Annotated in this window: 50 protein-coding genes (2 of these 50 running past the window's edge); 19 read left to right on the plus strand and 31 right to left on the minus strand. The window is 44.2% G+C overall.

Translation table 11 applies throughout. The annotated features are described in order from the left end of the window. Nucleotides 1-669: the 3' portion of a M20/M25/M40 family metallo-hydrolase gene (locus tag P397_RS0115335; RefSeq protein ID WP_028107073.1), read on the plus strand. It extends 603 nt beyond the left edge of the window; only the last 669 of its 1272 coding nucleotides appear in the window; its start codon lies beyond the left edge, outside the window; it ends in the stop codon at nucleotides 667-669. 80 nt (nucleotides 670-749) lie between these two features. Here the strand turns inward: P397_RS0115335 and P397_RS0115340 are convergent, their stop codons facing one another. From P397_RS0115340 to P397_RS0115370, 7 genes are all read right to left on the minus strand, one after another. Next, nucleotides 750-1223, minus strand: coding sequence for a hypothetical protein (locus tag P397_RS0115340; RefSeq protein WP_028107074.1), 474 nt, complete (start codon nucleotides 1221-1223; stop codon nucleotides 750-752). Between the two features lie 154 nt (nucleotides 1224-1377). Further along, the gene (locus P397_RS17805) at nucleotides 1378-3771 is read right to left on the minus strand and encodes a carbohydrate binding domain-containing protein (protein WP_064506619.1); all 2394 of its coding nucleotides are present in this window, start codon (nucleotides 3769-3771) and stop codon (nucleotides 1378-1380) included. Between the two features lie 67 nt (nucleotides 3772-3838). Further along, nucleotides 3839-5185 carry a GH1 family beta-glucosidase gene (locus tag P397_RS0115350; protein ID WP_028107076.1) on the minus strand — a complete coding sequence of 449 codons (1347 nt, stop codon included), beginning with the start codon at nucleotides 5183-5185 and terminating at the stop codon, nucleotides 3839-3841. Between the two features lie 22 nt (nucleotides 5186-5207). Continuing rightward, entirely contained in the window at nucleotides 5208-6131 is a 924-nt protein-coding gene (locus tag P397_RS0115355) for a carbohydrate ABC transporter permease (protein ID WP_081777001.1), read from the minus strand. 3 nt (nucleotides 6132-6134) lie between these two features. Next, nucleotides 6135-7031: a carbohydrate ABC transporter permease gene (locus P397_RS0115360; protein WP_026834090.1), complete on the minus strand. Its 897-nt coding sequence runs from the start codon at nucleotides 7029-7031 to the stop codon at nucleotides 6135-6137. Between the two features lie 60 nt (nucleotides 7032-7091). Beyond that, nucleotides 7092-8399 carry an ABC transporter substrate-binding protein gene (locus P397_RS0115365; RefSeq protein ID WP_028107077.1) on the minus strand — a complete coding sequence of 436 codons (1308 nt, stop codon included), beginning with the start codon at nucleotides 8397-8399 and terminating at the stop codon, nucleotides 7092-7094. A 201-nt stretch (nucleotides 8400-8600) separates the two neighbouring features. Continuing rightward, nucleotides 8601-9614, minus strand: coding sequence for a LacI family DNA-binding transcriptional regulator (locus P397_RS0115370; protein ID WP_028107078.1), 1014 nt, complete (start codon nucleotides 9612-9614; stop codon nucleotides 8601-8603). A 211-nt stretch (nucleotides 9615-9825) separates the two neighbouring features. On the opposite strand from P397_RS0115370, the gene P397_RS0115375 reads away from it, so the two are divergent. Further along, nucleotides 9826-10254, plus strand: coding sequence for a VOC family protein (locus P397_RS0115375; RefSeq protein ID WP_028107079.1), 429 nt, complete (start codon nucleotides 9826-9828; stop codon nucleotides 10252-10254). Between the two features lie 203 nt (nucleotides 10255-10457). Next, nucleotides 10458-10637 (plus strand): hypothetical protein, encoded by a 180-nt coding sequence (locus P397_RS0115380; RefSeq protein ID WP_028107080.1) that lies wholly within the window; start codon nucleotides 10458-10460, stop codon nucleotides 10635-10637. Nucleotides 10638-10725: 88 nt separating this feature from the next. Here P397_RS0115380 and P397_RS0115385 read toward each other — a convergent pair whose 3' ends face one another. The 4 genes from P397_RS0115385 to P397_RS0115400 all read right to left on the minus strand — a co-directional run bounded on the left by P397_RS0115385 (nucleotide 10726) and on the right by P397_RS0115400 (nucleotide 14240). Continuing rightward, nucleotides 10726-11400, minus strand: coding sequence for a hypothetical protein (locus P397_RS0115385; RefSeq protein WP_028107081.1), 675 nt, complete (start codon nucleotides 11398-11400; stop codon nucleotides 10726-10728). Between the two features lie 170 nt (nucleotides 11401-11570). Continuing rightward, complete coding sequence (locus P397_RS0115390) at nucleotides 11571-12278, minus strand: ABC transporter permease (protein WP_028107082.1); 708 nt, start codon at nucleotides 12276-12278, stop codon at nucleotides 11571-11573. Then, on the minus strand, nucleotides 12275-13117 hold the full coding sequence (locus P397_RS0115395) for an ABC transporter ATP-binding protein (protein ID WP_035414267.1): 843 nt from the start codon (nucleotides 13115-13117) through the stop codon (nucleotides 12275-12277). Before P397_RS0115395 ends, P397_RS0115390 begins: the two co-directional genes overlap by 4 nt. A 124-nt stretch (nucleotides 13118-13241) precedes the next feature. Beyond that, entirely contained in the window at nucleotides 13242-14240 is a 999-nt protein-coding gene (locus P397_RS0115400) for a LytTR family transcriptional regulator DNA-binding domain-containing protein (protein ID WP_028107084.1), read from the minus strand. Nucleotides 14241-14374: 134 nt separating this feature from the next. On the opposite strand from P397_RS0115400, the gene P397_RS0115405 reads away from it, so the two are divergent. The 3 genes from P397_RS0115405 (at nucleotide 14375) to P397_RS0115415 (ending at nucleotide 20739) form a co-directional block, all read left to right on the plus strand. Next, entirely contained in the window at nucleotides 14375-14851 is a 477-nt protein-coding gene (locus tag P397_RS0115405; protein ID WP_026834098.1) for a hypothetical protein, read from the plus strand. Nucleotides 14852-15167: 316 nt separating this feature from the next. Continuing rightward, complete coding sequence (locus P397_RS0115410) at nucleotides 15168-16382, plus strand: hypothetical protein (RefSeq protein ID WP_028107085.1); 1215 nt, start codon at nucleotides 15168-15170, stop codon at nucleotides 16380-16382. A 172-nt stretch (nucleotides 16383-16554) separates the two neighbouring features. Continuing rightward, the gene (locus P397_RS0115415) at nucleotides 16555-20739 is read left to right on the plus strand and encodes an AAA domain-containing protein (RefSeq protein ID WP_028107086.1); all 4185 of its coding nucleotides are present in this window, start codon (nucleotides 16555-16557) and stop codon (nucleotides 20737-20739) included. A gap of 123 nt (nucleotides 20740-20862) precedes the next feature. On the opposite strand, the gene brxL is transcribed toward P397_RS0115415, so the two are convergent. From brxL to P397_RS0115455, 8 genes are all read right to left on the minus strand, one after another. Continuing rightward, nucleotides 20863-22920, minus strand: coding sequence for a protease Lon-related BREX system protein BrxL (brxL, locus tag P397_RS0115420; RefSeq protein WP_028107087.1), 2058 nt, complete (start codon nucleotides 22918-22920; stop codon nucleotides 20863-20865). 16 nt (nucleotides 22921-22936) lie between these two features. Then, on the minus strand, nucleotides 22937-25495 hold the full coding sequence (pglZ, locus tag P397_RS0115425) for a BREX-1 system phosphatase PglZ type A (RefSeq protein WP_028107088.1): 2559 nt from the start codon (nucleotides 25493-25495) through the stop codon (nucleotides 22937-22939). A gap of 30 nt (nucleotides 25496-25525) precedes the next feature. After that, nucleotides 25526-28984, minus strand: a complete 3459-nt coding sequence (pglX, locus tag P397_RS0115430) for a BREX-1 system adenine-specific DNA-methyltransferase PglX (protein WP_254281481.1) — start codon at nucleotides 28982-28984, stop codon at nucleotides 25526-25528. Between the two features lie 70 nt (nucleotides 28985-29054). Further along, entirely contained in the window at nucleotides 29055-32633 is a 3579-nt protein-coding gene (gene brxC, locus P397_RS0115435; protein WP_028107090.1) for a BREX system P-loop protein BrxC, read from the minus strand. A gap of 49 nt (nucleotides 32634-32682) precedes the next feature. Then, nucleotides 32683-33249: a BREX protein BrxB domain-containing protein gene (locus P397_RS0115440; RefSeq protein WP_028107091.1), complete on the minus strand. Its 567-nt coding sequence runs from the start codon at nucleotides 33247-33249 to the stop codon at nucleotides 32683-32685. 9 nt (nucleotides 33250-33258) lie between these two features. Beyond that, nucleotides 33259-33855, minus strand: coding sequence for a DUF1819 family protein (locus tag P397_RS0115445; protein WP_028107092.1), 597 nt, complete (start codon nucleotides 33853-33855; stop codon nucleotides 33259-33261). Between the two features lie 532 nt (nucleotides 33856-34387). Continuing rightward, entirely contained in the window at nucleotides 34388-36484 is a 2097-nt protein-coding gene (locus P397_RS0115450; protein ID WP_028107093.1) for a GTPase, read from the minus strand. A 55-nt stretch (nucleotides 36485-36539) separates the two neighbouring features. Further along, the gene (locus P397_RS0115455; RefSeq protein ID WP_035414270.1) at nucleotides 36540-37136 is read right to left on the minus strand and encodes a helix-turn-helix domain-containing protein; all 597 of its coding nucleotides are present in this window, start codon (nucleotides 37134-37136) and stop codon (nucleotides 36540-36542) included. A 416-nt stretch (nucleotides 37137-37552) separates the two neighbouring features. Between P397_RS0115455 and P397_RS0115470 the strand changes: the two genes are divergently transcribed. Then, nucleotides 37553-37828 (plus strand): hypothetical protein, encoded by a 276-nt coding sequence (locus tag P397_RS0115470; RefSeq protein WP_028107095.1) that lies wholly within the window; start codon nucleotides 37553-37555, stop codon nucleotides 37826-37828. A gap of 163 nt (nucleotides 37829-37991) precedes the next feature. Here P397_RS0115470 and P397_RS0115475 read toward each other — a convergent pair whose 3' ends face one another. The 4 genes from P397_RS0115475 to tnpB form a co-directional block, all read right to left on the minus strand. Beyond that, nucleotides 37992-38420: a hypothetical protein gene (locus P397_RS0115475; RefSeq protein WP_028107096.1), complete on the minus strand. Its 429-nt coding sequence runs from the start codon at nucleotides 38418-38420 to the stop codon at nucleotides 37992-37994. Nucleotides 38421-38509: 89 nt separating this feature from the next. Next, nucleotides 38510-40834, minus strand: a complete 2325-nt coding sequence (locus tag P397_RS0115480; RefSeq protein WP_028107097.1) for a DEAD/DEAH box helicase family protein — start codon at nucleotides 40832-40834, stop codon at nucleotides 38510-38512. Next, nucleotides 40831-41154 (minus strand): nucleoside triphosphate pyrophosphohydrolase, encoded by a 324-nt coding sequence (locus P397_RS0115485; RefSeq protein WP_028107098.1) that lies wholly within the window; start codon nucleotides 41152-41154, stop codon nucleotides 40831-40833. Before P397_RS0115485 ends, P397_RS0115480 begins: the two co-directional genes overlap by 4 nt. Before the next feature lie 109 nt (nucleotides 41155-41263). Beyond that, nucleotides 41264-42436, minus strand: coding sequence for an IS200/IS605 family element RNA-guided endonuclease TnpB (gene tnpB, locus P397_RS0115490; protein ID WP_028107099.1), 1173 nt, complete (start codon nucleotides 42434-42436; stop codon nucleotides 41264-41266). 179 nt (nucleotides 42437-42615) lie between these two features. On the opposite strand from tnpB, the gene P397_RS0115495 reads away from it, so the two are divergent. Further along, the gene (locus P397_RS0115495; RefSeq protein WP_028107100.1) at nucleotides 42616-43005 is read left to right on the plus strand and encodes a RidA family protein; all 390 of its coding nucleotides are present in this window, start codon (nucleotides 42616-42618) and stop codon (nucleotides 43003-43005) included. Nucleotides 43006-43041: 36 nt separating this feature from the next. Here the strand turns inward: P397_RS0115495 and P397_RS0115500 are convergent, their stop codons facing one another. Both P397_RS0115500 and P397_RS0115505 read right to left on the minus strand, forming a co-directional pair. Next, a complete protein-coding gene (locus tag P397_RS0115500) occupies nucleotides 43042-43308 on the minus strand; it encodes a hypothetical protein (protein ID WP_026834110.1) in 267 nt (88 codons plus the stop codon). Then, on the minus strand, nucleotides 43305-43673 hold the full coding sequence (locus P397_RS0115505; protein WP_028107101.1) for a hypothetical protein: 369 nt from the start codon (nucleotides 43671-43673) through the stop codon (nucleotides 43305-43307). The genes P397_RS0115500 and P397_RS0115505 overlap by 4 nt, the downstream gene beginning before the upstream one ends. A gap of 269 nt (nucleotides 43674-43942) precedes the next feature. Between P397_RS0115505 and P397_RS0115510 the strand changes: the two genes are divergently transcribed. From P397_RS0115510 to P397_RS0115520, 3 genes are read left to right on the plus strand one after another with little or no spacing between them, the layout of a single operon-like run. After that, on the plus strand, nucleotides 43943-45892 hold the full coding sequence (locus P397_RS0115510) for a methyl-accepting chemotaxis protein (protein ID WP_028107102.1): 1950 nt from the start codon (nucleotides 43943-43945) through the stop codon (nucleotides 45890-45892). A gap of 30 nt (nucleotides 45893-45922) precedes the next feature. Further along, nucleotides 45923-46570 carry a Type 1 glutamine amidotransferase-like domain-containing protein gene (locus tag P397_RS0115515; protein WP_028107103.1) on the plus strand — a complete coding sequence of 216 codons (648 nt, stop codon included), beginning with the start codon at nucleotides 45923-45925 and terminating at the stop codon, nucleotides 46568-46570. Nucleotides 46571-46575: 5 nt separating this feature from the next. Continuing rightward, the gene (locus P397_RS0115520) at nucleotides 46576-46986 is read left to right on the plus strand and encodes an NUDIX hydrolase (RefSeq protein ID WP_028107104.1); all 411 of its coding nucleotides are present in this window, start codon (nucleotides 46576-46578) and stop codon (nucleotides 46984-46986) included. 117 nt (nucleotides 46987-47103) lie between these two features. Here P397_RS0115520 and P397_RS0115525 read toward each other — a convergent pair whose 3' ends face one another. Beyond that, nucleotides 47104-47283: a hypothetical protein gene (locus P397_RS0115525; protein ID WP_028107105.1), complete on the minus strand. Its 180-nt coding sequence runs from the start codon at nucleotides 47281-47283 to the stop codon at nucleotides 47104-47106. Between the two features lie 264 nt (nucleotides 47284-47547). Here P397_RS0115525 and P397_RS0115530 point away from each other — a divergent pair, with 264 nt between their 5' ends. Next, on the plus strand, nucleotides 47548-48537 hold the full coding sequence (locus P397_RS0115530; protein WP_028107106.1) for a DNA/RNA non-specific endonuclease: 990 nt from the start codon (nucleotides 47548-47550) through the stop codon (nucleotides 48535-48537). Nucleotides 48538-48594: 57 nt separating this feature from the next. Here P397_RS0115530 and P397_RS0115535 read toward each other — a convergent pair whose 3' ends face one another. Then, on the minus strand, nucleotides 48595-49680 hold the full coding sequence (locus tag P397_RS0115535) for a GGDEF domain-containing protein (protein ID WP_028107107.1): 1086 nt from the start codon (nucleotides 49678-49680) through the stop codon (nucleotides 48595-48597). A gap of 159 nt (nucleotides 49681-49839) precedes the next feature. Here P397_RS0115535 and P397_RS0115540 point away from each other — a divergent pair, with 159 nt between their 5' ends. Together P397_RS0115540 and P397_RS0115545 are read left to right on the plus strand one after the other, a co-directional pair. Continuing rightward, nucleotides 49840-50025, plus strand: coding sequence for a hypothetical protein (locus P397_RS0115540; protein WP_026834118.1), 186 nt, complete (start codon nucleotides 49840-49842; stop codon nucleotides 50023-50025). A gap of 118 nt (nucleotides 50026-50143) precedes the next feature. After that, nucleotides 50144-51799 (plus strand): methyl-accepting chemotaxis protein, encoded by a 1656-nt coding sequence (locus P397_RS0115545; protein WP_160168502.1) that lies wholly within the window; start codon nucleotides 50144-50146, stop codon nucleotides 51797-51799. A 43-nt stretch (nucleotides 51800-51842) separates the two neighbouring features. Here the strand turns inward: P397_RS0115545 and P397_RS17455 are convergent, their stop codons facing one another. After that, nucleotides 51843-52367 carry an NUMOD4 domain-containing protein gene (locus tag P397_RS17455; RefSeq protein WP_034774153.1) on the minus strand — a complete coding sequence of 175 codons (525 nt, stop codon included), beginning with the start codon at nucleotides 52365-52367 and terminating at the stop codon, nucleotides 51843-51845. A 136-nt stretch (nucleotides 52368-52503) separates the two neighbouring features. On the opposite strand from P397_RS17455, the gene P397_RS0115555 reads away from it, so the two are divergent. After that, nucleotides 52504-53088, plus strand: coding sequence for a DEAD/DEAH box helicase family protein (locus P397_RS0115555; protein WP_028107109.1), 585 nt, complete (start codon nucleotides 52504-52506; stop codon nucleotides 53086-53088). Next, the gene (locus P397_RS0115560) at nucleotides 53085-53381 is read left to right on the plus strand and encodes a hypothetical protein (protein WP_028107110.1); all 297 of its coding nucleotides are present in this window, start codon (nucleotides 53085-53087) and stop codon (nucleotides 53379-53381) included. Before P397_RS0115555 ends, P397_RS0115560 begins: the two co-directional genes overlap by 4 nt. Before the next feature lie 203 nt (nucleotides 53382-53584). Here the strand turns inward: P397_RS0115560 and P397_RS0115565 are convergent, their stop codons facing one another. Genes P397_RS0115565 through P397_RS0115575 form a run of 3 tightly spaced genes read right to left on the minus strand, consistent with a single transcriptional unit; the run spans nucleotide 53585 to nucleotide 56009 of the window. Further along, on the minus strand, nucleotides 53585-53911 hold the full coding sequence (locus tag P397_RS0115565; RefSeq protein ID WP_028107111.1) for a hypothetical protein: 327 nt from the start codon (nucleotides 53909-53911) through the stop codon (nucleotides 53585-53587). Beyond that, nucleotides 53908-54960, minus strand: coding sequence for a DNA alkylation repair protein (locus P397_RS0115570; protein ID WP_028107112.1), 1053 nt, complete (start codon nucleotides 54958-54960; stop codon nucleotides 53908-53910). The genes P397_RS0115565 and P397_RS0115570 overlap by 4 nt, the downstream gene beginning before the upstream one ends. Next, complete coding sequence (locus tag P397_RS0115575; RefSeq protein WP_028107113.1) at nucleotides 54957-56009, minus strand: bifunctional transcriptional activator/DNA repair enzyme AdaA; 1053 nt, start codon at nucleotides 56007-56009, stop codon at nucleotides 54957-54959. The genes P397_RS0115570 and P397_RS0115575 overlap by 4 nt, the downstream gene beginning before the upstream one ends. Before the next feature lie 167 nt (nucleotides 56010-56176). On the opposite strand from P397_RS0115575, the gene P397_RS17460 reads away from it, so the two are divergent. The 3 genes in view from P397_RS17460 to P397_RS0115590 are tightly spaced (each overlapping or abutting the next) and all read left to right on the plus strand, a layout consistent with a single transcriptional unit that may run on beyond the window. Beyond that, a complete protein-coding gene (locus P397_RS17460; protein ID WP_051524060.1) occupies nucleotides 56177-56743 on the plus strand; it encodes a class I SAM-dependent methyltransferase in 567 nt (188 codons plus the stop codon). After that, on the plus strand, nucleotides 56728-57417 hold the full coding sequence (locus tag P397_RS0115585; protein ID WP_028107114.1) for a response regulator transcription factor: 690 nt from the start codon (nucleotides 56728-56730) through the stop codon (nucleotides 57415-57417). The genes P397_RS17460 and P397_RS0115585 overlap by 16 nt, the downstream gene beginning before the upstream one ends. Further along, a protein-coding gene (locus P397_RS0115590; RefSeq protein WP_028107115.1) for a sensor histidine kinase crosses the window boundary here: on the plus strand, nucleotides 57414-57671 show its 5' end (the start). Its footprint extends 1107 nt past the window's final position; only the first 258 of its 1365 coding nucleotides appear in the window; the start codon lies at nucleotides 57414-57416; its stop codon lies beyond the right edge, outside the window. Before P397_RS0115585 ends, P397_RS0115590 begins: the two co-directional genes overlap by 4 nt.

Consider the following 57671-nt stretch of genomic DNA (forward strand, 5'->3'; position numbering starts at 1 on the left):
GAACTGAAATCCCAGACCGATTTCCTCTATACCGACAAGCGGGGCAACGTACTGGCGACCATTCCGTGTGGCGTCGGTCCGACTGTTCTGTTGTCCGCTCATATGGATACGGTCGAACTGATCGAGGAGGGTCGGGTCATTCTTGAGGACGGCACGACACTCCGCAGTTCCAGCGGCATCCTTGGAGCCGATGATCGTGCCGGGATCACAACCATTCTGGAAATGCTTGACCGCGTCCGGAACACGAACTTCTCCGGTACGCTGAAACTCGCCTTCACGGTACAAGAAGAGATCGGTTGCCGGGGTGCCGAGGGCATCGATCCCGCTTTTCTCAAGGATGTGGATGCCGCCATCGTCGTCGACCGCCGCGGAACACGGGATATTGTCACGGCCTGCCGAAATCAAATACCGTTCTGCACACAAGAGTTTGGTCAGCTGTTCGAGGAAGCCGGTCGTCTCGTCGGGATGCCGGACTGGCAGACGACGACCAATGGCGGATCAAGCGACACGAATGTATTTGCCGGCTTCGGAATTCCTTCCGTCAATCTGTCGGTCGGCTATAGACACGAACATACGGAGCACGAAACGGTTGACTACGCCGCGACGTTCGAGACTGTCGCTCTGATCGAATCGGTTCTCCACCATCAGCTCATTCCGGTTCGTTCTTAAACTTCCTGCACCTCTTCGACACGAAAAGCGCGCCAAGGCGCGCTGTCCGAAGAAAACGATGAATTAGGAAAATCAGCTTGTCAGTATCGCAATCGCTTCGCCTCTAGTCTTTTGTATCGGACACTTACACCAATCGCCAGCAGGATGTAGGCAAACCCGGCAAACATCGCAAACTGTCCGTATAAGACGTCAAACCATGCATTGAACCCAAACAGCGGGACCACAAACAAATAATAAAACGGATATTGAATAGCGGATATGATATCAAACCAAAATTCCCCTAACCAGTACCGCTCAAAGAACGTGACTAAATAGACAATAATGCCGGCTAAGAACCCGAGACGCAGGTAATTGAAGACAAACAAGATTGTCTTTTCTTCGCGGACCAGTATCACAGAACCGATTAAAAAGATCAGCCAACCGAAGGATGCTACGATTTGCAGCAGACCAATCGAACCATCCGGATAAAGACTCGCCGGCCAGGCATTGATACTGATAGTCGCGAGCAAAAGCACGACAAACAACGCGACATACTGTTTCGTCGAACGAACCATAACTATGTTCCTCCTAAATTTGGTGACGTTCTTTACTCCTGTACTCTCTTCCGCCAACTGGATGTAAATCCCTTTTTTTCAGCCTAACAAAAAACGTACGTTTCCTCCACCCTTCTTACAAAGGGCAGTGTGAAACGTACGTTTAACTATTCTCTTACTTCACTTCTAATGTCACATCATCAATCGTCACGTCATGCGCGGCAAACGGAGAACCGGCTGCCTTGCCGAGCAAGAATTTCAATCCGGCTGTATCGTCTTGTCCGAGCGTAAAGTCAAACTGATACGTTTTTGCTTCCGTCCCGAGTTCGACGATCTGACTGAAGTAACGCGTATATGAGGCGTTTTCGACGGTGACTTCGAGTGGTCGCGCCACCGTTGACGCTGCCTTAAACGTCAGCTGATACGTCTGTCCTTTGACGAGCTGTAAGTTGCCTTGCTCCAGCAGAACGCTCCATGGTTCCTGTCCTTCTGATGCGATGGCGAGCTTCGCGGCGTCATTGACCGTTGAGACGACCGCTTGCGCGTCATAATGGACGTATGAACTCCAGAAATTCAGTCTGTCCGAGAACGAACCGTTTTTCAGCGGCGACCGGTCGACTTCGACCGGTGTGACATCGATCAACTCGACATCATCCACTGTCACTTCCCCTTTTGCTAATCCGAAGTTGAACTGGAGTTGACTGTTCAAATCCGTCGCTTGTGTCATCGTAAATGGAATTTCGACGGTCGTTGTTTGTTTGGTCAACGGCACGTCATGCGTCGGCAAGTAGGCTGTTGTTCCATCCGCATTTGTCGCCTTGACTTGAATCTGTTTGATTCGCTTGCTGTCCGCCTTGAAGCGAAGCACATACTGATGGTTTTCCTGCAACTGGACACCACGTTGTGTCAGCGTCGCCGGTTGTCCTTTTTTCGTCTGTGCTTTTGTTTTGAATGTAAAGTCACGTGTCACCGGGTCGACCAATCCGGTTCCTTTTGTCTGACCGGCATCAAACTGCCAGTACGTCAGGCGGTCCATCGCCCCTTGGTCAAACGTACCGTTGTAGATCTGATTGCCGTCCGGTAAAGCTGGTTTGGTTGCCGTTTCATCGATTTCACCGCGTGGCACCTGTTCGACACGGACATTCCCGATTTTAACGCCGGCTTGCGCAAGACCCAGATTGAATTCGAGTCGTGCCGCGAGATCCGTTTCTGCTGCCATATCGAATGTGAACGTATGCCGTTTGACGGTTGGTGTCAAATCGATGACTTCTTCATTCGAATATTTGGTGTAGCCCCGTTCTGCCCCGCCGCCGACTTTGGCAACGATTGTCCGCGCCTGTTCACTGCTGGCGTCAAAGCTGACTTCATAGCGTCCGCCTTGAGCGAGGGAAATCTTTTGGATCAATTGGTGGGCATAGTTTTGCGCCCCCGGTTGATCGATCGTGACGCTGGCGAAGCGGGTTCCGTTCTGCTCCGTCACGTCGACCGATCCCTTGCCGCCGAAGTCCGGCAACGTCACATAGTTCCAGTACGTCGGGTCAAGGACTTGTGCCCCGTCAGTGATCGTCTTGATGGCTTTTTCATACGCTTGATCATAGACGAGATTGCCGTCTTCTAGAGGTTGTTTTGCCCCGTCCGGTAACGTCACGTCTTCATAGACCGGTTCAACCGGTTCGCGGTAGTCGCGGTTCTTCAGATCATAGACCCGGACATAATCGACTTCCATCTCGGCCGGGAACTTCGTCGTCTCGTCGACTTCGCCGTCAAACCAACCACCAACTGCGAGGTTCATCACGAGATAAAAGTTCTGGTCGAATGGTGCCGGATAACTGTAGTTGGTGGCCGTGTTTTTGCCTTTGCTGTACCAGTCGTTTTGTGTTTGATAGAGGTTGCCGTCGACATACCAACGGAGTTCGCCCGGCTCCCACTCGACGGCATACGTATGCCATTGGTCGATCCGTCCACCGTCCGGGAAGTGGTAGTCCTTGCCGGTGTATTTATTGTTCGGCCAGTTTTCACCGTAGTGGATTGTCCCGGCGATTTTATCCGGCTGACTGCCCCACGCTTCCATGACATCGATCTCACCGGACGAAGCCCATGCCCCGTATTTGTCCTGTTCCGGCAGCATCCAGAACGCCGGCCATAACCCTTTTCCGGTCGGCAGTTTTGCTTTGATTTCATAACGTCCGTATGTCTTGCTGAACAAGCCTTTTGTTTTTAATTTGGCTGATGTATAGTCGTACGATCCAAGCGAGTCGGTCGTTTTTTCTTCTTTTGCCCGGATGACGAGTTTGCCGTCGCGGATAAAGGAATTGTCTTTTTTGGTCGTATAATATTGTTTTTCATTATTGCCCCACCCCGGTGAAATCGCATTCCCTTCAGCATCGACAATCCAGTTTCCCGTATCATAGGTCCACTTCGTCCGGTCGAGCTGTTGTTTCGTGAATTCATCGGACCAGACCATCTTCCATTTCGCCTTGTCTTTTTTGTCTGCTTTCTCGGCATGACCGGTCCCGGCATAGGACAAGACAAGTCCAGTTCCGAGGGCAATTGCGAGCCATTTCTTCATCTGTAATTCCTCCTTTGAATGAACAACAGGCAAGGGCGATGAATTCGACCTTGCCTGTTCGACGACGTTACGCTTCTTGCGGAAGTGCTGCCTTATGCGTCTGGATGACATTCGCATACCAATGCGCGCTGTCTTTCCAGATTCGTTCCTGTGTATCGAAATCGACGTAGATGATGCCGAATCGTTTGTCGTACCCGAAGCTCCACTCGAAGTTGTCGAGTAACGACCAGAGGTAATAACCGGCGATGTTCATGCCTTCCTCGTTCAGATCAGACACGGCTTGCAGATGCTGCGCGACGTAATCGATCCGGTTTTGATCGTGAATTTTCCCATCGACGAGCTGGTCGTCAAAGGCGGCACCGTTTTCTGTGATGTAGATCGGTAAATCCGTGTATTCGGCCCGCAACCGGCGGATCAGGTCTTTGAATTCACTTGGTGCGATATCCCAGCCCATGCCGGTTTTATCGTAATCCGAGTAGGCGTCTTTGTGTAAGAAGTCACTCGCAGCGCTGAACTCAACCAAATTCCGGCTGTAGAAGTTGATTCCGAAGAAATCACACGGCGTTGAAATCGTCGCGAGGTCTCCCGCGTGGATGAAGTCGTACGTATGAACGTATTTCGAGAACAGGTTCATCATGTCGATTGGATATTGTCCTTTAAAGATCGGATCAAGGAACCAGCGATTCGCATAGCCATCGGCATTGTTCATTGCAATCTGATCGTTGACGGAATCCGTCTTCGCGTACTTCGGTGCCAAGTTCAGCGTGATGCCGATCGGCGTCGTGGACTGGAATTCCCCTTTCAGCAGTTCCACGGCTTTACCGTGTGACAACAACATGTGGTGGACAGCCCGGACCGCTTCGTTCATGTCCGTATGTCCCGGTGCATGTTGACCGAGGTGATAGCTCAAGAAGCCGGCACACCATGGTTCGTTGTGCGTGATCCACGAGTCGACGATGCCGTCGAGCTCTTCGAAGCAGACGCGGGCGAAGTCGAGGAACCAGTCAACCGAGTCGCGGTTGACCCAACCGCCTTCTTCATGCGCCCACATCGGGAGATCCCAGTGGTAGAGGGTAACGGCCGGTTTGATGCCTTCTTCCTGCAGACGTGTTGCCAGTGTCTTATAAAATGCCATCCCTTCCGGATTGAACTGCCCTTTGCTCGGGAAGATCCGTGGCCAGGCAATCGAGAAGCGGTACGTATCGACGCCCAGTTGTTTGATGTGTTGAATGTCTTCTTCAAACCGGTGGTAATGGTCGCAGGCGACATCGCCGTTGTGTTTTTCAAAAACTTTTCCGTCCGTATCGCAGAATGTATCCCAGATCGACGGCGTACGACCACCCTCGTCGTGTGCGCCTTCGATTTGGTACGAGGACGTCGCCGTCCCGAAGACGAAGTTCGGTGCAAATTTCATAGATGTAAGCTCCTTTACCAGTTTATTCTTTGACGGCACCAGCTGAGATGCTGCTGACGATGTATTTCGAGAGGAACAAGAAGGCGATCATAATTGGTACGACGGAAATCGCGATTCCGAGATAGAGCGAACCGAGGTTTTCGGCAACTTGTGATCCTTTGAGGAAGCCCATCAAGACCGGTAACGTATACTTTTCCGGTGAGAACAGCAATACGAGCGGCATGATGTAGTTGTTCCATGAACCGATGAACGTAAAGATCGACATCGTCGCAATTGCCGGCATCATCATCGGCAAGGCAATCGTGTGGAAGATGCGCATTTCGCTCGCGCCGTCCATCCGTGCTGCCTCAATCAAACTCGGGTGCATGACCGTCTGTAAGTACTGACGGACAAAGAACACCGTGAACGGACTGGCAATCGCCGGCACGATCAACGGGATGAAGCTGTCGAGTAGACCCAAGTTCTTACTGAGTTCGTAGAACCCGATCAATCCGAGTTGTCCCGGAATCATCATCATGACAAGCATGAAGACGAACAGGACGTTTTTTCCTTTGAACTGGTAGAAGGCAAATCCGAATGCTGTCATCGCCGAGAAATATCCCGATAGGACGGTGACGAGGACGGCGATGATCAGACTGTTCTTGAAGCCGGACCAGATGTTGACGTAAGAGCTTAAAGCGGCATAGTTTTCAGCGAGCGAGTTCCCGGGAATCAATGAGAAACCGGATAACACTTCTTCGTTCGAGCGGGTCGCGTTGATGATCATCATCAAAAACGGAATGATACAAGCGATCGTCAAGGCAATCAGTCCGACGTAGATCAGACTTTTCCCGAACCAGGCTTTTTTCTGCTTCGGGGGTGGTGTCAACTTCAGTGGACGTTCTGAACGCTCCGGTTGTTCTTCCGTTTGTGGCACGATCCGACGTGCTTCTGCATTTCGTTCCATCGGTCAGGCTCCTTTCGCTGAACGTTCTTTTCGGAACATCCCTTTGAAGACGATGATTGAAAAGACGAGCGTGATGGCAAACAATCCGTATGCGACCGCAGCGGCGTAGCCATAGTTGTTGTATTTAAAGGCTTGGTTGTAGAGATACAGCACCATCGTGTTCAGAGCACCATCCGGCGCACCGACACCGTCCGTGATCAACATCGGTAAATCGAACAATTGCAGTCCGCCGATCAGTGACGTGATCATGATGTAAAGTAGGATCGGTTTTAAGAGCGGTAACGTGATCCGCGAGAAGATTTGCCAGCGTGTCGCACCGTCAATCAGTGCCGCTTCGAAATAATCCTTCGAGATGCCCGATACGCCGGCCATGACGACGATGAACGAGTGACCGAGCCACATCCAAGTCAGGATGAGGGAGACGGAAATCTGTGCTGTGACCGGTTGCGTCAACCAGTTGATCGGCTCTGAGATGATGCCGATTTTGAGTAACATCATATTGAGTGAACCGTGCTGCCAGTCGAGCAGGATACCGAACAATAAGGCAACCGAGCTGATCGTGATCAAGTTCGGCAAGTAGAATGTCGCGCGGAAAAACGCGAGCCCTTTCATCTTGAGCTGTAAATCCGAGAACAGTAAAGCGAGCATCAAGGCTCCCCCGATTTGCAGGATGAAGTTCAGTCCCCAAATCTTGATCGTATTGAAGAACGCTTCAATGAAGTACGTATCTCCGAGCAAACGCGTATAGTTCGCGAGTCCGACGAGTTGTTCGCCTTCTGCGCCTGTGTAGTTGGTGAAACTGTAATAGAACGTCAAGGCAACCGGATAGATGCTGAAGATCAAGAAGACGATCCAAAACGGTGCGATGAACAGATAACCATGGCGATCAAGTTTTTTCACAGGTCAAACCCCTTTCTTAAACAAGAAGAGGTGAAGCGAGGACCGCCCCACCTAGACTTCTTATTCCGGTACTTTTACGTCCGGATACGCATTTTTGACTTTTTTGTAGAATTCAGCAAGTGCTTCGTCTTTTGATTTTTTGCCTTGGACATATTCCAGGACAGACGCACCGTATAACGTATCAAGCTGTTGGTCGTACTTCGTCACGATTCCCGGTGTGATCTTGTCTGCTTGATCGAGGAAGAACTCGTAGTTGTTCTGTCCGCCGAGGAACTCATCTTTGAAGTCAGTTTTGATTTTGTCGGTAACCGGTTTGTAAGCCAGGACATCCCCTGTTTCTTTCGCCCAGTCAGTCAAGAACTCATCGTCTTGCGTCATCATTTTAACGAAATCATACGCAAGCTTTTGTTTCTTCGAATCTTTGTAGACACCTAACCAAGTACCGCCCCAGAAGTATGGGCTCGGTCCGCTTGTGACAGCCCAGTCACCGGCTGATTTTTTCGCATTTTCTTTTAAGACACTGTGTAAGCCCCATGTTGGAAGGACATACGAGAAGATTTCTGTTTCAGTTTCTTTACCGTTTTCTTTGACTTTAACCGGCTTGTCCATTCCGGCGAACCATGATGGTGACCACTCCGGCGCAAGTGCCGTGTATTGTTTCGTCCGTAATTCTTTCGCATAATCCATGTAGTTTTTCTTGTCTTCCGTCACGACGAGTTCCTGTTTGTCGTTGACCCAAGCTTCCGGCTCATTTCCTTGTGCGAACCAGCGGATCGATCCTTCATCCGGGAACATTTTGTAGCCTTTGCCTTTCATCTTCTCAGCGACTTCGAAGACGCCGTCCATCGAGTTCATCATCGCCCCGATTTCTTTTGGATCATCTGTGCCGAGAACTTTTTTCGCGATGCTTCGTTTGTAGTAAACGCCACCCGGTGTCGTTTGCCATGAAAGGGCACGAACATTACCGTCTTTGTCTTTCCCCATGTCATAGACATACGGGATATAGTCGTCTTTGACGTCACCCGCGTTAAATGGTTTTTCCGACAGGTTCGCCCAGTAGCCCGCATCGACCCATTGTTTCAAGAAGGCGATTTCACCTGTGAAAATATCCGGTGCGCCCACGCCGCTCTCAAGTGCCGGCTTTAACTTCGTCGGATAGTCAGCGATCGGGACGATCGTCAATTCGACTTTCACGCCGTTTTTCTCTTCGAACTTTTTGATTGGCTCTTTTAACTCATCCGTGAACGACCAGATTTTCAGGACTTCCTTGCCGCCGCTCGTTTTTTCCTCTTCGCCGCCTGAACATCCTGCTAAAACGCTTGCTGTTAATGCGCCGACTGTTAATACGCTGACTAACTTCTTCTTCATGTCATCCCATCCTTCTCATCTGTTGGTAGTCCCCTAAGTAAGCGGTCTCATTTATTATCCAAAAATATCGAAAGCGCTTTCGTAAATGGTCTGAAAAAAGTTCCGAAAGCCCTTTCGGAAACGTACAAAAAAATATCATGTATTTCGAAACCGCTCTCGCGTTTTCTCGAAGACAACCTGCGAGAGCGATTCCGAAAAGAATTATGGTTTTACGGGTCCTGTCGACTGACGGACGATCAAATCGACTGGAATGATATCCGTCGTCATGACACGTCGTTTGTTGACGATTTGTTCGATTAACAGTTCTGCTGCATGTTGCCCGATCCGTTCCGTATCTTGCCGGACCGTCGTCAGCTTGGGTGTGACGTATTTCGACATTTCGATATCATCGTAACCGACGACGGAAATGTCGTGCGGCACCTGAAGGCCCGCTTCATGAATCGCTTCCATCGCCCCGATCGCCATTTGGTCACCTGCGACGAAGACTGCGGTCGGACGTTTCGGTAAAGCAAGCAACGTCTGCATCGCCTGTTTTCCTTCTTCGACCGAGAAAAATCCGCCGTTGATCAGATAGCCGTCCGGAATCGGTAACGCCAGTCGATCCATCGCTTGTTTGTATCCTTCGATTCGTGCCAGTCCCGCATCGATCGTCATATCACCCGCGATGTGGGCAATTAAACGATGTCCCAGTTCGTAGAGATGGTTGACGGCGAGTGTCCCGCCGGATAGGTTATCCGAGAAGACGACACTGCAATCGGTGCTGTCCATGTCGACGACAACGATTGGAATCGAACTTTGAATCAGTTCCTGGACATGCTTGTCCATTTGATCGGAACAAATGACGACGATGCCGTCGACCGCCCGATGCTGGAAATGCTCGAGGTAACTCATGTCACGATTGCGGAGATTCCGCGAGGCGAAGATCAAGTCATAGCCTTGTTGCTCCGTTGCTTTCCGGAAACTTTCGATAATCGCGTTGAAGAATGGATGCATCATCCCGACTTCGTTTGCTTCCGAGAACATGACCCCAATCGTCCAAGATCGTTTCGTCGAGAGCGACTGGGCGTGGGCGTTCGGCAAGTAGCCCATATCGGCTGCCGCCTGAACGATTTTTGCTTTTGTCTTCTCACTGACGTCGGAATAATTATTTAAGGCTTTTGAGACCGTCGTGATCGAAAAACCGGTTATTTTCGCTAAATCATAAATTGTACCCATGTAACCACTCCATTTCACCGAAAGCGCTTTCGATAAATTTAGTATAGGTCGGAATCTGGAAAGACGCAACCATTATTTGCGAATTTTTTTGGAATTTAAAAAATAAATGATATCGCTTTCATTTTTAATCGGAAAGCTCTTTAAACGAGAACAAATGTTTGGTATACTATAAGCATCAGTTAGCCGTGTTCAAATGGAGAGGAGCATTATCATGCCGATTACCCCTTACCTGGTTTTTAACGGCAATACCCGTGAGGCAATCCATTATTATGCCAAAGTTTTTGGTCAAGATATTCCTGACATCATGGAGTTTGGTCCCGGCAATGGTCCGGACGGTCAACCGTTTGAAAAAGACGTCCAGTCGCTTGTCCTGCATTCGCAATTAATTGTTCACGGTACACGCGTCATGTTTTCCGACGCGATGCCACATGATCCGGTGACGATCGGACAAAATGTCACACTGGCTCTGCATCTGCCGGACATCCAAGTCATTCACGAGACATTCGATAAGTTGGCGCAAGACGGCAATGTCATCATGCCAATCCAAAAAACGTTTTGGAGTGAAGCCTACGGTATCGTCGAAGATCCGTTTGGCGTTCAGTGGCAACTCAATCACGAAGTGAGTGAAGTAACGGCTTAAATCATAACCTCCCCTGTTCAAATGAACAGAGGAGGATTTTTTATGTAAAATCAACTTCATTTGTCTTTCAAGAGTGTAAGATGACAAACTCATAAAACTACTTCATCATTTTAGGTTCTATTAGGTTTTTGTCGGCACAGTAATAGTCTTCAGGACACTACATACCAATATTTTTATTAGATGATACAAAAGGGGGAGAGTCTATGCGTAAAATCGATTATGTCATCTTTTTCATTTTATTTTTCTTATTGAACCTTTTAAATTTCCTTGGGACGCCGGATTGGAAGGAAATACTCGCTATTTTTATAGTTGCTACGCTTGAAGCATTCATTGCGGGAACAATCACGAATCTTATTTCACGGGTCTTCTTTAAAAAACGTTAAATTAAACGGAAGAGAGGCTGACAAATCGAATAATTTAGGAAACCTTCATTTCTGAGCGTAACGTAAGTGGTAGTAGTTCAATGCGTATTCATTTACTTGGCCACTCAAAACCCATTTCAGAGAAAGAAACTTTACTCTCTTCCATTCCTTCTGCATCAACGGCATCTAGTGCTTGAATATCCTCTACAGATAAAGTAATAGTTCGCGCGGGATTTTCTAACTTCAAGTGATACAGTTTTTTTAATAACGTCAGCTGTCGTTCTGTGAGTTCATAATACTCTTCCCAATACTTAACTCCAGTTTCGTACTCGGATGCCTGTATTTCTAAAAGATGGGCCCCCTGTTCAATCATGTCGTCATATGGATGACTAGAAAAAACTTGATCATCATTCCCCCATAAGACAGTAGTGACGATTGGAAGAGCTGAACCATCCACCTCATCTAACAAGTATTGAAAGATGTCTTCTTCAGCTATTTTTTGTACGCGTTGCGGAGCTTGGCTGAACAGTTCTTTTGCTTCTGTCGTCTCTACAGAGAATTCTTCGTTTCTAAATCCTCCGACAAAAAAATCTTGACCAAATGTAACTGTCCCTCTGCTACCTTGACCATCATTTGTACTGTAATTGTTACCATCCCAGGAATGTTCATACGCAAAGTCAGGATTATTCGCGACAAAGATAGCGTGAGCGATGGAGGCGAGCATACATCCTTCCCATACCGCTTGGCGTTTCCATCCTGAATCTGAAACTTGATGTTTTTCCATTTTGACCTCCTATGTTTGCTTAATACGTTGGATTTTCTTCTATTCTCTTCACGAGTGGAGCCCTGAGTATTTTTTTAGATATGTGATAGCCGCTATGAATTCCGTTACCTGCTTTCACTGCTATTTAAGCTCATATGTCGTCTGAATTGTCTTTCGAAAAGATATACCAGTTAGCGTTTTTGTAGTTGTTTCCGATAGACCATCACTGCCAGCAAAGCACCTAGTACACTCCAGATTCCGATCACTAAAAGTGGCAGTCCGAGTGATGTGAACTTTTGTTGTTCCAAAAGCTCAGCAAATCGTAACAGTTGTAAGTTTGGTAGATATTCAAGCAACTTCAAGTAGGCGTTATTTGAAGCCAATGTCTCAAGCATCGTGCCAAAACCAAATAAAAACATGATCGGGAGGACAACAACCGATGCTTCCATGACTGACTTTGTGATTAAACCAAGTACTGTTCCGAGTGCAAGATAAAACAAACAGGATCCGATTATTGCAAGAGCAAACAGTCCAACGTGTTCCGGAACGTATCCTGTAATTTGAATGCACAGCAGAATTGTTATGAGTGTGATCAACAAACTCAAAAGACTTTTCCCGAGTAAGATTTCACTTGTGGTCGCAGGCGACAACATGAGTGTCCGTAATGTATTTTTTTCTTTTTCTTCTGCAATCAGTGTGCACTGAACAAACGCTGTGACAGAAGAAAACGTCAGATTGATCACGGTGTAATGAATCTCAAGTGTGATGTCGCCAAGATTTCTATAAGCAATGGCTAACAGAATCGGAACCAATAATGTGGTCGTGACAAAGAGATTGCGGGTTACATCTTTAACATCCTTCAAAAAGATCGCAAGTGTTCGCTGGATGGACAGATTCATACGAGTCCCCTCCCCGTGACATGAATAAAGATTTCGTCTAGTGTCGGTTCGTTTGAATGAATCGTAACGATTTGATTTGAACAAAAGTAGTCATACATCTTTTGGGCATCCTCCGGTCCATTTTGTAAAATCATTGGTTCCCTCCCTGTCAAACGTACTGTCACGGTTGCGTCAGAAAACCGTTCACGTAACTCGATTGGTGAACCCATTAACGGCAACTTCCCTTCATGTAAAAATGCTACCCGGTGACAGAGTACCTCTGCTTCCCGCATATCGTGTGTCGTCAAAAAAATAGTCGTTCCCTTTTGATTTAACGTGCGTAATCCTTGATGAATATAATACGTATTCATCGGATCAAGCGCCGATGTCGGTTCATCCAAAAAAAGAAGCTGAGGTTCATGTAACAAGGCGCGAGCCAACAACACGCGTTGGCGCATCCCTTTCGATAAATGCTGCACTTTCTTCTTTTGTTCTGCACCGAGATGGACAATCATGAGAACTTCTTCGACCCGTTTTAAAGAACAACCATATAACCGGCAATAGAGCTTAAGATTATCGTAAATACTTAAACGATCATACAGACCGCTATTGTCTGTCATGATTCCGATTTCTTGTAACTGTTCTCCCCGCAACCGATTCGTCGTATGTCCGAGCACTTTTGCCTGACCCGTGTCGGCTTTGACTTGCCCTGTCAGTAATTGAAGTAATGTTGTCTTGCCAGCTCCACTCGGTCCAACTAACCCAAACACTTCCCCTTGCTGTACCGAAAAACTAATCTTGTTTAAGGCAACCTGTCCTGAAAACTCTTTCGTAATCTGATCCACTTCAATAATCGGCATCCTATAAACTCCCTTCATCTGTTCTACGCTCAGCATAGAACCTAGAGAACGTGAATACCTTAAAAAGTAGCTGACAGGAGCATCCGATCCGTCGACAGGCGTCTGTCACTCCCTTAACGGAACGTCATTGAAGACCCAATATCTCTTTTAAGAGGGAGACCCGGTTTTTCGATAGCGGTACTTCCTTGCCATTTTTCAACAGCAGACTATAACTGTTTCGCGTCCACATCATCACTTCTGATACTTTTTCGAGATTAACTAAGTAAGAGCGATGACACCGAAAGAAAGGATAGGCCTGCAACCGTTGCTCATATTCTTGCAACGTATACAGACCTGGATACTGGTTGTGATTGCTATTCACTTGAACCGTACCGGCAATACTCTCCAAATAATCCAGCTCCGCTATATCCAGCAATACGATATTTTTATCGACTTTCATCGCAATTTTTTGCAGCATTTGTTGTCCCGGAGACAGATCAGTTGGAACAGCTGTTTCTTCCTCTGGTTCAACTGTAATTTCTGATTCCACAAACTGCAGTTTTCCGTTTCGCCATTGGTACACAGACCGTGATAGTAACATCGCATTCTCTAAACTTTCTGTCAGGAGAATCACCGATTTTCCATCTTGTTCTGCTTCTTGTACGAAGCGAAGGATCAATTGTTTGGTCTGCCAGTCGACATTTTGAATCGGCTCTTCCATCACCAAAACACGCGGATTTTGTAATAGGAGACGACCGAGTACTAGTCGTTTTTGTTCCGAGTAGGTTAACTCTTTTCCTTTTGTCCGGGCCCGTTCCGTCAAATGGAGCCGTTCAAGCAACTCCTCAATCGAATTCTCACTCTGATAGAGTTGCTTAAAAAATTTCAACTGCTCTTGTACCGTTAGTCGCGGATAGGAATCGAGCGCTAAAAAACAAAATCCGATATCCGATAGATTCAATGATTGATTCCCCGGGAAATCAATCTGAATTTCCTGATAACCCGTCCGTTTTTCTCGCGATTGAAGACGCTCTAAAATCTGTTCCTGTTCTTCTCGACTTGTTTGAATAGATATAGATTCGCCCATGCGGACTTCAAGGCGATTTGCTGTTGAAGAAGTTTTTAAAGCTACATCCTTGAACATATACAGGTATCCACCCTCTCTTTAATCCGACTCAAGGAATATTTTACCTATTATTTCATGCAATGTCTTTTATAATCAAAAAGCAGGACCATATCAAGATTGATTGCACTTACTAATTAAAAGGAGGATACTGCTTGAACATTCAAACTCTTATTTTTTTAGAAAATGAACAATATCATCTCAGTATTGAGGAACGTGAACGGATTCAATCTTATGTAAACAAAAAAGAAAATTGGCTCGAAGACGGATTTTTAAATCTAGAAGGTATCATCGCTTTCTCAAACGACCGAAACGACTCGATACAAGGTATGGATACCTCGGATGAACTTGCGCCTCTTTGGCAGTACTATACAGAAGCTCTAGATTGCTACCTGAAAAAAGATTATGCCACCTTCTATTATCCCAACACGCCCATAGAGGTTACGTTCAAAAAGCACTCGAGTCACAGCTTGTCACTGAGAATCGATCAAGATGAAGTCGTCTATGAGACAACGGAGTTTATTCGCGCTTTCCAACAAGCAGCTGCGTCATTTGTGGAGTTAATCAATTCCATCTCCAAAGGAGCTTATTCTGACGACCTCCTTGTGAAAGTAAAAGCATTAGCGAAATGACTTTCTTAATGAAAGATGACATGTTTCTTCTTCTAATTAGATAATTTTCTTTTCATATCGGGAATGGGTCAGTTGATCCGTTTCTTTTTTTATTACCACGCTGAACAGTAAACTGAAAAATTGTAAAATACCATTACTCAAAAAGATTCATTAGACTTTAGCAACTAGATTTCAATAAACCACAAAAATAAATAATACAATATAAACTTCCCTTCCTATTTTAATTTAATATATGTAAGTTGATTGTTTTTAGTAAAATACGGGGAAATATTACTAATGGTTCTTCGCTGTTTTTCCGTATAGAAAGGAGATTAGCATGCAGTACCTAGTTCAGATTTTGCACTCCATATCTTTAGCCATCCTCGTTGCCGCTATCATTTATCGCCTGCAAGTCGTCAAAGGTGAGAGACCTCCTGAAAAATTAACTGACGCGACGCTTCTACTCTGGTTAAGTAGCATTTTGTTTCTGACTTCTCTCTTGAATGGTTACATCCTCTATCGTCAAAACGGTCAATTCGAAATCATACTGCTGCCGCTCTTATTTTTAACGGTTTTCTCTTTGTTTTTATGGATTTTTTACTGTCTCTATAAATATTCGAAACGTCGCCTCTCCCCTCAGATTGTCATTCCTGCAGCCATTTTGTTACTTCTATACTTACTAACCGCATTTGCGACTCTGTTTCATTTTGAAAATATGTTCTATATCGTACTCTGTCTTGGTATCCTTAGCATTTTTGTTAGCGGACTGTTTTTATTAAAGTATCAGTCCTTTCAGGCAATGCCCCGTATCTGGAAGTACGCATTACCCTTTGGTATTTTATTTATCTTACTTTCGTACGAAGTCATTTCATCTGCTCCTCCCACAACGAATTCAGAATCAACAGCAGCTCCCGCTTCTACCGATACTGATGCCGACACTGAAAATGAACCAATTTCTGAAGAACCTGTCGAGGAGCCTATCATAGAAGAGGCAGAAGATGAATCTGTACAAGAAACTTCAGATGATGCAGCAGAAGCCCCAAAAGAAAAGGTCTATGATCAAACTAAAAAGTATTACGCTTCCTATACCCCGGTAAACCTTCAAAATGTTAATGAAAAAATCGAACTTGCTCCAAACTTCTTTTATGAAATCAATCAAATTGAAGTTGGCGAAGTCACTGCCTATGAACCATTCGTGAAGAAATTCATGTTTGATGCCGAACCTATTTCTGTGTTGAAAGTATCTGTGACCGTTCAAAATGACACCTCACAAGACTACTACTATTCTTTTGCTAGTACCTTTATTAACAATGGAACAAATGAATATAATCCCGTCGGAAAGTTTACGTTAAATCGAAGCTACGATCCAAACGCGGACCTTCCACTTCTTCGCTCAGGTACGAAAGATCGAGGGAGCTACTATGTTTTCATGGAAGAAGCTGCAGATACTCTCGATTCCTTTGATTTTCTGATTGGTTTACCGACCGATCCTGCTACAGGTAACACTGTCGATTCTTCTACCAATAATGCAATCACTATCCCTCTAAATTGACTTTCCGAAGACCCATTCGGAAAGTCTTTTTTTCTGCTCCCTACTATTCTCTTCATCCTGTTTCCTTGTATACTAATAGTGTCCTAAAAACTAGGAATTAAGCACTTATTTTTTCAATAAACCACCTCTAATTTCCTAACTTTTAAATTTACATATAAGGAGCTACCTAGTAATGAGCACTACCCGTTCAAAAGCAATCAACCTTTTTCAATTCATGGCTTCCGTCAAGAAGCTTGGCTTAAAAACACAACGAGATACCAAAACGTATACAACGATTTTAGATGAGACGACGATGAACTTTCCGAACGTCACTTCAACAAGCGATGACAGTCAGCAAACCATCGTCGAAGTAAAGTTTCACCCTGCCTTCACAATCGATCGTCCTGCCCTCCCGAGTAAATTAAGCGAATGGACCGTGACGACCGGTGACGACGTTACACCCAAGGCTTCTCTTCCAGAAGAATTAACGTCACTTTGGACGACCTACGAATTAGCTATTCGTGACTGGAAAGAGAAAAAACGTCAGCATGAAAAGGCACAAGCACTCTATGACTTGATGTACCGGATGTATCAGTTCCAAACGACTGATAATGATACCCATGAAATCGTTTGGTCCTTCGGTCACCTGCACTGGCCAACACAATCTATTCAGCGACCACTTTTCGTCCGACCCGCTGTCATTGAGTTTGATACTGAAAAAAGTTTGTTCCGCATTGAAACGACACCAACACTTCCGAAACTTGAGTTAGATATGCTGAACTGGGACAGCGTCTGGATGAAAGCAGAGCTCTCGGAATACGAACTCGATTTCAAGGAAGACCACGCCTTCGACTTTAACCCTTGGGACGAAACGCAACTCCAAGAACGAAGCGAACAAGTACTTCGGCTGTTACATGCGGACCATGCTTATGCACAAGAAGCTGACGTTTACGTCATGCCAGGTGTCCGCCTTTATCGGCGTCCGAAATCCAATCACAGTTGGGTCGAAGAGCATGAACACCTTGCGGAAGCGATCGAGCAGGACTTACCGTTGTCACCTGCGCTCGAACAGTTCTTTACTTCGGATGATGCAGCGATTGCTGCCCTAGATCAACAAGATCGTACCGAGTGGCAGGCTGTCGGCGAAGAGATTTTATTCCCGCTTCCTTACAATGAAGAACAAAAACGAATTCTTCAGCAGTTAAGTAACAACGCAGGTGTCGTCGTTCAGGGACCACCGGGTACCGGAAAGAGCCACACGATTTCCAACTTAATTTCGCATCTTCTCGCTCACGGGAAACGTGTGCTTGTCACAAGTGAAAAAGAACATGCCTTAACGGTACTCCGCGATAAATTGCCTGCTGAAATCCGTGAACTGGCGGTCTCTGTTTTAGGCGCTGATTCCAAGATGATTAAACAAACGGAAACATCTTTACATGGTATCTCAAGCTATTTGAATAAGACGTCAGCTGAAGAACTAGAAGCAAGTGCCACAACGATTCGGAATCATCTCGAAACGATTCGTCGCGAAATTGCGTCGACGCGTCGGATGATGCTTGATCAAGCCATTATCGAACACGACGGTCTGACGATTGGTCAAGAAACGAAGACGCCACTCGAGTGGGCAAAATGGATGAGTCAATCCACGATTTCGACACAGATTCCGACGCCGCTTTTGTCTGAAGAAGCACCAATGAGTGCCGTCGATATTCAGGAACTGTATGAATTGATGCAGGATCAAGAAGCACTTGCCGAACTCAAGATTCTCGGTCGCCGACCAACACGGACGGCGTTTGCGGAACCAATGATCTTCGAAGAACTCGTCGCTGAAGTAACAGCACTCCGACTCATCGAACCGACTGCGTTACCAGTTGCATGGATGAAATCCGCGTCGGATGAGACCAAACATCAACTACTCGACTGGCTCCAGCAGTCCATTCGGCAATATACGAACCTTGAAGACTGGACACTTGCCTTATATCGTCATTGGCTGGCGCATCCTTCTGATTTCGATGAGCTCGAGCAAGATCGGTTGACGTTCGAACAGACACTTCTTGAGATCGAACAACTCGAGCGGACCGTTTCGTTACATGATTTTGCTCTTCCGACAACAGATCAAGATGTATCTGTACTCGCAACGGAACTCTTGCCCCTGTTTGAAGCAAACAAGGTCGATGGGATGTTCTTTAAATGGACAAAACGAAAAAAATACGCCCTTCTTTTAGATGAAGTGACGATTGACGGGAAGAAGATGGCGAGTGCCGCAGATGTTACGTTACTCTTGCAACAGTTGACGTATACGGAATCACTTCGAAAACTCGAGCGGACGTTTAAGCATCGCTTTGAACATCATTCCATTGAAATTCCGGTTGGTCCTTTAACGACGTACCGAAAAGCGCTCGATGTTTTCCGCCAACTTGACAGTATCATGCAACACTTTACGCAAGTCCTCCGTCCATTACACGCAAGTTATGAAAATCATGACTTCACGTATGAATCAGAGTGGCTCGGGCTTCAAACCAATGCCCTAGAGTCACTCTTTGAACTAAAGCGTCTAGATGAACTGCACGAGCAGCAACAAACCTGGTTATCTTTACTCGATGTAGCAGAACTCACCCACCCTATCACTATTAAGCTACAGCAAGCGATTCGTGATTGGGATGCTACTCGCTACACAGTGATTTATGAAGAATTACGACTCTTGGAAACGAATGAGCATCGGGCAAGTCGCTTACAAACACTTAGTAACACGTTGGAACAGGCTGCTCCGAACTGGCTCACGGCATTACGAACGAACAGTGCCCCGACGTTTCATGCACTCGAACTTCGTGACGCGTGGCACCTCGCCTACGTCAAGAGTCGACTTGAAGCTTTGAGTGATGCAGACGAACGCGAGCAGCTCCATCGTCTTGAGCAAGAAGAAGGACAGACCGTCGCTCGTCTCTGTGCGACGCTCGCTTGGAAAGAGCAGCTCAAACGGATGACGCCTTCGAAACAAGAACAGCTCAATAGTTGGGCGACCTTGATTCGAAAAGTCGGAAAAGGAACGGGTAAACATGCACCACGTTACCGGAAAGAAGCCGCCAAACAAATGATGCAGGCCCAAGACGCAATTCCAGTCTGGATCATGCCGGTCAATCGTGTCCTTGAATCCTTTAAGGCTGCGAGCGATCTCTTTGACGTCATCATCTTTGATGAAAGTTCGCAAAGTACGATGGATGCGATTTCGCTCCTGTCGCGGGCACGAAAAGCGATCATCGTCGGCGACGATCGGCAAATCAGTCCGACAAGCTTTGATAACCGCGATAATGTCGAAGAAAAACGGAAAACGTATTTCGGAGATGATTCGACGATGACCTTGTTTGATGGGACAAGTAGTCTCTATTCCCTTGCCTCCGTCAAGTTCAGTACGAAAGTCGGCTTACGGGAACACTTCCGTTGTGTACCGGAAATCATTGGTTTCAGCAACGCTCACGTCTATGACGGAACGATTGTCCCGCTCCGCTTGCCCCAACGCGCTGAACGACTGAATCCAGCCGTCAAAAATCATTTTGTTCATGAGGGATACGTCGACGAGACAACGATGGACAAGGTGAACGTACCGGAAGCACGTGCCATCGTCGCTGAACTGAAACGAATGATGCAAGATCCGCTTTATCAAAATCGGACGTTTGGTGTCGTCTCCTTACTCGGAAATGCCCAAGCTAATCAGATTGAACGGATCGCGACGGCAGAAATCGGAATCGAGACGTTGATGCAGCATCAAGTCCGTTTTGGGGATGCCTACACTTTCCAAGGAGACGAGCGTGACGTCATGTTACTCTCAATGGTCGTCGCCCCAAACAAACGCTTCATGGCGATGACGAAAGAAACCGATAGTCAACGCTTTAATGTCGCAGCGAGCCGGGCCCGCGATCAAATGATTCTGTTCCATTCGGTCTCATTGAATGACATCGGCAACAGCAACTGCATGCGTTACAAGTTGCTCGGCTATTGTCAAAATCCACTTGGTGACCAAGCATCCTTCGAGAGCGTCAAACATCGCTTTGACTCACAATTCGAAGAAGCCGTTTACCGTCGTCTTGTCGCACGGGGATACCTCGTCACGCCTCAAGTCCAAGTCAACGGCTACCGGATCGACCTTGTCGTCGAAGGCGAACACAACCGACTTGCCGTCGAATGTGATGGAGAACGTTGGCACGGACCAGATGTGTATGAAGCGGACATGTTCCGACAAAAAGTCTTGGAGCGAGCGGGTTGGAACTTCTGGCGTGTCCGTGGTCGTCATTTCTATCAAGACGCAGATCGTGCGATGGAATCACTCTGGACAACACTTGAAGAGATGGAGATAAAACCTTCACTAGTTGAATATGTATAAGCAAAAGGAACAGTCCAAAACGGGCTGTTCCTTTTATCTCATCTCATGATGGTGTTTTTGAACAATTTATGTTCATTCTCTTATCTTATAAACATAATATTCATCCGAATATTTCTTGGCGATTCAACTTACACCCAGTGCTTTAAATACAGCATCTGTTGGGTCTGCATAAAATACTGGTTGTACTTTGACTAATAAATCAGGTGGGACAGTTTGTAAATCCATAACAGATGATGCAGGGATTAATACTTTTTTCGCGCCTGCATCGACGCAGACTTGTAAAACACTTGCAAATTCTTCAACCTTTGCAATTGTTCCACCAACAGTCATATTACCAATAACAACTGTACTTTCTTGAACCGGTTTGTCCAATGCTGCTGAGCATAAGCCAATTAGTTCCGCAATCGCAAGTTCATTCGTTAGTCCAATTCCTTGAAGATCACTAATATGCATCAAGTAATCTTTTGTTTTGGTACTAATGGTATTACTAATGCTTTTACTGTTAGCTGTGAAGAAACGAAAAGCTGTGTCTAAGCTTTCTTTTGTCTCTCGAGAAGAACCAACACCTGATTTATCAAACTTACCCGTTCCACTGACAACTTGATTTTCGAGTTTGTAAACGCCTATCATACCTGAGTTACCATGCCCTACAACATAGATATGTCCAGGCTTACCCATGCCTTCAGGAATGAGCTTTCCACCACCTTGTTCCGGTACGGAAACATGTTCTTCTTCTAGTGTCTCTTTATCGATATAAGAGAACATCACATCATAAAATTCCATGCCACCAATTTTCTTTAGTTGTTCCTTAACTCGGCGACGTCCTTCTAATGCATAACGCAAAATTTCTTCAATATCTTCCTTTGTATAAATTCCATTTGGGTAGATGAGCTTTACCATCCCTGATACTGTTTTGCGCACGGCTATAGTATCTCGTTGGTTTAAGTTATTACCTAATTTAAAATAACCGTCTGTTGAATCCGCAAACGAGCGTTTTCTCATTTCTCTAAAGAATTCAGCGATATAGTCTACAATGAATCCGTATTTATCAGTAAAGAAGTCTGGTCGCATTTTGGGAATTTCCCAGCCCGGCATATAATAATGCATTCGATCAAAAAATGCCGTATCATTTGCCATTTCTTCAGGGAATGGTGCAAATAAATGAGAGGTTTTTAATAAGACATCTAAACTTTGATTGATATTACCAACAAAAACCATAGAGGCCGAAGCATTCTTTTCTTCTTTACCTCTGGCAAACGATCCTGAAGCCATATAATCCTTCATAATTTGAATGCCATCTTTGTCTTTAAATCGAATACCTGCGACTTCATCAAATGCAACGCAATCCCACATTCCAACCAATCCAACTTTTCGAGTGGACATATTGTAGAACAAATTGGCTACAGTTGACTGTCCACCTGACACTAAGATAGAGTTAGGTGAAATTTCTTTGTATACATGTGATTTTCCTGTTCCACGAGGTCCAAGTTCACACATGTTGTAGTTGTTTTCTACGAGAGGAACGAGTCGTAAAAGCAAATGCCACTTTACACGTTCTTCTAATTGTGTCGGTTCCATCCCAGTCGATCGAATCAATGCATCGATCCATTCATTTTTTGTAAATTGCTTGCGCCCTTCAAATACTTCATTCATTTCCATATTCGGCATTTGAATTGGCTGCAAACTACTAACACTAAATGGATTTGAAGCTCGCCCTTCTTCATCGTAATAATAATCAATCTTGACCATACACCAAATGCCACCGACAAGAAGTTTATCAAACTCTTTTATAAAATTAGAAGGAATCGGAACACCTTTTAATCCAAGATTCGAAAACTCTGCTTCATACGTATCAATCTTCGGATTTAAAGCTACTGTCACTTTATCAATAATTGAATATTGTCCCAGTTCACGAATTCTTGATTTGATCTTTTCTGATTCGTCTGGACGAACAAAGTTATCAGTCAAGATTTTTTTTACGCGATCTACACCTTCTTGAATGCTCTGCTCATCATCAGTCGCTGCATACATTCCTAACAAATACTCAAGTACATATACAGGAACATTTGCACCTTCTTTAATGAGTTTAGTTAAGTCTTTACGAACAACTCGCCCAGCAAATATATCATTTAATTTCTTATCAAGATCTAGTGTCGAAGTCCCATCTGTTTCTTCTGCCACAAGTACACCTCCTCAATTAAAAGTCAAAATCACTGACAATTCCCAGATTAATGGAGAATGGTATTTTCTCTGTTACAACTCCTGTTTCTAAATCTTTTACAAGTAAATAATAAGTTTTGTTACGATCATACGAAATACTTTTTAAGACAAATTGAAGCTTAAATATACGATCTCCAGGGTTATCAAATGTACGATCTCCAATAATTGTTTCTTCATTGGATAACACCGTTCCATCAATATCTTCGATACAAATAACCACTGTACGCGGAATCATCTTATCTTCGACTTTTTCTGTTTGGAAAAAATTCAAATTGAAAATACTATTCGTAATTTTGCGTGTCGAACTTGTGAGTTTAATGTCTACTTTTTGGAGAGCATAAGATCCCTTTTGACCAGCTCTTTTGTTTTTGTAGACAACTAACGGAACCACAACTTCTTGTAAACTTGCACCACCATGAACAAAGTTGACGCCAGTCCCTTGCATGCGATTCCGAATCGTCCCATTTGGTACATAAGCTGTCAGTTGCTCTTCATTATCTATAATTGAAGACAAGTTAATGCCAAGCTGTCCAGAAATTTCGCGTTTTTCTTTCGACATTACATAGCGACGTTTTATTTCGACCGCATTTAATACTTCATTACTTATTTTATCGCTGTCTTCTAAGGCATCACGTTGATATAAAAAACCATGGTCAGCAGTGACGTAGATGTTCGTTCCACTTAAATCATCGCGAATCATCTTAACTAATGCATATAACTGATTTAAAGCTGTTTCAACCGCGTTGAACGTATAAATTTCAGTGGAAGCTTTATCGCCCATCGCATCGATCGTGTCGTGGTAAATATACACAACTCGCTTCCCTTTAAACGTTTCTCGGCGACCAGCTTTATTCATAGCGAGCATATCTTGGAAGTGAATAGCGAGACTGTCTTCTACATAAGATTCGATAATCTTTTTGCGATTTTCGAGTCCCGCCGAATCTTTGTCGTCTACTAGGACGCGGCCATTTTCATCAAAATCTAACTTACGATGCGGTAGCAGTGCTGCCATACCTAACTTTGTTATAGAAGGTACTACGCCAAGCATTGACTGCATCTCACAAATACCTATTGTTTCAGAATTCAAGCGATCCATTAATTCCAATCCCACTTCATAACGCATTGCGTCTGAAATAATAACAAAGACACGTTCACCCTTTCGAACATGCGGAGCAACCGCTGACGAATAAAAACTTTGCTGACTTGGAACCCCCGGAAGCGACCATTCCTCAATCATTTCCGACTTAAGCGATTTCGACCAATGGGAGCTTAATTCGCCGATAAACCAGTTGGTATACAAGTGTTCAACAAGTTCTTTTAACTTTTTCACTAACTCGTGATTACTTTCTTCATCGTAGGCCACATAGAATTTCCGATAATACGTATCCATAACGAAATACTCATCACGGTAAGCTTTGTACAAATCAATAGCTGAGCCTTGTGGAATTCCTTGTTGATGTGCTTTATAAAACTCCTGCATTTTTACTGTGTAATAGAGAGCTTCGTAAATCGATGCGTATTTTCCGTAATAATGTTTTACACGTCTCAATTTAATCAGCTTCGTGTACTCCTCATAATCTTCAAGCCTTTCCATTAAGTTATTCGCAATGTAGATAATAATGACTTTATCGATGTAAGGGAATGTATCAGCCTGTTTAAACTCATCTACCGGAATATCTTGTAGAATACTTGGCAGTTTAATTTCCTGCTCTACCATTTCAGCATACTGATCAAAGACTAAACCATCTGCTTTATGATGCATCCAGTGATCAATAAATACCAACGCATTCGCCTTGTTTCGTACAGCTATAAAATCCTTTACACTCGTTAAATATTCATCGCTTATAGAATGCGTGAACGCTGTAACGGTTAAATGGATAAACAAAGTCTTCAAGGTCTTGGTTTCTCGCACATAGCCATAGTAATTCGCGACATATCGCCAAAATATATCTATATCAAAAAATCGTTTCAGTTGAGATAAAGGTTGGTTTTCATTCTCATTAAGCGTATCCAATAGTACTTCTTTTAACACTGCTTCAAAATCGGGTGTTTTCACATTACACAATACACTCATAATCGCCAATTCAATCGTTTCTTCCGAGTAAGACTCAATAGCAAATGATTGAAATTTACGGAAACGTTCTTTATTGTTAAAAAATCGTTCGTGTTTTTTAATAATCGCTCTAAGAGAGGAATCTACCTGAAGTTCATTTAAGATAAGTGAAATTCGATCCGCGAAAAATGTCTTAGAATAAAGTACTGTATCTACTAACCAATTGTCTTCTACACTTTGTTCTAGATTGGTATAAATCAGATAAAAGGACGTCGGGTCTTCTTCTTCCAACAAATGCTTTATATAAAATGAATTTCGATCAGATAATGCTTGGACTTTAACATTTGGTAATGCTAATTGACCAATTTCCTCCGTAAATTCTTCGTCTTTATCCACCCAAAACACAAGCTTTCGTTGTTCGCCATCATTTAACGGTTCATCGAAGATGTCTTGTAGCGCGGACTCAATTTGTGTCATGTTCATAGCATTTACCTGCCTTTTAATTACTTCAGACTATATCTTTGCCACTAAACCCTTAAATTTTTCATAGTTCACTTTCACACCATCATCTAAGTCAATTTCAATTTGCATGTCTGCCATATGATGAAGCAACTCGTCGTAAGCTTTCAATTCATCGATTTTTTTGTCAATCGACTTGAGTTCTTTCTTAGCATTACTGATTTCTTTCGTAGTCAAATCTCCTTCAATAACATCAAGCAAGTCTTTCTTTTCCGCATCTAAGCGAATTTGAACTTCGTGTAAATAGTCTGTCCGAATACGAGAAAGCGTCGTTTTATCATAGCGATGCATATAAATCAAGCAGTTAAATGCCTTTTCCTTGCCTGATGTGAATAACCAGTAAATCGGTCTTTTTTTATATATCTTCACATGATCTTTATAGAAATCATTTAGAAAGTAACGGTGCAAAGACTCTCTAGATGTTTCGTTCTTTTTTCTTCCTATAGCTTCTGCAATAAATTCTAAATTTTCTTCGAGTTTTTCTTTATTAAATGTTGTTCGAACAAACTCTACAAACTTTGTAACAATATCATCTTCAAAATAAGCATCGGGTAAAATTGTGATAATATTATTTTTATTTACTGAGAATGATGTATATAAATGCTCATTAAAGTCTCCACCATCATAAACTATGCCTTCTTTATCAAGTGAATAGCGACCAAAAAAGCAACCTATTGCATATGAAATAAATGCTCTAATATCATCTTCCACAGAAGCTTTACTCAATGTAATTTCGTCCTCTAAAACTTTACTATCTAAGTCACTATGAAGCGATAATAAATCAATAAATATTTGATTAATTTTTTCTTCGTTTGTTTGAGTTTTATAAAAACGAGTTTCCTTGTCTTTTTTCCAATTTAAAAAAGAGTTTAACATGTTGCTATCTTTATATTTATTATCTAAAAGTGGATTAACAAGAAAATTTCTCGATGTCTCAAATGAATTCCAATCATCTTTTGCTAGCTCAACATTCTCTACAACTATTTCATTAACTTTTAATTTATTTTCATGAAAAGAATTTGGTAAAGATAAGGCATCGTTAACAGTTGTGTTTAAGGTAGGATTAATAGTTTTTAAAAGATATTGAGCTACATTTGAGTTCAAAAAGCCTAAGACATAGTAATCGTATTCGTAATTATCGTTAAAAATCGTTGGAGCACCTGAACTATACTGAGAACTTTCCTCTTTAATTCTAAATCCAGGTTTAGCTGAGGTTATTAAGTTCCAAGTCAACCCTTTTTTATTCCAAAATTTAGAGTTTACTAATCCTCCATGAGATGCATAAATTTCTTGTGCTTCTTTTGACCAATTCACAACGTATATATCATTACCGTAATACTTTTTAAATTCTCCTCCATTTAAATAGCTAATCCATTTCTTATTATTTTTAGAAATTTCCCAAAAATATCTAATAAATTTTTCATTATTATGAGTTTTATTTCTTCCACCTGATATAAAACTATCACCCAATTTTTCTCCTTTAAAAACGTCTGTGTTTGATAACCAGAATGCAATAGGGTTACCTGGAATTTTATTAAGGTTTTTTTGATTAAAAGAATAGAAATATGAAACAGATGGATTTTGAACAGCATTCACCGTACTTTTTCTTTTTTCTGCTGCTGTCTTCTTTTCAATCAATCGCAGATACAATCCATTACTGTCTGGGATTTCAATATTTCGAAGTACAAACGCTGTCGATTGAACGACTTCCCCACCAATTTCCTCAAATGCCCTTGGACCTAAGTGCAACATTGTATCAATAAATTTATTTTGAATGATTTTTTTTCTCATTTTCTTGAAACTAGATAAAAACATCCAAGAATGTTGATTTATGGCCGCATAAAAACCGTCTTTTTTTAAGTAATAATCTACTTCCATAAAAGCAGCAAACAAATCTGATTTAGAGTCAGGATAATTCTTTTTAAGGAAATCTGATAATTCTTTGTTCATACTCCCTGCACCCATATAAGGTGGATTCATGATCACAATGTCATATTGCTTACTCATAATTTTTGTTTGTTTAATCAGAAGTGGTAGCTCAGTTATTACTTGATCACGCTTTTCAGCATCAAATATGTCAGATACTGGGCTCTCTTTAATCTCGTACAGTCTTTCTTCTAAATATTTTAAATCAGTTTCCCCCACTTGAATGAGCGAACCAAATGTTTTAGCATTTTGATATTGTTCAAAAAATGGTCTGGTTTGTGCGAATCTAGTTCCTTCGTAGTCTTTAACCATATAGGAAATGACATCGTCATCCCAGCTATTCGTTTCCTGTATAGCTGCTAAGTTTAATGTAAGTCCTTCTTTTTCAATACTTCTTAGGAAGCGTCTATTGTATTGTAATGCTTTCATAACCATTGAAAAACTTGCTAATTGATAAGCACGATCATCAATATCTAACCCATACAAATTGTTTTCAAGGATTAGTCTTGGGATTTCTCGTTCTGTGTAACCGCACTTACTATAAATCTCATATAACACATCAAACATGTACAACAGAATATGCCCACTGCCCATTGCTGGATCGAAACATTTAATTTCTTCTACGTTTAATTCTTTATTTACATACGGAGCAATTTTTTCTTGGAAATTTTCTTGTTCATGTTTCAAGAAAAACTCCCAATTCGCTATTAAGTCGTTATGTTCAGGATGAGCTTCTGTCCAATAACGTCCGAGTGAATTTTGCACCATATACTGAACAATCCAATCTGGTGTAAACAGTTGTGTCGCAAAAGGGATTTCTTCTGCTTTATACTTATTTTTAGCTTTGAAGACTCGATCTTTTTCTTCTGCAATATAGTATTGGTACAGCCACCCAATGATCTCTGTTTGTTTCCAATTCTCTTCTGGTATAAATTCTAAATTTATCATTTGACTAATGAATGAATCTGTTCCAAGTAATCCTTCAGGGAAAAGAATTTCAGAATAATCTTCAATTGTCTCGAACATAAATGGCATATAGCGATTCAAGTCATTGCAATGCATTTTGATTAAGTATTTAAATAACTCATCTGTTTTATTATTCAGTTTTAAGTCATACACATAGTCTTTATCCAAATTTAAATTTAAAGACAATGCTTCTTTCATCATGTCGGGTTCTGCGCTATCTGAATTGGAAGAAAGCACACGGACTTTTGTTGGAAGGTATTCATTTACTTCCATATAACGCAATGCGACAAAACGATTGAACCATGTGTATGCCGTTTCGCCCATCACACGATTAAAGCCTATATCATTAATTCGAGCAATAAGTTTGTTTCGTTGCTTTCTTTCTGTATCTGAAAGCTGTCTACCTTCAATAAAAACAGCGTCTGAGCTTTCTACGTTAACTTCTTGAATTGACTCCGCAGTAATACCCAATTTTCTAGCTTGAAGCTCTACTTTTTCAAGTAATTCTCTTCTTGCTTCAGTTGCGAATTTTTTTAATGCTGATTTATTCAATACATTCACTCCTTATGAAAATCACAGACACCGACAAACTAGATTTTGTCGGTGCTGGTGTTTGGTACAAGCCTTTCTTTTAATCAATAAATTCGATTTCCTTATTTGATTTAATGATTTGTTTTAATTTATGAGACAAGGCACTAATATATTTATCTACATCTTGTTCTGTCTTTAAAGTATTTATCCCAACCAAGTCTCTTATTTTTACACTTTGTGTAGTAATTTCTAGTGGGGTAATTGGTGGATCAACAACCTCACCGCCATTTGTTCTTTGATGCTCTTCTTCTTTCTTACGTTGCCATTCAGCAATTTCTCGTTTGATGCTGAGGATACTTTTTTCTTTAAAACTTGTACTTTGAGCAATCGTTGCATCAACTTTATAAATATCGGTAAATGCATCTAAATTAGTTTGCAAGATTTCATAACGTTCTTCGATTTGCTGCTTTGTTTCGCTTGATACTCCATATTGTCTCGCATGTAGGAATAATTCATCGTAATCGGCTTTTATCTTTTCTTGAACGTTATTCTTTTTCTCGGATAGGAGGAACGTAATTTGCTTTTCTAATGCATAAATCAATTCTGGAATTTCTTTAATTTTACGATAAGGAATTGGATTTTTGATAATAGACTCCAGACTCATCATAGCTTCTGTTACGGTTTGCTCTGACAAATATGCTTTATTTTCTTCATACTTATTCAATCCGGTTAAACCTTGGTCAAAAATCTCTTTCTGATTTGTGTCAAAGAAACTTTTCACATAAACAATATCTTCTTCCCAATCAATCAATTCTTCTTCAATCTCTGTTAATTTGGTGAAAAATGTAGCGTTATCAATCTTTTGCTCAAATTGAGTAAAATACTCCAACCCTTTATCAAGCAAACTCATTCCTGGGTATTTCCGTCCTTCGTAACGTACTTTATATAAATTAATTTCGTCTATTTGTTTGCTAATGAGTACACGAATATCTTTGACAAGACCATCTTCATCATCTGCTAAATCCGTTGTGTTAAAAACTTCTCTACATACCCGTTTAGCTGTCCGAATGAGTGCACCATCAACTTGCACCCGTTTAAAGATTAGTCCTTTTCCTAATTCGCTCGATTTCCCAAAAACTGCTATTAATTTATTTATATCTACTTCAGGTTCTAAGTACTCTGAATTATATCGAACACGAATACGCTGTTCTTTTAATAACTCTGCAAGTATCCCAGCAATATCTAGCTGCTTCCATCCGAAAGGTTTATCTTGAAAGCGCTCGTATATAGCTTTCACATGATTTTGTTTTTGTACTTGATCTTGCATATCGATAAATTCATAGACAGCTCCTTTAGCTAATTCGTTTGGTTTTGTCACAATACTATTGTCTAAAGATAGCTGATCATTGGTTGATGCTAAAATAGTAATCAATTGTCGCTCATTCTCTAGATGCTCTTTTATATATCCTAATTTGAAATATACATTATCAATTAATTGTTTAAAGGCAAAGTTGATTTTTTCTTTTACAGAAGAACCTTTACTGTTAGTTTTGTCCCCATTAACAAAGAAAGATCCGTTTTTAATAGCATCATCTAACAGTTCGCGCACTCTTCGTCTTCTTTCGCGTGCTTCAGCTTGCTTATTGTTTAAGATGTTTTGAATATTTTCTGGAAGCTGCGTAATATTCTTTTTCTTACGAAATTCTTCTATTTTAAGTGCTTCTTCTATTTCTTCAATGTATGATTCACTACCACCTAATTTAATCACCATTTCATCGCTGTCTGAAGTCATCATCATTATTCCCTGATCTGACTTTTGATAGTTATCTGATAGTGGAGATAAGATGTGCACCCCGATACTAGATGTCTGAGCCCCATAATTCTTTTCGTCCATTTTTTGATTAAAACTAAAGGAGTAAAATTTATTATAGGTGAATCGTTTATCTTCGTATAAATCTTGGAAGATATAGTTCGCTAATTCACGTTTAATAATGTCTTCATCAATATTCATTTGTTTAATTTCACGGTTAATATCTTGTTCATCATCTGTTAAGAAGAGATAGTGCTCGCCATTTTTTTGAATCAAGGTTTGTCCAATTAGCTTTCTCAAAGAAACTTTGATTTTTTCTTTAAGTTGCAATTTATCTTCATCAATTTGTTTAACCATAAGCGTAGCGATATTATCGATGTTTGCTGGCAATTCTTTAATGTATTTAATCATGAATAATACTTTTAACAGGTTCTGGTTAAATTGATCATCTTTCAACACAGAATTCTCCGTCGTGCCTTCAATAACTCTCGATATCGATGGATTTAAAAATTCTTTAATCGTATCGTAGAACGCATAGAAAGGAATTAGCGAGCCCTCTTCTTCATCTTTGTACCTAAGTCCTGCTTCTTTAAAAGCAGAAAGCATCGAGCGTTCGCCTTCAGATAAGTGCTTGCCCGATGAACCATGTTTACGTACTTGCTCAAATACATTTTGCAATAACTTAAATTGGTACGGGATGAACGGGTAGACTTCAGCAAATTCTTGTTCATTATTGTATCCTCTAAGGTCCGCTGTACTACCAGTAAAACTGATAAGATTTTTTAAGATTGCACTTTTTTCAGGGTATAACACTTTTAGTTTGTCATTAACGTGCTTATGCTTCTCCAAAATCCGCTTTTTAATAACTTCATCGACTGATATCGAAGATAACGATAGTCTTGTATCAAAGCGTCCTTGAATACGAGAAAAATCATCACCTTTAACTTTTACTATGGAGTCAATACTTTCTTGTGATGTCACCATAATCCACACTTTTCCTTGCGCATGTGTCCCTAAATCCTCTGTTAGTGTTTGCAAGTTAAGCATTAAATCACGACTATCTCCTATGTATTGACCAATCTCATCAACTAAAAATACCAAGTGAAATTTTGGTCCTTTTTCATCAATGTACTCTTTTACGTCTCTTGAGAATTTTTCAATACTAATTTCAAAATTGTTTACACCTTCGTTAAACCAGTCACGTGCAGTTTCTTCCGACATATCTGTCGCTTTGGTTAATGCCCCGATGATATAATCTGCATCGAAGTAGAAGCTGTTACGACGTTCCTCCCACATCTCACCTGCTAACGTATAGAATTCTTGTTTAAACGTTTCATAAAAACCTCGTTTATCCAGGTATTTCTCCATTTCAGCGACCCCTGGAATATCCCCATAATAGCCTCTATGTTCGTAAAATACTTTCATAAAAACGCGCAAAATAGCATCTTCTTTTGATTTGCTACCCAAAGAGCTTTTAGAATCGATGTTAAACAAAATTACTTCTGTATCTACCTCAGCAGTACGTTTCATATTGGAATAAACTAATGTATCTTGTACTTTGTTTTCAAAGAAATCGATTGGATGTTTTCCTTTAACAGACTGATTCTCTAATAGGTATGCGAGAATTTTAAGAAAGTGAGATTTACCGGATCCGAAGAATCCACTAATCCAAACACCCATCTTATCTGTCTTTCCGTTAACTCCTTTTTGGTAATTGTCGTAGAACTTCGAGAAATGTTTGTGCAACTCTTGAGTAACCACATATTCATCAAGTTCTTGATAAATATCCTTTTCATTCGTTTGTGCGACTTTAATAACGCCACGTATATCACGTTCAATATCCTTTAAGAACATCTCTTTTAGCAGCATGTAAAATCCTCCTCGTCTTATATAAAAATCAACTAATTGCTGTATTTTCTTAATCAACTAAGCGAAATGCTCTATAATAATTATCGTCTTTAAACTTACTGAATAATTGCAATGATTGACCATCGTATGTTCCAGGGAAAAACATTACCACGGGTGTCTTATCCAATACTTCTTGAAGGTTATTTAAAATATTGTGCGAACGTACAAATGGATACACTTTCCCTATGCCAGTGAGAAATACAACATTGTGATCGTCCAGCTGTTCCTTGATCTTCTGTACAAATACTTCCGGTTTGGCAAAGGCGGTCATAGCTCTAAATAAGGCATTTTTTCCTTGACGTTCTTCCATATCAAAGACGCGATCAAAGATACGCTTTTCTTTTGTAATCTCGATAAGCATTTTGTACAAATCGAATTCAATGATTCTTCTATCAGTTCCCTCATAATTGAACTCTTTTTTTATGTGTTTTACATAACCTCTAACAATAAGTTCATCCTTTGGTTCATAATCAAAAACATAAAAACTAATTTCATTTCCTAAGCCGCGCCCATCAATAAATTTTTCTTCTTTGATTTTTGGAATGATACTATCTAGTCTTGCATTTAAATTCGCCATACTTTCTCCTCATTCACCCATCGCTCGTACATATCGAGCATCGCCTATACGGTTAAGGTATTCTTTGATTTGTTCGTCGATGATGATGTGTCCTAGTTCTTTGCTTTGTCGACTTTTGAGAAATCCACTTTCGAAAAGGACCTGCATAAACGCTCTCTTTAACTTTTCGATATTAATATCGCTCCAACTCGATATTTTTTCACTCTGCTCCAACTTTGCTTCGAAAAAGAGATTGATATCCTTCTTCTCAATCAAATAATCGTCATTGTGTAACTTTTCACTAATCACTTCATCCATAAATTCAAAAAAAAGAAGATCGGTCTTCATAATTGCATACAAATTAATTACCTTGCTTATCTCAATAGAACCGTTTGTCATAAGACTTGCTAGATTCGAGTCAATTACATAAGCTCTTTTTAGTACTGATGGTAATGTGCGTTTGATTCTTCCTCTATTTTCAAATTGAAATAAATTTTCATCCACTACTTTGCGTCGGATTTCTTGAGTAGAAAACCCTTCCTGTTTTAATTTAACCACTTGTTTCAGCTCAAAAAGTAAATAAGATGCCCCGTTCATACTTGAAGAATATTCTAATTCTATTGTCATCTAACCAATCCTTTCACACAAGACAATAAGCATTATTATTTTCCAGAATACGTTCAATAATTACCAATTGCTTTTTTATACTTCGTTACTGAAAGTTCTTTTAAAAATTTCTTTATTTTTTTACTAACTTATTTTGAGTATTTATATATTTATTTACTTCTTATTTTAGTCTTACTGTACTTAATAGACAATGAAAGTGAAGTTAGTGTTTTAGACACATTATATATTTTAAGTAATTGAAATCAGTAATATTTTCATTAAAATAGAAAAAAACAACTTTTCTGACACAAAAAAAGAGCTCTCAATTTGGAGCTCTTTTTATTTTATAAATGGTATAGTTATCACATTTGGTGACTCAATTATTTGTATCGAGTAGCTTATAAGAACGCATAAGTACCTTTATTCGAATGCAATATTCGTACAGAATCATTGTTTTTATTTTGCATTACACACTATAAGAACGAACAATACATAAAACCATCTTATCTTATTTTATGAATTATCAATTCATGATATACCTTTTTATTCTTAATCAAAGAGCAAGTTCAACTTGCTTTAAAAGTTTTTGATAAGTCTTTAACTCTTCAATTAAACGTTCAATCGAGTCTACATTTTTATTTTTGATATCTGAGTGTAACTGTGCCACGTGTTCTTCCCACTTCTGCTCTAGTTCGTTCGCTGCCGTATCGAAGCCTACTTTTGTTTCGTTCCAATAATGATCAATTTCTTGAATATATTGTTCTTCAACACTTTCTTTTTCAAATGCCTGTATGATGCTTTTCGCTAGTTTTCCCTCCCAACCTGTTGCTGAAAGGACAGCAATAGTCGATACACCAACAAGAACTGCAATTCCGATACCAAGTGTCGCTGGACCGCCAATTGCTGCAACACCTGTCATAATTCCGCCCATTCCACCGAAAGCACCAATATTAAAGCCTGCACCTGCTAATAATCCTGCACCTTTCGCTACAAGGATGTAGCCACCTAGATTTCCCACTCCTGCTGCGTAAGCTGCCATTCCACCTAACGCAGCCGCTCCAGCCGCCCCACCAAGAAAAACATTTTTTACATCAAAGGCTAATTTCATTTCATTCGTCTGAGGGAATGATTTTTTGATATCCGTTTCGAAGTCTTCTAGATAATCTTGTACACCTTCTACGAAACTCTCTGTCCGGTCTAATAAAAGTATATTCAACTGACGTTGTAATTCATTCGACAAATAAGTAACAAGCTGTTCTTTTCCCTGATTGTCTTTTTTGAACGCGTTCTCTTTAATTACCTTTGCGATTACCTCTTTGTTCATTACATTCTGATAAACGTCCTCAAATTGAAGTTTACTTTCTCTACTTAACGTTTTAATCATTTGATTGACGTCTACACGTTTCTTCAATTGACGCTCATTTCGCAACGGTTCTTCCCCTTCAATTCTGTGTAATTCATCTTGAAGTATCTCACGCTTTGATAACAGAAGTTCTTGATTGATTAGTTCTTGTTCAGTCAAATCATATTGATCTTCTAGTAATTTTGAAACCATCTGAATCGATTGATACTTCATTCTTTCTGGTAAGTCGGCTAACAATGCCTGTAACTCATTTTCAAACTTCTTTTGTAACTGCTCATCATTTGTTGTGTAAGCATAAAAACGCTGACGTAATGCTGCTTTCGAGTGTACTCTACCCGATAACTCACTTCTATTTTTCCAATCACTTTCTGGTACAGAGTGATAGAATCGGTCTGTTCCAGCATCTAAAATTCTTTCAAGCTTTTCTTGCTCTCCAATGATATGTGCTTGAGAAGCAAGAACGAATAAATTAGCGAATGCTTTTGCTTCATCATTTTCAACATCTGCTGATGAAAGAGAGTCAAGTGTGTTCTTCAAGAAATTAATATCAGTTCCACGCATGAATGCATTAGATACAGACATGTAGACAATGACATCTGCAAGTCTCTGTGAGTGATGCGCAAACTGATCATCTGATTGACGGTCACCCGTACCGAATCCCGGAACATCTATAATATCGCAACTCTTTAAAATCGGACTATCTAAATAGACAATCGCTGCTTGAATATTCCGTGTCAAAATTTCATTTGGTTGACGGATTGCATATTCTTTTAATAGATTCTCTCCACCCTTAGCAATCATATGTCTCTGAACATACTCGTCCTCATCCAGGCGGCTGACATCGAATCCATTTTCATCTCCACCGAAGATAAGAATTTCTTCTTCGAGGAAATGTGGCCGATCTTCAATATGTTTAATGTAGATATTGACTGATGTAGTAGGTGACCAGTCCGAAGGAATTTTTTCTGTCTCTAATAATGTATTGATCAGGTGGCTTTTTCCTACATCCGACATACCTACAATCGCTAACTTTGGTTTAACCAAAGATTTTCGGACTAGATTTTCTAATGTATCTATGCGACTTTCTATTTCTACACTCCACTTTGAAGTCTGTTTTGCTTTTTCAATGAGGTGCAGTAAGCGATCTCGTAATTGTTCAGATGAATTTGATTGGTTTTCTTTATTCGCTACTGCATCTTTTAACGTGTTTACTCCAGCACTTGTTGCATTAGTTACTAACTTTGTCATTTGTTGAAGTCGATTTGTGATTTTTTTTGAATCAAACATCCCTATCACCTCTTAATTTTTTTATTCTCACGTTAGATGGATTTCACATCAATCATTACCACATATCGTAGTCTGGATCTTCTCCCTTTTCGATTTCCTCCCCAAACTCAAGAACACTTAATTCATTTAGATTGAATATCGCTAACATACGTTTGTGATCATCTTGTAGTTTTTTTTCCGCGGTCTCCTTAATTAGTTTAGCCTTATCAAGATCCCACTTAATTTCCCCACCATACCTTTTCAAAATAGCAGTAGCTCCTTCGGCAATATTCCCCTTCGGAAGAGATGTCCAAATTGTTCCGATGTTTGGTATCAACTTGCTTAAGGCCATTGTCGTCACGCGCTTCAATCCACTGATGGTCGTTCCGGAGCTAGAAGCTATATTTTTTAAAAAAATACCCATATCTTTTTCTCGTTCATACTCATCCGGATTAATACATTCTGTTTCCTTTAGACGTTTTAAGATTTCATACGAAACAGAACTAAAAAATGCATATCCTAAAGCCTTTGTCATTTTGGTTGGATCTTGCTCGATTTTTACAATAGTAGGCCTACTTACTCCCATCATCTTTGCTAACTCTTCTTGTGTAATCCCTAGTATCTGACGGATTTCCGCCATCTGATTTCCAATTGATAATAAATAGTTGTTCAATTTCATCACCTCTAATAATTATTATAACTCCAAGTAAAAATAAGTACAAAAAAAATAATAAAAAACATTTTGTAAAAATATTGACACTAAGTAAATTTAGTTATATATTGTTAACAAGAAGTCATCACATATCTTACGAAAGGAGATAAAGTTTTATGAATCCTAATTTTGCTAAGCTTTTAAAATCAATGGTTAGTATTGCTTCAACAAGCCTTATCTACATTATCAATAAAAAATTCGACGGTCCGACAAATTAAAAAAATGATGGAGGTAAAATCATGCAAAATAATTTAATCAAGCAGGCCTTATTGGCAGCAGTCCCACTAGTCGTTTCAAAAATTAATCAGCTGATTGATCGTCATACAAAATAATTAAAATGAAACTCAAATCTACTAACTATAAAGGAGCGATTTATTATGTTAAGTAAAAAAAATGAGCTTGCAGGAAAGACTACAGAGTTCTTCATGAAACAAGTGCCATCACTGGTCAAAATGCTTCATGATAACTTAATCTCTGAAGAAGATTTTAAAAATCAATCAGTCAAAATGAAGTTAGCACATCAATTAACAGAAACTACTATGAAGCATTTCCTTCCAAGTTCTTTAAAGACAGAAAGCCAGGCTTTAACCGATTTACTCATGAAGGTACGATTCAATAAAAAAACGACGATTGATGAGTCGACTAACATTTAAAAGTTTGTTCTAACAAAAATAACGATACATCTTTACGGTCTTCTTACCCGTTCAGATGTATCGTTATTTCCGTGTATATTTATACTACTGTTAATTTATCGTTCTCATAACTACAAAAAGACTATTTCCACAGAAGCGATATTAATCTTAATCACATTTGGATTTATACATGTTCTACAATTTTAACGACTTCCCCACTCACATAAAACTTCTCATCATTTCCTCGAACCTTAATATGATCTTCCCAAATATAAAATCTCCACTTTTCATCTTTTGAATAATCGAGAATCATATCCTCTGTCATCAACCGTCTCAGGTTTTTGAATTCTACAAAATACACTTTGTTACCTTCAATTCGAACGGCCATGATCGCCATATCTGCACCATCTAAAATTTCAACTTGCTTCGTCGACAAGTCAAACCAACCGTGCTCGTGATTGTGCAGTTTCGTTTCTGGTGTACATAAGACTACTGATTTGTCATTACGCGTTGTTCCTTCGTACATGATTTTCTTTTGTTTTATGATTGTAAGTGCGCAATCGTATCTTTCGCTGATCATTTTAACAACAGTTTCTTTTTCTTGTATCGACATCTATAAAACTCCCCGTCACATCTCGTGAATTATTTTGTTGAAAATCAAATATATATTTCTATGTTATCATTTTTACTAACTTTATTAGCCTAGCTTGAAAAATAACTTTCAATTCGAAAATGAACGATGTCCGTTATCCATTTCATTAATATCCTATTGGTGGTTTTAAGGTCCTGTTGGATATGTAACGTTTTCTGATTTTCCGTCGTTTCAAACGGATATCCCATCTTTGGAAACGGCTGTTGTTTCAGCAATGCTGCTATTTTTGACTCATTGTATCCATTTTCAAATACTTTTCCTTGCGCATCCTTTACTTCCCGATACTTCTCTGCATGCAAATACTCATAAAAGAACGGCGCAACTTCCTCTGCGGTAATCGGTTCCATCCAGCGTTCTTCGCCTCGCTCGAGCATCGCCAGCAAGACGACCATCTTATAACTCCGGTTCATCACTGTCTTTTCAACCTGTTCAATTAGCTCACGGTTAGTATTAAATGTGCCAATTTCTTCGTCCGTCAACTCATCTTGTTCTTTCAGAAAACCGACATACGAGCCCCACTCTTGTTTATAGCCTATCGGCACAGCTGTTAATTGACCGATTTCAACGTAAGTCGGACGACGCCCGAGATCGAGCTTCAATTGTTCGTAACTCTCAATCAAACGTAATTTACGCTGATTCGGTTGACGCATCCGATGAATAATATTCAGTGCTTGTGTATCGAACTCGATGATGCATCCCTTTGGTGGGGTAATCGGCTCCTTATCTCCCCGCTTGAGCTTGTCTTTTACTGTTCCAAGCAACATCAGCTTCGTTTCGACATTTTTATAGTTGCCGATCAAATCGATGATGACACAATGTGATTTCTCATTCGCTAAACGTAAGCCTCGTCCGATTTGCTGCGTGTAGATTGCAATCGATTCCGTCGGCCGGCAAAACAGTAACGTATCGACTTTCGGAATGTCGACTCCTTCATTAAACAAATCGACCGTAAAGACGATTTCTAACGTTCCCCGCTCAAACTCTTGGATCCGCTCCCGTCGATTGACGGTTTGTCCGGTCAAGGCAATCGCTTGGTGTCCCATTTCCCGGAACGTTTGTGCCAAGTATTCGGCTTGGCGGATCGACGAACAAAAGCCGATCGTCTTCGTCTGCCGGTGCTTCGACCAGGCGGCATAGATGTTTTCCGAGACTGCCCGATCAATCTGCGCCTGTTCCAGTTCCATCGCATCATATTTCCGTCCCATTCGCCGCAGTTGCGAATAGTCGATGACGTCATGAATCCCGTAATAATGGAACGGTGTCAGAAATCCTTCGTTGATCGCTGACGTGAAGTGCATTTGAAAGGCAACGTTATTGTCGCACAGTGCATAGACGTCCGCTCCGTCCATCCGGTCCGGCGTCGCTGTCAGTCCCAGCAAAAACCGGGGTTCGAAATGCGCCAGGACCTTTTGATAGCTTTTAGCTGCTGCATGATGAAACTCATCGATGATGATCAAATCAAAATGGTCTTTTGCAAACCGGTCGAGATGCCGGTTTTGGGATAACGTCTGGACTGAGCCAAACAGCACGTCCGTCTGTTCATCGTTCGTGCGGTCTGATCCGATATAAAAAGCCGTCTGCCAATTGGGCTCAACCTTTTGAAACGAACGTTCCGCTTGTTCCAACAACTCGCGTTGATGTGCGAGGAAAAGTATCCGCTTAAAGTCACGCGCAAAGAAGGCACTGAGATACGTTTTCCCAAGACCGGTCGCAAGCACAGTCAAAGCACGCGTCCGTCCTTCTTCCATCGTTTCCTGAAGTGCACGTAATGCTTCCTCCTGGACCCGGTGCGGCAGAATCTCATCGGACGTGACAATCTGTTGCTCCGCATAATCAACTTCCGGTTCTGCGACATATTGCCGTGCGTCATGTTCTTGCCGATACGCTTCCAGGACAATCAGATTCAAATCTTGGGCTGCTTCACTTAAATAAAGGTCCATGAATGCCTCAATCGCATCATCCAAGATATGCGGTGCGACGGCTTGCGGCAAATGGAGATTCCACTCGACACCGGTCCGGAACGCGCTTTTAGAGATATTTGATGAGCCGACAATCGACAGACCCGTCTCCGCATTGCGAAACAAATAAGCTTTCGGATGAAACGCTCGTCCACCGGAGCGATAAAACCGGATCGACAAACCGTCCAGTTTCAATAATTCTGCCAATGCCTCTGGGTCCGTGATATGTAAGTAATCGCCAATCAAAAAATGAATATCTGCGCCCCGTTCGACGGCACGACGTAACGCCGGTAACAACAGTTCGACACCCGAGCGTTGTGCAAAGGCGGCGACGATATAGACTTCATCAGCCTGGTCAATGGCATCGACCAACGACGCATACAGATCGTGCGTCGTCAGTTTTGCGGTCGGAATCAATCTTCGACCTCAATCAGATACAGCTTGTCATCAAAGCCGCCCCGCTTATCGTGTTTCTTAAGCCGGATTGCTTCCAGTTGTTCCGGTGTTGTCCCGTGCGTCCGAGCCAGCGCGTAAATTAGTTCCAGCAAGTCGGCCAATTCTTCAACCGCTTCTTCAGTCGCCGTTGCTTCTTCGTATTCGGCTACTTCTTCATGCAATTTCTGTTTCGCTTCGACGAGGAATTCTTCCTCGTTAAGTGTCCGGAACGTCGCTTTTTTTCCGTTCCGAGCAATGATAGTTGGAATCTGATCCCGGACTAATTTATGATAAAGAGGCATTGGATTCACTCCTTGTAAGTATGGTGATGGTGTTTTGAACTACCTCCACCTACGCTTCGCTTAGAGGTGAAGGATTCCTGAGTGATCCGACCTAACGGTCGAAACCTGATCAGGCTAACCCCGTCGTCCCGACGGTTGAAGAAGCTAAGATACGTTCGGCTTCTTGTTTGAGATTCAGTCCTGCGTTCACATCCCGGTCGTGATGGATCCCGCAATTCGGGCATGTCCATTCTCGCAAGCCTAGATGTTTCACGTCTTTGTGTTGATGTCCGCAACTCGAGCACAGTTGGCTCGAAGCAAAGGTCTTGCCGACCTTCACGACGATCTTCCCGTACCATTCTGCCTTGTATTCCAGCATACGGAAGAACTCCGACCAGCTGACGTCCGAGATGGCCTTGCTCAACTTGCGGTTCTTCTTCATATTCTTCACCTGCAAGGTCTCAATCCCGATGACGTCGTGGTTTTGGACGATCTCGGTCGATACCTTGTGCAGGAAATCGGTACGCTTGTTGGCGATTTTCTCGTGGATACGTGCGACTTTCCGTTTCTGCTTCTGATAGTTCCTTGCCTCGGACAGCTTGACTTTTTTGTTCAGGGCGATGTGTTGACGGCGGGAGAGCTTACGCTGTTCGCGCGCCAGTTTCTTCTCGAGCGTACGGAAGTAACGGTCGTTCTTGTACACCGTGCCGTCCGACAGGATGGCGAAGTTCTTGAGTCCGACGTCGACGCCGACAGATGAACCGGTCTTCGGCAGTTCGTTGATCTCCTGCTCGACGAGCAGGGAGACGAAATATTTTCCTGAAGCGTTACGTCGGATCGTGGCGTTCAAGATCCGGCCTTCGACCTGCTTCGAGTGGGCGAAACGAACCCATTTCAACTTCGGAAGTTTGAGCTGGTTGCACACAATCGAGACTTCAGGAAGTTGAGACTTGCCCTGTATGTTGGTGTTGTATGACTGGACGGGATTGCGCTTGGACTTGAATCGAGGGCGTTCATTCTGCTTCTTGAAGAAGCGGTCAAACGCATCGGCAAGATGTTTGATGCTGATCTGAACAGATGTGCTATCGACTTCCTGCAACCAGTCGAACTCCTGCTTCAACAATGGAATTTCTTTGGAACAAGAACCATAGGACAGTCCTTTTCCAGTGGTCTTGTACATTTCCTCCCACTTCGCCAGGAAGTGGTTGAAGATGAAGCGCGAACACCCGATCGTCTTCGCGATCAGGATTTCCTGCTCTTTTGTGGGGTAGATTCTGAATTTGTAAGCCTTGTGCTTCAACACCATTTTTCACCTCCTTCAAAGAGAATATACCCGAAAGACAGGCTGGCGATTCCTCTCCCACTTTCACTTCGTTTAGAAGTGGGCGTATTCTCGCCTAATTTTGGTGAAAATTATCCTATAGTTCAAGGCAGATAGCACGTTCTACATACGATTTATTTTAGATTAGAGGAGGAGTTTTCATGAGTTCATTCCAGAAAATCGAAACAACTAACGCACCGGCTGCTATCGGTCCTTATTCACAAGGCTTCATCGCTAACGGTACGTTATATGCTTCCGGTCAAATCCCGATCAATCCGGCAATAGGTGAAATGGTCGTCGGTGGTATTACGGAACAGACGGAACAGGTCATGAAAAACGTCGATGCCATCTTAAAAGAAGCCGGTCTGACACCGGACCGTGTCGTCAAGACGACGTGTTACTTAACGAGCATGGATCATTTCACTGCGTTTAATGATATTTACTCGGATTACTTTGCTCCGCATAACCACTTCCCGGCACGCTCTTGCATCGCCGTCAAAGAGTTACCGAAAGGTGCTTTGGTCGAGGTTGAGATTTTAGGGTTAGTCTAATACTCTGGAACACGTCACTTTTGATGGCGTGTTTTTTTACCTCCGTAATCCCCAACGTCCTGTCCCTTTTCCGGTCTCACTGTAGAACAAATCCTGCGTTCCTTCATATAATTCACATTCACTCGCATGAAGATAAATCAATTTCCGAATGCGTGCGTCTAATCCCGCTTCCGTCGAAAAACGTGAAAGATCCAAATCACTCCGCTCTCGTACATGCTGATAAAGCTCCGTTAAATCCAGTTGTCGTCCTGTCCCTAAGATCTCGATAATCGCTTCTAAAAGCGCTTCACTGCTTTGATTCATCTGTCTTCCTCCCCGTTTTCTGCAAACTGTCCATACAACCAGTCCCGTAGAAGCTCCCACTTGTCCGGAAAAGCATTACTGCCTCGAGACGTCCCGTCTCCATCCGGACTGCTCCACCTGATTTCCCAGTCCGTGCCGTCGAGAATCAGCCACTCCGTCGTATACACCGATTGCCAGTGCATAAGATTAACGTGGAGCAACAGGTGCTCGAGTTCCATTTGTTCGTGCTCGGATAATAGATGAACGTCTTCCGAGACGTTTCCTTCTTCATCTTCTAACCTTAATTCTCGTGTTGCTTTCGTCCACGTGAACGTTTGGCCTTCCCCTATTCCAGATTCACGGTACCGGATCCAATGAAATGACATGTCAGTCGAACCTCCCCCATGTTTTCTGCTTCCACTATAATTGATTTTCCGTTTTCTACCTTTCACTATTTCTTCGTAGGTTTTACGATTTCCTTGATTTATTCTCTAGCATCGCTTTTGTCAGCTCTATTATTTCGGTCATTTCTTCCTAAAATTGAACCTTTTTTGAAAAATAAAGCCTTTTAAAAGATAGGTGAATTTAATATATCTTCGTGTAGCCTTTCCTTACACTTAAAGTATCTTAATTACAAGAGACTGGAGTGGATGGAATGAAATGGGGACTGTATCCAAAGATGTTACTGGCGTTTCTCGCCATCAGTATTTTGCCAATCGTCTTGATCGGCACTTTTTTGTACAGCCAGACGAAAAGCGCGTTGCAGGACGAAGCCTACTCACGACTTGAAGCGATTCGTGACGCCAAAAAGGCGACGATCACCCAACACATTGATGAAAAACTGTTGAATCTCGAAGGCTTGGCGGACAATGAACAAGTCGCGACAAGGTTCGAACCGCTCGTCCAACGGTTTTCATCCGGCGGGCTGACGGCCGACCGGTACCAGCAACTTGCCAAACAAGCCGATCCGTACTTCAACGATTACATCAAACAGTTTGGTTTTTACGATATTTTCTTCATCGATTTGAAAGGCAACATCGTCTACACGGCGTTTAAAGAACCGGATCTCGGACAAAATCTTGTCACCGGTGACTTGAAGTCGTCCGGGCTTGGGACGGCGTATACGGATGCCTTAAAGACAAAACAACCAACCTTGTCGGATTACAGCTACTATGCGCCCTCAAAAGAACCGGCGGCATTTTTCGCGATTCCGTATGTCGACCCGACCACGAAGCAAACGATTGGTGTCCTCGGACTTCAGCTTGCCGGTGACCGGATCAACCAATTGATGGGGACGACAGCCGGACTCGGCAAAACGGGCACGCTTGAAACGACCGATGCCGACAAACACGAAGTCGTCACCGCGTTCACACCGCTCACAGTCGGACAGACGAACTGGGGACTGATCACGGAAGTCCATACGGAAGAAGTGTTTGCGGGGCTGACGACGTTCCTTCAACGTTTAGTGATCGCGTTGGTTGTCCTCGCTGCTCTCGTCGTCTTGGCAGCCATCCTGTTCACCCGGACACTTGTCCGTCCGATCCGGCAATTGGTCCACAGTGTCGGTGCAATTGCCCAAAACGATTTATCGCAACCGGTCACAGCCTCATCCCGGGATGAAATCGGTCAATTATCCCGTCTGTTTGAACAAATGCGCCAGTCGCTCGTTGGTCTGGTAGGTCGTGTCGATACGATGTCACGGACGATTGATGCTTCCTTAGCCGATCTCGTCGTTGAGGCAGAACAGACCGGCAGCGGAACAAAAGAGATGGCAGCTGCGATGACCGGGATTGCGACGAACGCGCAAACGCAGTCCGGTACCTTTGATCAATATACAGCCGAATTACAGTCCCTTGCAGTCACGATCGAACAGACGGCTGAGACATCGTTGCTCGTTGTCTCAAGTACGACGCAGTCAGAGACACTGGCGGCGAACGGACAAACGGATTTACAGGACGTCAACCAACAGATGGACGTGATTCAAGAGACGATGCAGGAAGCTTCGATCAAGTCACACCGCGTTCAGGATGCGTCACAAAACGTTCTGGCAATCATCAGTATCATCGAGGCGATCGCCAGTGAAACGAATCTTCTTTCGCTCAATGCATCGATCGAAGCGGCGCGGGCCGGTGAACAAGGGAAAGGATTTGTCGTTGTCGCACGGGAAATCCAGAATCTCGCGAAGCAATCGAAGCAGGCGATGGTCCAAGTTCAGGAAACGATCGATTCGATTTTAGCAGAGACGACGGATCTGCAGGACGCGATGCAACGGGGTACGGAAGCCGCGCAAGACGGTGTCCGTCGGGTCGCTCAAGCTTCCAGTTCGTTTGATGCAATCGTGACGCAATCCAAAGGTGTCACGTCAGAGATGACGTCCCTATCTCATGCCAACCGTCACGTCTTGGAGACGGCATCCCATCTCGTCCAACAGGCGGAACACTTGCAGAGCGGCGTGTTGGCCGCAGCCGAAAACAATCAACTGGCATCTGAACAATCGTTGACGTTCAGCGAACGGATGGATGTTGTCCATACGTTAACGGAAGAAATCTACACCCTCTCCCGTGAGTTGCATGAAGAAATCAATCGGTATACAATCGAACAATGACAATTATTGGATGAACTGGAGGTCCGATTGATGGCAACCCAACAACTCTTTTTATTTGGTGGTGGTCCCCCGTTTCCGCCGAATTTGTGTCAAAAGTTTATCTCGTGTTTGAACGGGACAGGTCCCGTCGCGTTACTGTATGTGCCGCGTCCCGGTTCGTCTTGGTCCGATTACGCGCCGATCTATACGGAGATGTTAACCGCTTGTGGCGCGACAGCATTTTTCCACTTGCCGTTGTCCGCAAGTCCTACAGACGACCAACTCGAGCAGCTGAGTACATGCGTCGGCATCATCATCTCGGGTGGCGAAACGGAACGCTACCAACAATTCATCGTGCAGACGCCAATCGGAGCCATCATTCAGGACCGATTTCAGCACGGTGTCCCGGTCGCCGGTTTTTCCGCCGGCGCCTTACTGACACCGAACGAATGCCGGATTCCCGCAATCGATCAACGGGCGGGCAAGGCGCTCGTCCTTGAAGGACTCGGTCTAATGGACGCCGTGATTTCCGTCCACTACGATACATGGCAGGAAGAGACAAACTTGTTGCAGGCGTTTGAAGCAACACAGAGTCGCTTCGGTTACGGCTTACCGGAGCAAACCGGTATTCAACTTCAGAATGGTCAGCTCGTGCAACAGGAAGGACCGGAAGCAGTTGTGCTGAAGCGAAAGGAGTAGATGACATGTCGACCATCGTAACAGCTGTCAAAGGGATCGTGCTGCACGACAACCGGATTTTGATCGTTCAGCGTGCTGCTAGCGATTCGGGTGGCGGGACGTGGGAATGCCCGGGTGGAAAAATCGATTTTGGGGAGCAACCGGAAGACAGTCTGATTCGTGAAATCCGGGAAGAAACGGGGTTGACGGTCACTATCGACAAAATCGCTTATGCCTCAAGCATTCTGACACATCCCGATCGCCAGGTCATCCTGCTCGTCTACTTCTGTACAGCCGTGACCAGCAGTGTAACGTTATCGGAAGAACATGACGCTTACTTATGGGCTGACGAATCGATGATCCGGCAACAGATTGCGCCGAGCATCTTAACTGCCTTTGAACGGCATCAGATTTTTCAGCAACTTGTCTTAACATAAGTGTTCCATACATTCTGCATTACAAAAGGTGATCCTCCCGGAAAAACGGGTGGATCACCTTTTCTGTCTGACTATGACTTGTTGAAGCGGTACGTTCAGACAACGTGCTGCCAACAATTATTTTCTTGCATCATGCGTTAAAAAACGTCGAAATTCGTATAAAAAAACAGACAGTACCACTACTACAATCACAGCGACGGCACTTATTCCTTTCGGTAAATCAAGTACAACCATCAATATTACGGCAATTCCTAAAATGATGAACGAGATACCATAATCCTTCATCCGTTTGGACATACCATCCCTCCTCTGACATCGTCACGCTTCGCGATCTGTTCAGGTGGTGAATGCTTATTTTACACACTATTCCTATTTTAAAACAAGGTCACGCCCTTCTGCGATTTTCGAATCACTGTCTCCTGCCCTCGAAGTAATCTCCCATTTTTCGTTAACTTTATCTATTGTTCTATTAAGACCGCTAAATGTTAAAAATCACCTTGTATTCGGACTGGAAGATTTCTACAATGGACAAGTATGTCATGACACGCGAGGAGTCCACTGATGAAATCATCCTTTACTTATTTTGCTTTCCCGTTAGCCGCCCTGCTTTTGACAGGATGTGCTGCGGAAGAATCATCTGCGCCAACACCGAAGGTCGACCCACCGGTGTCTCAAGAAACGTCTGCCGCAGAGAAGACCAAAGAAAAACAGCAAGAGACAACATCTGCTGATACCCCTTCCGCAGAAACGGCTGAGGCAGAAACAACGGAAACGGTTCAGGAAAACGAGTCGACCGTCTCTTACGAGGACAAGTCGTTCCCCGGCTATACACCGATTGAAGTCGACGGCGGCGATCTGTCCGGTGACCGGGAACCAAATGTCGTCGTCAATATCGGTTTTGGCGACCGCGAGTATTGGGCCTTTACGAATGAACACGCGCAACTCGTTAAAGTCACCGCCGAAAAAATCACGCTCCAGCAGGATACGGAAGACGTGACATCATCCGGTCGCTATTATTCGGACGAAGCGAAGGTTCCGGGTGTCGAGAGTCCGCAGCTTGATGAAGGACATGTCATTGCCGATTCGCTCGGTGGTGTCTCGAACGCCTATAACATCACGCCGCAAGACAGCACACTCAACCGCCACGGCGATCAAGCTTATATGGAGAACAGTATCCGTCAGGCCGGTGACGTGACGGATTTTGAGGCGATCATCACCTACCCCGACACCAAGACGCAAATTCCGTCCCATTATCGGTACACGTACACGTTAAAGGGCAATGTCATCGTCGATGATTTCGACAATGTGAATCCGGATGAAGTCAATGCCGCACTCGGGTTGACAGAAGACGAGGACGAGACAGCAGAAGCTGCTGTTGAAACGGCACCTGCTCCGGACACGGGTGATGTCTCAACGGTCGACACTGACGGCAACGGACAAGTCACGATCCAAGAGGCGAAGGACGCCGGTTTCGCCATGCCGATTACAGATGACCATTGGCTCTATCCCCATATGCGGGACAATGACCATGACGGGATGGTCGGGGAATAAATTTTACGTGCAACATGAAACAGGCGGACTCCGAGGAGCCCGCCTATTGGTGTTGGATTATTCTTCGCTGTAACCGACGACCTTGTTCCGTCCCGTCTGTTTCGCTTGATAAAGGGACTGGTCGGCTTTTTGGACGACTTCAAACGATGTCTCGCCTTGATCCGACGAGGCCGCCCCGATTGATAACGTGACATGAAATGCCGGATACGTACTGAAGACAAAATGTTGATCAGCGCAGGCCAGGCGAATCGTCTCCCCGAGGCGGACGGCTTCTTTAAGCGGCATGTCCGGCAACAAGACAACAAACTCTTCCCCGCCATAACGCCCAACGAGTGCTTCATCGGGACTACAGTGTTGCAACAGATGACTCAGTTGACGTAAGACGACGTCGCCGCCGTCATGGCCGTATGTATCATTGACCGATTTGAAGAAATCGATATCGACAATCAGGACGGAGAACGCATAGCCGTGTTGGTCGTAATGCGCCAACGTCTCGTCGAGCCTCCGCCGATTGGCGAGATTCGTCAGTCCGTCGGTCAACGCCAGTTCCTGTTGCGTCTGGACGAACTGGAAATGTTTCCGCAACTCCTGCAGGAAGCGGTACGTGACGTAGCCGCCAAACAAATTAAAAATAATATAGACAAATGCCATCTCCAAAAAGCGCATAAATGTATCCGTCAACAAATATAAGGCCGGTAGACTATACCCGATCCCGACTCCAAGGAGAACCAAATAATCCTTGAAGGTTTGAGCTGCAAATCGACGGTAAATACTTGCCGTGACAAGCAATGCCAAACAAATCAATGTGGCAAGAATCAACCCTTCATAGACCCCGGGCGGCGTAACCAGAAAACGTGCTCCGATGATCGCCGTCATCGTAATCCCACCACTGACCCAGCCGCCATAATAATAAGCCGTCACGAGCGCGACGAGCCGTAAATCAATTTTCGCCCCGTCATAGGTGATACTGTTCAAGACAAGCAATCCGCCGATCAGACCGGCAATTAGTCCTACCACTAAGCGAGTTCGAATAGGAGAATCCGCTGAAATCCGTTCCGTATGCCGAAGCGGTAAAAACGCAAACAAGAGGGATGTAATCAACAATGAAAAATTCAACAGAAACTGATTAAACTGACTCAACATGGCACCCTGACACCCCTTCGACTGACAAACTTCATACTCTGTACAGTTCTCTATCGGATGATTTCAATCCTTTTTCAAGCAACCAAAGGTTTCCATTTTTGCAACGAGGGAAACATTCCATACAGGCTTTGCTTATTTTGAATAAGGGGGATTATTATAATGGACATGAAAGAGGAAAAAAAGAAAAGTAAGATGCCGTTTTTTGTTGTTCTCGTCATCATCATCTTTGTTGCCGTCGCCGCTGCCCTGATTATTTACGTCACATCCGAACCAAAAGAAGAAACACAACAGCTGCTCCAAATGACGACCAGTTTCGTCTCGACTTACCTGCCGCTTGCCGGCTGACAGCGGACATCCTCGGATGTCCTTTTTTTGTGGGCTGAACCTTTACAAGAACGCTACGATTCCTTCATAAAATCTGCCCTCCCACTTCCCGATAGGAAGCATGGAGGCGATGAAACGAATGAAGCAACCTACACAGAAAAAAAGACTATTGGCCCAACAATTAAACAACTGGCTGATCCCGATCGTCGCGATGGGACTGTTACTGATCAGTGCCTTAAGTGTTGAAGAACTCTACCGCGCGTCGACAAAGTCCGTCAGCGAACGGCTTGAACGCGAAATGACGATGCTCGATGCCAATATTCGCTCCATCTACTTGGCGTATCCGGAAGACGAACAGGAACGGACACGTGCCATCAAACGTTTAAAAAATCAACAGCTCGCTGATATGGCACGGGATGAGTACGATGCGGCGATTCAGTCGCTTGCAACGAAAAATGTAGCCCTTCAACCGTTGACGTTGACGGCGCAAGAGAAAAAAGACGTAACGCAACAATTAAAGCAAGCACGCGTGACGACATTTACGAGCAACGACCGGTTTATTCTCGCGATGTCGATTCCCGAAGTGAATGATGTCCTGTTTTTATCGGTCGATCAGGAACGGTTGGTTGCCCCTGCCAAGGCACTGGCGATGAAGTTAGGCATCCTCGGGATTGTTGTCCTCTGTTTTGTCAGTCTGCTGATCCGGTCCCGTATTAAAAAACAGCTGGCTCCGCTGTCCGTCTTGTCCTTAAAGATTGAAGAGGCCTATGCACGGCGGACCTATCAGCCGATCAGCATCAAGACGACGACGTTTGAATTACAGCAATTGACGCACCAATACAACCAACTGATGCAGCAAGTCGGCAGTCTGACACAAGAAATCACGATTGCGAGTGAACGACTGGAGGCGACCCAACCCGGTTTTTCGTCCCAACTCGCCTCGATTGATGAATCCGTCCTCGCCGTCCATCAAGTGGCGACGTCATTGACGGACCAATCGACGCAGATGGAACAGATCATCAGTGAATCAGGACAACTGTTGACGACCTCAATTGAGGCACTCGCGACGATGGACGAATCGATCCAGACGAGCCATCAACGGGTCAGCGCCTTTAATGAGGAAGCGACGACGAGTCATCGGATCCTCGAATCACTGCAACAGGACACGACGCTGTTGCGGACGCTGTCCGTCCATACATCCCAGTCACTGGACGAGGCGACCGGACGCAATCAACAAATGCACGCCTCGATCCGCTACATCCAACAGGTGGCGGAAGCGACACGCCGCTTATCGCTGAATGCGTTGATTGAAGCGACGCGGGCAGGCGAAAAAGGCCGCGGTTTCGTCATCGTCGCCAAGGAGGTCGAGTCACTTGCGCTCGACATTAAACGGAGCATCGATCACATCAACCAGGCGAACCGGGATTTGACGGCAAGCATCGGACAGATCGAACAAGATGTTGTCCAGATGACGACTCAAATCGAGACGACACACGAACAGCTTGAACAGAGCACCCGCCGGATTGCTTCCGTTTTGGATAACGCAGAACAGATTGAAGCCGCGCTCGTCCAAGTCGAGACGGACCGGTCGCTCGTCTATTCGGTCCAACCGCGGATTCGGGAACACTTCCAACTGATTGAAACGATTCTGCTTGAACTGACCCGCTACAGTCAGTCACTTGAAGCAAACATGCAAGCCAACAGTGCCCGCCAACAGGAACTGAAACAGCACGGTCACATCATCGGCGAACAAATCGAGTCCCTCAACCGGACGATTGTCGGTCCGTCCCATTAAAGACAAACAGACCCTGTGCTGAGGCACAGGGTCTGTTTGTCGTTTAACTAATATACTGGGCTTCCTTTTTGTCAATGATGTTGCGAATCCGATTTTCCGTCACCTGATACGTCAACGCCAACCGGCGAATCGAAAGCCCGGTTTGATACCGACGCCGAATGTCCCGGATCTGCCGCGGCGACAATTCGATGTGTTGCGTCAATAACAAGTCGAACTCGTCGAGGAGCGACGCATACGCTTGAGTCGTCGACGGTTTGACGGTCAGATTATCGATCTGATCGTTTACGCGATCACCGTCCGCCCGGATAATCCGGTCATGTGTGGCCTCGGAATCGAGAAACGCTTTGGCGACAAGCTCAGCGACATAAAACCGTTCCCCGCGTCCTTGTTTGTACAACGTCACTTTCCGGTAACCTTCTTGATTGATCCGTGGGCGCAACACGACACCTTGCCGCCGTTGTTTGACACCACGACTCGTCTCGATGGTCCGGTCGAGCGACCGGACGTTCCCTGATGTTGAGACTTGATACATGCCTGCATAGCCCTGTACTGCCTTCCAATGTTCCATATAATCAATGACCTCCATTCGGTCCTAAAACGACAACATTTCCTACTGCCATTATACCATTTTACGAACAAACGTTCTAATAGGAACACTCTGTTTTTCTGTGCTAGTATTAACAAAAAAAGGAAGAGGTGTCAGGATGAAGTTTGTACTGTTACTTGGTCCGCAAGCGGTCGGGAAAATGACGATTGGTCAGGAACTCGAACAAAAAACGGGCATGAAATTATTCCACAACCATCAGACGATCGACTTGTTGCATCCGTATTTTGATTTCACGAAACCGGCGCATCATAAACTGAAGGACTTGATCCGGCGGGAAATGTTCAAGGAAATGGCCGTCAGTGATCTCGAAGGGGTCATTTTTACATTTTTATGCTTGTTTGGCGTCGAAGACGGCGGCATCGAATTCATCGAAGAGACCGTTCAACTGTTTGAAGAAGCCGGTGCCGAAGTCTTCATCGTTGAACTGGAAGCCGAACTGTCGACCCGTCTGGCCCGAAACCAGACCGAGAACCGTTTACTCCACAAGTTCACAAAACGGGACATCGCTGCGTCGGAAGCCAACTTGCTTGAAACCGCCGAACAGTACCGGACGCATTCGCTTCCGGGAGAACTGCCGTATCCCAACTATCTCCGTCTTGATACCGAGGGACGTTCGGCCGGCGAAAGTGCCGAGACGATTTGTCGACACTTTAACTGGTCAACGAACCTGGTCGAACGATGAATCAATCCAAGCAGACGTATTTTCCGGTGTTCTTGACGCTCGGTTTGCTGCTGTTTAACATGTTGACGTCCTATTTACTGAGCGGACGGTTTTTCCCGAATCTCAGCCTGTGGGTGCCGATCAGTCTCAACATCTTGGTCGGACTCGGGTATATCGTTTCGCTGGTGCTTGGTCTCCGGTCGACAAATAACTACGTTAAATGGTTCAGTGTCTTCGCGAACATCGCCTTTTTACTGTCGTTATCGGTCATCACCTTTTTATTGTTGCTCGCAAACGGCATCTCAGAACCGTAATCCGGACACGAAAAATCGTCTCTTCAGAAGCACGTTTTCTGAAGAGACGGTTTTATTTTTGTTTATTCAAAAGAATCGTCGACTCCACTCGACTTCTACAGGAAAAGGAAGCTTGCTTCCGTCAGGAACAGGCGAGCCGCCTGAGAAAAGCGAGTGGAGGAAAGACGATTTTGGGCTTACTTTGTTTCATGATTTTCCTCACTTCAATGCGTCAAGTCACGCCGAAAGACCGGTCCGTCCACATGAAACCCATTCCGAATCCAAACCGTTGCCTCTCCGTCCTGTCCGATCACAAACGGCAATAACAGCGTCCGGGCGAGATACGCGACGATGACCGTCAACGCTTCTTCGATATAGCCTGCTCGATCGGTCGGATCAATTGCGTCATAACTGAGTTGCTGACCGCTGAACTGAATCGTCGCAATCTGTTGTCTCTCCCGTGTCTGTAATGTCCAGACACAACCGTCCGTCGTATCTGCTGCTTCAATGTGCAGGCGGGACGTCGTAAAGTCCGGATGGCGACCGTTCATTCTGTTTCCTCCTCTACGTCAAAAGCTGCCGTCGCGTAGGCTTTACCGTTAATCAGAATCGTCAGCTGATGTGTACCCGGATAATGGACGCGTGTCGTCAAGTTCCGGAACGACTGCCGTTTCGTAAACGTCTCCCGTCCAATCACTTGCCGTTCACTGATCCGGAAGACCTTTTGACTTGTCCCCCGCTTTTTGACATAGTCGATCGCATATTCAATTCGCAGGACTTGCGGTTCGGTTGTCGCAAGGGCAAAGGTAAACGTCAGTTCCCCGCCAATCGGCAACGCGGGTGTCACCGTCAGTTCGTCGACCGTCACCGTCCCCCGCGTGACGAGACCAAACGCCTTCAAGACGTCCGGATGTCCCTGTTTCAGGAGTGTCCGTGAAGCATGCCGTAAAATCCAGTCCGTATGCGGATGGTTCCCGAGCTGTTCCAAGCGTTCGATGACGAGTTCCGGATGGGTCTTCGCGATATCGTTTAAATGATTGGCGACACTTTTGCGGACGTAAAGCGCCTCGTCCTGCAACAAGTCATCTAAAATCGGCAGGACCGGACGCGGATCGGCAATCAACGCCGGTATCCGTTGCCCCCACGGCAGGCGCGGACGGGTTCCTTCTGACGCCAAGCGCCGGACGTGCTCGTCACTCGACTGACTCCACCGGACCGCGAGTTCTAAAAACCGGTCTTGATCTTCGAGCAGAAACCGCCGGACCGCAAACTCCGACGTCGAGTGCCGGGTCAACCTTTCCAGTGCTACCATTGCCCGGTCCCAGGCATCACTCGGCGCATAAACTTCGATGTAGTCCGGAAAAACGATGCCCGGCAGTCCCGGAAACTCCGGAGCGATCGTTTCTAGATGCGTCGCCGCTTGCTCAAAATCAGCCGGCAAATAACGGTTAAGTTCAGTCGCAATCCGGCGGACCCGTTGCTTAAACGCCAGCTCTTCCCAGTCCCCTTGTTGCACGATGTCTCTAAAGTCCGGTGCCTGCACCGCCTCCCCTAATCGGTGCAACCAGTCTGGTGTAAACACATCTTTAATCAAACTCATATGTGATTCAATCCTCTCTTCGTCCGTTCTAATTTTAATAAGGCCGCTTTTCGTGCCAAGCCACCGGCATATCCGCCGAGATCGCCCGTCAAGCGGATGACCCGGTGACACGGAATGATCAATGCCAATTGATTGGCGCCGTTTGCCCGGGCGACAGCACGGACGGCTGCCGGATTCCCGACGCGGACAGCGAGTTCCTGATAGGAAATCGTCTTCCCCGCCGGAATTTGTTGCAACTGTTCCCAGACCTGTCTCTGGAACGGCGTCCCGTACAGGACGAGCGGCACCTCGAACCGGTCAAGCGTTCCCGCAAAGTACGCGTCCAGTGCAGCTGTCACCTGCTCAAACACCGGTGTCTCACCGGGAATGATGACGGCGCGGGCTGCGAGCCGCAACCGTTCCACTTCCCGTTCGAGTCCGCGACGATCGACAAACTCGAGTAAGTGCAGTCCTTGTTCGTCGGCAATCGCCAACATCGGTCCGAGCGGCGTATCGAGCCACTTCGCTTGCAGGTATGTTCCGTCCCATCGTTTCGGTGTCTCGCCCATGATGCGGGCAAACGCATCCCGAAAACCGCTGCTCGATTCATAGCCGCTCGCCAGTTGCGCCTCGATGACCGGTTGCCCCTTCCGGATTTCTTTCATCGCAAGGCCCATTCGCCGGGACCGGGCATATTCGACGAACGTCATCCCGAACCGTTTCTTGAACTGCCGCCGGGCGGTCGAGGCATCGAGCCCCAGTTCCCGAAAGTCGGCGTCTTTGAACCGTTTCTCGGGACTCGCTTCGACGGCGGCAACCAAGCGGCTGATGACCTCACTGTCACCGGGATAGGCCAGTGGTTTACAGCGTAAACACGGACGGTAGGAGGCAAGTAACGCCTCTTTTGCCGTCTCAAAAAATTCACAGTTCTCCTGCTTCGGCTTCCGCGCCGGACAGGTCGGCCGGCAAAAGATTCCCGTCGTCTTGACTCCGACAAAAAACGTCCCTTCGTACGAGCTGTCTCGGCGGACGAGTGCTTCATAATAATCCGTTTCCGGTAAGGTATTCATCTCATGCCCTCCCCTTCTTTTCCTCAGTATACCGAGTTTACCCTCCTGCATGTCGCCGAAAATCAGGCATGGATCTTTTCTTAAGACAAACTTAAGAAAACTCTCCTGTTTGTGAAAGATATGCCCTGTATCATCGATGGTATACTCAAGAAGAAAGTAGGTTTCGCATGTTTGATTTTTTGAAAGAAGCCATCCAATCCCCGAAAACAATCGGCGCGATTGCCCCAAGCAGTTCCCGGTTAGCGAACATGATGGCGCAGCGGGCGGTCGCTGATCGACCAGCCGTCATCGTCGAAGTCGGTGCTGGTGACGGGGCGATTACCCAAGCCTTATTACGCGCGCGACACCCGGAAACGACTTTATTGATTTGTGAACAAAATCCGGTGTTTCAAGAAGCCTTGGCGAAGCTGTTAGCTGATGAGACAAACGTCGAACTGTTCATCGGCGACATTCAAAACTGTCCGGAAGAGTGGCATCATCAGGCCGGTGTCCTGGTCAGCGGCTTACCGTTCGCTTCGTTCCCGCTTCCGTTACGCCATGACTTGCTCGAAACCTTCCAGACCCTGTTGCAACCAGGCGGTCATTTCATCGCCTTTCAATATACCAAACTCCATTTCAAGACATTCCGCCGGTATTTCTTTGAGCACAGTTATTCCTACACACTGCAAAACATGCCGCCCGCCTATGTCTTCGAAGGTGTCCAAAAGGAGGATCTCCCGTGCCCACAATCTTAATCGTCGATGATGAAGCCGATATCCGGCAATTATTGCGACTGTATCTGCAAAACGAAAATTATTTGATTCTCGAAGCCGCAAACGGCGAAGAGGCCCTTGCACTTGTTCAGCAACAGCCGATCGATCTGATGGTGCTTGATGTCATGATGCCGGTCCGGGACGGCTTTTCGACCGTCCAAGCCATCCGGCAAGCGAACTATACCTTCCCGGTCCTGATGCTGACGGCAAAACAGGAGGATCTCGATAAAATCCAAGGGTTGACGTTCGGTGCCGATGACTACATCGGGAAACCATTTAATCCGCTCGAAGTCATCGCCCGGATCAAGGCGATGCTCCGCCGGGTCGCCCAGTATCAAGTCCCGCTATCGGCAAGCAGCCTGCAAGTCGGTCCCTTCACCTTACGTCAGGAGGAGCGGGTCATCTTAAAAGAAACGATTCCTTTAGCGTTGACACGCCGGGAGTTTGACTGCCTGGCGCTTTTACTGAACCATCCGCGCCGCGTTTTTTCAGCCGATGAATTGTACGAACGGATTTGGCAGGAGGAAGCGCTCGGTTCTGCGACCAATGCCGTTATGGTTCTGATTCATAAGTTACGAGAAAAAATCGAGGACGTGCCGAAAGAGCCGCGTCACCTCCAAACCGTTTGGGGCGTCGGCTACAAGGTCGAGCCATGAGACGCTTCCGCTTCAAACTGACTTCCTGGATGACGGTTCTGTTGTTGGCCGCAGCGTTTCTGAGTACGGCATTGGCCTGGTTGATCGCCAGCCAACTCCCGCTCGGAACAAAAAACGTTCCCCGTTATTATTATCCGACGGAACAGGACATCACGCAGCGGGTCGAACGCGATATCAAACGGTACGAATCCGGTCAGACTCCGAACGGTGATTATGAGTGGGCCGTCTATCGGTCCAACGGGACACGTGTCGAC

Origin of the sequence: Exiguobacterium undae DSM 14481, from assembly GCF_000620805.1 — a bacterium.
Classification (GTDB): domain Bacteria; phylum Bacillota; class Bacilli; order Exiguobacteriales; family Exiguobacteriaceae; genus Exiguobacterium_A; species Exiguobacterium_A undae.

Excerpts from the sequence above, each read along its gene's own strand:
- P397_RS0115340 (WP_028107074.1), bottom strand. The coding sequence starts at position 1,223 with ATGGTTCGTTCGACGAAACAGTATGTCGCGTTGTTTGTCGTGCTTTTG.
- P397_RS17805 (WP_064506619.1), bottom strand. The coding sequence starts at position 3,771 with ATGAAGAAATGGCTCGCAATTGCCCTCGGAACTGGACTTGTCTTGTCC.
- P397_RS0115350 (WP_028107076.1), bottom strand. The coding sequence starts at position 5,185 with ATGAAATTTGCACCGAACTTCGTCTTCGGGACGGCGACGTCCTCGTAC.
- P397_RS0115355 (WP_081777001.1), bottom strand. The coding sequence starts at position 6,131 with ATGGAACGAAATGCAGAAGCACGTCGGATCGTGCCACAAACGGAAGAA.
- P397_RS0115365 (WP_028107077.1), bottom strand. The coding sequence starts at position 8,399 with ATGAAGAAGAAGTTAGTCAGCGTATTAACAGTCGGCGCATTAACAGCA.
- P397_RS0115370 (WP_028107078.1), bottom strand. The coding sequence starts at position 9,614 with ATGGGTACAATTTATGATTTAGCGAAAATAACCGGTTTTTCGATCACG.
- P397_RS0115375 (WP_028107079.1), top strand. The coding sequence starts at position 9,826 with ATGCCGATTACCCCTTACCTGGTTTTTAACGGCAATACCCGTGAGGCA.
- P397_RS0115380 (WP_028107080.1), top strand. The coding sequence starts at position 10,458 with ATGCGTAAAATCGATTATGTCATCTTTTTCATTTTATTTTTCTTATTG.
- P397_RS0115385 (WP_028107081.1), bottom strand. The coding sequence starts at position 11,400 with ATGGAAAAACATCAAGTTTCAGATTCAGGATGGAAACGCCAAGCGGTA.
- P397_RS0115390 (WP_028107082.1), bottom strand. The coding sequence starts at position 12,278 with ATGAATCTGTCCATCCAGCGAACACTTGCGATCTTTTTGAAGGATGTT.
- P397_RS0115395 (WP_035414267.1), bottom strand. The coding sequence starts at position 13,117 with ATGCCGATTATTGAAGTGGATCAGATTACGAAAGAGTTTTCAGGACAG.
- P397_RS0115400 (WP_028107084.1), bottom strand. The coding sequence starts at position 14,240 with ATGTTCAAGGATGTAGCTTTAAAAACTTCTTCAACAGCAAATCGCCTT.
- P397_RS0115410 (WP_028107085.1), top strand. The coding sequence starts at position 15,168 with ATGCAGTACCTAGTTCAGATTTTGCACTCCATATCTTTAGCCATCCTC.
- P397_RS0115415 (WP_028107086.1), top strand. The coding sequence starts at position 16,555 with ATGAGCACTACCCGTTCAAAAGCAATCAACCTTTTTCAATTCATGGCT.
- pglZ (WP_028107088.1), bottom strand. The coding sequence starts at position 25,495 with ATGAACATGACACAAATTGAGTCCGCGCTACAAGACATCTTCGATGAA.
- brxC (WP_028107090.1), bottom strand. The coding sequence starts at position 32,633 with ATGCTGCTAAAAGAGATGTTCTTAAAGGATATTGAACGTGATATACGT.
- P397_RS0115440 (WP_028107091.1), bottom strand. The coding sequence starts at position 33,249 with ATGGCGAATTTAAATGCAAGACTAGATAGTATCATTCCAAAAATCAAA.
- P397_RS0115445 (WP_028107092.1), bottom strand. The coding sequence starts at position 33,855 with ATGACAATAGAATTAGAATATTCTTCAAGTATGAACGGGGCATCTTAT.
- P397_RS0115450 (WP_028107093.1), bottom strand. The coding sequence starts at position 36,484 with ATGTTTGATTCAAAAAAAATCACAAATCGACTTCAACAAATGACAAAG.
- P397_RS0115470 (WP_028107095.1), top strand. The coding sequence starts at position 37,553 with ATGTTAAGTAAAAAAAATGAGCTTGCAGGAAAGACTACAGAGTTCTTC.
- P397_RS0115475 (WP_028107096.1), bottom strand. The coding sequence starts at position 38,420 with ATGTCGATACAAGAAAAAGAAACTGTTGTTAAAATGATCAGCGAAAGA.
- P397_RS0115485 (WP_028107098.1), bottom strand. The coding sequence starts at position 41,154 with ATGCCTCTTTATCATAAATTAGTCCGGGATCAGATTCCAACTATCATT.
- P397_RS0115495 (WP_028107100.1), top strand. The coding sequence starts at position 42,616 with ATGAGTTCATTCCAGAAAATCGAAACAACTAACGCACCGGCTGCTATC.
- P397_RS0115500 (WP_026834110.1), bottom strand. The coding sequence starts at position 43,308 with ATGAATCAAAGCAGTGAAGCGCTTTTAGAAGCGATTATCGAGATCTTA.
- P397_RS0115505 (WP_028107101.1), bottom strand. The coding sequence starts at position 43,673 with ATGTCATTTCATTGGATCCGGTACCGTGAATCTGGAATAGGGGAAGGC.
- P397_RS0115510 (WP_028107102.1), top strand. The coding sequence starts at position 43,943 with ATGAAATGGGGACTGTATCCAAAGATGTTACTGGCGTTTCTCGCCATC.
- P397_RS0115515 (WP_028107103.1), top strand. The coding sequence starts at position 45,923 with ATGGCAACCCAACAACTCTTTTTATTTGGTGGTGGTCCCCCGTTTCCG.
- P397_RS0115520 (WP_028107104.1), top strand. The coding sequence starts at position 46,576 with ATGTCGACCATCGTAACAGCTGTCAAAGGGATCGTGCTGCACGACAAC.
- P397_RS0115525 (WP_028107105.1), bottom strand. The coding sequence starts at position 47,283 with ATGTCCAAACGGATGAAGGATTATGGTATCTCGTTCATCATTTTAGGA.
- P397_RS0115530 (WP_028107106.1), top strand. The coding sequence starts at position 47,548 with ATGAAATCATCCTTTACTTATTTTGCTTTCCCGTTAGCCGCCCTGCTT.
- P397_RS0115535 (WP_028107107.1), bottom strand. The coding sequence starts at position 49,680 with ATGTTGAGTCAGTTTAATCAGTTTCTGTTGAATTTTTCATTGTTGATT.
- P397_RS0115540 (WP_026834118.1), top strand. The coding sequence starts at position 49,840 with ATGGACATGAAAGAGGAAAAAAAGAAAAGTAAGATGCCGTTTTTTGTT.
- P397_RS0115545 (WP_160168502.1), top strand. The coding sequence starts at position 50,144 with ATGAAGCAACCTACACAGAAAAAAAGACTATTGGCCCAACAATTAAAC.
- P397_RS17455 (WP_034774153.1), bottom strand. The coding sequence starts at position 52,367 with ATGGAACATTGGAAGGCAGTACAGGGCTATGCAGGCATGTATCAAGTC.
- P397_RS0115555 (WP_028107109.1), top strand. The coding sequence starts at position 52,504 with ATGAAGTTTGTACTGTTACTTGGTCCGCAAGCGGTCGGGAAAATGACG.
- P397_RS0115560 (WP_028107110.1), top strand. The coding sequence starts at position 53,085 with ATGAATCAATCCAAGCAGACGTATTTTCCGGTGTTCTTGACGCTCGGT.
- P397_RS0115565 (WP_028107111.1), bottom strand. The coding sequence starts at position 53,911 with ATGAACGGTCGCCATCCGGACTTTACGACGTCCCGCCTGCACATTGAA.
- P397_RS0115570 (WP_028107112.1), bottom strand. The coding sequence starts at position 54,960 with ATGAGTTTGATTAAAGATGTGTTTACACCAGACTGGTTGCACCGATTA.
- P397_RS0115575 (WP_028107113.1), bottom strand. The coding sequence starts at position 56,009 with ATGAATACCTTACCGGAAACGGATTATTATGAAGCACTCGTCCGCCGA.
- P397_RS17460 (WP_051524060.1), top strand. The coding sequence starts at position 56,177 with ATGTTTGATTTTTTGAAAGAAGCCATCCAATCCCCGAAAACAATCGGC.